The sequence below is a fragment of the Providencia sp. 6390 genome (assembly GCF_058148425.1).
This window is the reverse complement of the sequence record NZ_JBYVYL010000006.1, coordinates 115,343-173,013: the sequence shown is the minus strand read 5'-3', so window position 1 is coordinate 173,013 and position 57,671 is coordinate 115,343. Positions and strand designations below refer to the sequence as shown.

At 39.9% G+C, this 57,671-nt stretch carries 48 protein-coding genes (1 of these 48 cut by a window edge); 28 read left to right on the top strand and 20 right to left on the bottom strand.

What is annotated here, in order from left to right:
- Both AC3Z9T_RS14185 and metC read right to left on the bottom strand, forming a co-directional pair.
- A protein-coding gene (locus AC3Z9T_RS14185) for a DedA family protein (protein ID WP_490126757.1) crosses the window boundary here: on the bottom strand, positions 1-314 show its start. 358 nt of this gene lie to the left of the window's left edge; only the first 314 of its 672 coding nucleotides appear in the window; it begins with the start codon at positions 312-314; its stop codon lies off the left edge, out of view.
- Positions 315-496: 182 nt separating this feature from the next.
- The gene (gene metC / locus AC3Z9T_RS14180; RefSeq protein ID WP_490126756.1) at positions 497-1,681 is read right to left on the bottom strand and encodes a cystathionine beta-lyase; all 1,185 of its coding nucleotides are present in this window, start codon (positions 1,679-1,681) and stop codon (positions 497-499) included.
- A gap of 419 nt (positions 1,682-2,100) precedes the next feature.
- Between metC and exbB the strand changes: the two genes are divergently transcribed.
- The 4 genes from exbB to yedF all read left to right on the top strand — a co-directional run bounded on the left by exbB (position 2,101) and on the right by yedF (position 6,301).
- The gene (gene exbB / locus AC3Z9T_RS14175; protein WP_490126755.1) at positions 2,101-3,024 is read left to right on the top strand and encodes a tonB-system energizer ExbB; all 924 of its coding nucleotides are present in this window, start codon (positions 2,101-2,103) and stop codon (positions 3,022-3,024) included.
- A gap of 7 nt (positions 3,025-3,031) precedes the next feature.
- Positions 3,032-3,460 (top strand): TonB system transport protein ExbD, encoded by a 429-nt coding sequence (gene exbD, locus AC3Z9T_RS14170; RefSeq protein ID WP_490126754.1) that lies wholly within the window; start codon positions 3,032-3,034, stop codon positions 3,458-3,460.
- A 1,390-nt stretch (positions 3,461-4,850) separates the two neighbouring features.
- Positions 4,851-6,065 carry a selenium metabolism membrane protein YedE/FdhT gene (yedE, locus tag AC3Z9T_RS14165; RefSeq protein WP_490126852.1) on the top strand — a complete coding sequence of 405 codons (1,215 nt, stop codon included), beginning with the start codon at positions 4,851-4,853 and terminating at the stop codon, positions 6,063-6,065.
- On the top strand, positions 6,062-6,301 hold the full coding sequence (gene yedF, locus AC3Z9T_RS14160; RefSeq protein ID WP_004926886.1) for a sulfurtransferase-like selenium metabolism protein YedF: 240 nt from the start codon (positions 6,062-6,064) through the stop codon (positions 6,299-6,301). Before yedE ends, yedF begins: the two co-directional genes overlap by 4 nt.
- Before the next feature lie 193 nt (positions 6,302-6,494).
- Here yedF and AC3Z9T_RS14155 read toward each other — a convergent pair whose 3' ends face one another.
- Both AC3Z9T_RS14155 and rdgC read right to left on the bottom strand, forming a co-directional pair.
- Positions 6,495-7,004, bottom strand: coding sequence for a GNAT family N-acetyltransferase (locus tag AC3Z9T_RS14155; RefSeq protein WP_490126753.1), 510 nt, complete (start codon positions 7,002-7,004; stop codon positions 6,495-6,497).
- A gap of 181 nt (positions 7,005-7,185) precedes the next feature.
- Complete coding sequence (gene rdgC / locus AC3Z9T_RS14150; RefSeq protein ID WP_490126752.1) at positions 7,186-8,091, bottom strand: recombination-associated protein RdgC; 906 nt, start codon at positions 8,089-8,091, stop codon at positions 7,186-7,188.
- Between the two features lie 173 nt (positions 8,092-8,264).
- On the opposite strand from rdgC, the gene mak reads away from it, so the two are divergent.
- From mak to AC3Z9T_RS14115, 7 genes are all read left to right on the top strand, one after another.
- Positions 8,265-9,170, top strand: coding sequence for a fructokinase (gene mak, locus AC3Z9T_RS14145; protein ID WP_490126851.1), 906 nt, complete (start codon positions 8,265-8,267; stop codon positions 9,168-9,170).
- A 182-nt stretch (positions 9,171-9,352) separates the two neighbouring features.
- Complete coding sequence (locus AC3Z9T_RS14140) at positions 9,353-11,302, top strand: bifunctional 2',3'-cyclic-nucleotide 2'-phosphodiesterase/3'-nucleotidase (protein ID WP_490126751.1); 1,950 nt, start codon at positions 9,353-9,355, stop codon at positions 11,300-11,302.
- Positions 11,303-12,176: 874 nt separating this feature from the next.
- Positions 12,177-12,452, top strand: a complete 276-nt coding sequence (locus tag AC3Z9T_RS14135; protein WP_070926849.1) for a helix-turn-helix domain-containing protein — start codon at positions 12,177-12,179, stop codon at positions 12,450-12,452.
- A 116-nt stretch (positions 12,453-12,568) separates the two neighbouring features.
- On the top strand, positions 12,569-13,078 hold the full coding sequence (locus tag AC3Z9T_RS14130; RefSeq protein ID WP_490126750.1) for a fimbrial protein: 510 nt from the start codon (positions 12,569-12,571) through the stop codon (positions 13,076-13,078).
- 332 nt (positions 13,079-13,410) lie between these two features.
- Positions 13,411-14,160: a fimbrial biogenesis chaperone gene (locus AC3Z9T_RS14125; RefSeq protein WP_490126749.1), complete on the top strand. Its 750-nt coding sequence runs from the start codon at positions 13,411-13,413 to the stop codon at positions 14,158-14,160.
- A gap of 13 nt (positions 14,161-14,173) precedes the next feature.
- Complete coding sequence (locus AC3Z9T_RS14120) at positions 14,174-16,642, top strand: fimbria/pilus outer membrane usher protein (RefSeq protein WP_490126748.1); 2,469 nt, start codon at positions 14,174-14,176, stop codon at positions 16,640-16,642.
- Between the two features lie 8 nt (positions 16,643-16,650).
- Positions 16,651-17,802 (top strand): fimbrial protein, encoded by a 1,152-nt coding sequence (locus AC3Z9T_RS14115; protein ID WP_490126747.1) that lies wholly within the window; start codon positions 16,651-16,653, stop codon positions 17,800-17,802.
- Positions 17,803-18,006: 204 nt separating this feature from the next.
- Here the strand turns inward: AC3Z9T_RS14115 and AC3Z9T_RS14110 are convergent, their stop codons facing one another.
- The 3 genes from AC3Z9T_RS14110 to AC3Z9T_RS14100 all read right to left on the bottom strand — a co-directional run bounded on the left by AC3Z9T_RS14110 (position 18,007) and on the right by AC3Z9T_RS14100 (position 20,690).
- The gene (locus AC3Z9T_RS14110; protein ID WP_490126746.1) at positions 18,007-18,309 is read right to left on the bottom strand and encodes a hypothetical protein; all 303 of its coding nucleotides are present in this window, start codon (positions 18,307-18,309) and stop codon (positions 18,007-18,009) included.
- Between the two features lie 607 nt (positions 18,310-18,916).
- Complete coding sequence (locus AC3Z9T_RS14105; protein ID WP_490126745.1) at positions 18,917-19,516, bottom strand: nitroreductase family protein; 600 nt, start codon at positions 19,514-19,516, stop codon at positions 18,917-18,919.
- Between the two features lie 316 nt (positions 19,517-19,832).
- Entirely contained in the window at positions 19,833-20,690 is an 858-nt protein-coding gene (locus AC3Z9T_RS14100; protein WP_490126744.1) for a MetQ/NlpA family ABC transporter substrate-binding protein, read from the bottom strand.
- Positions 20,691-20,895: 205 nt separating this feature from the next.
- Between AC3Z9T_RS14100 and AC3Z9T_RS14095 the strand changes: the two genes are divergently transcribed.
- Together AC3Z9T_RS14095 and AC3Z9T_RS14090 are read left to right on the top strand one after the other, a co-directional pair.
- A complete protein-coding gene (locus AC3Z9T_RS14095; protein WP_490126743.1) occupies positions 20,896-21,930 on the top strand; it encodes an isopenicillin N synthase family dioxygenase in 1,035 nt (344 codons plus the stop codon).
- Positions 21,931-21,972: 42 nt separating this feature from the next.
- On the top strand, positions 21,973-23,259 hold the full coding sequence (locus AC3Z9T_RS14090) for a cystathionine gamma-synthase family protein (RefSeq protein ID WP_490126742.1): 1,287 nt from the start codon (positions 21,973-21,975) through the stop codon (positions 23,257-23,259).
- Between the two features lie 39 nt (positions 23,260-23,298).
- Here the strand turns inward: AC3Z9T_RS14090 and AC3Z9T_RS14085 are convergent, their stop codons facing one another.
- Both AC3Z9T_RS14085 and sbcD read right to left on the bottom strand, forming a co-directional pair.
- Complete coding sequence (locus AC3Z9T_RS14085) at positions 23,299-26,976, bottom strand: AAA family ATPase (RefSeq protein WP_490126741.1); 3,678 nt, start codon at positions 26,974-26,976, stop codon at positions 23,299-23,301.
- Entirely contained in the window at positions 26,973-28,193 is a 1,221-nt protein-coding gene (gene sbcD / locus AC3Z9T_RS14080) for an exonuclease subunit SbcD (RefSeq protein ID WP_490126740.1), read from the bottom strand. The genes AC3Z9T_RS14085 and sbcD overlap by 4 nt, the downstream gene beginning before the upstream one ends.
- Before the next feature lie 420 nt (positions 28,194-28,613).
- Between sbcD and phoB the strand changes: the two genes are divergently transcribed.
- From phoB to brnQ, 3 genes are all read left to right on the top strand, one after another.
- Positions 28,614-29,303, top strand: a complete 690-nt coding sequence (gene phoB / locus AC3Z9T_RS14075) for a phosphate regulon transcriptional regulator PhoB (protein ID WP_490126739.1) — start codon at positions 28,614-28,616, stop codon at positions 29,301-29,303.
- Between the two features lie 20 nt (positions 29,304-29,323).
- Positions 29,324-30,637: a phosphate regulon sensor histidine kinase PhoR gene (gene phoR / locus AC3Z9T_RS14070; RefSeq protein WP_490126738.1), complete on the top strand. Its 1,314-nt coding sequence runs from the start codon at positions 29,324-29,326 to the stop codon at positions 30,635-30,637.
- A gap of 580 nt (positions 30,638-31,217) precedes the next feature.
- Positions 31,218-32,543 carry a branched-chain amino acid transport system II carrier protein gene (gene brnQ / locus AC3Z9T_RS14065; RefSeq protein ID WP_490126737.1) on the top strand — a complete coding sequence of 442 codons (1,326 nt, stop codon included), beginning with the start codon at positions 31,218-31,220 and terminating at the stop codon, positions 32,541-32,543.
- An 82-nt stretch (positions 32,544-32,625) separates the two neighbouring features.
- On the opposite strand, the gene AC3Z9T_RS14060 is transcribed toward brnQ, so the two are convergent.
- From AC3Z9T_RS14060 to AC3Z9T_RS14040, 5 genes are all read right to left on the bottom strand, one after another.
- A complete protein-coding gene (locus tag AC3Z9T_RS14060) occupies positions 32,626-33,651 on the bottom strand; it encodes a hypothetical protein (protein ID WP_490126736.1) in 1,026 nt (341 codons plus the stop codon).
- 125 nt (positions 33,652-33,776) lie between these two features.
- Positions 33,777-35,543, bottom strand: coding sequence for a gamma-glutamyltransferase (ggt, locus tag AC3Z9T_RS14055; protein WP_490126735.1), 1,767 nt, complete (start codon positions 35,541-35,543; stop codon positions 33,777-33,779).
- Positions 35,544-35,762: 219 nt separating this feature from the next.
- Positions 35,763-36,383 (bottom strand): hypothetical protein, encoded by a 621-nt coding sequence (locus tag AC3Z9T_RS14050; protein WP_490126734.1) that lies wholly within the window; start codon positions 36,381-36,383, stop codon positions 35,763-35,765.
- 279 nt (positions 36,384-36,662) lie between these two features.
- On the bottom strand, positions 36,663-37,265 hold the full coding sequence (locus AC3Z9T_RS14045) for a peroxiredoxin C (protein WP_490126733.1): 603 nt from the start codon (positions 37,263-37,265) through the stop codon (positions 36,663-36,665).
- A 193-nt stretch (positions 37,266-37,458) separates the two neighbouring features.
- Positions 37,459-38,067, bottom strand: a complete 609-nt coding sequence (locus AC3Z9T_RS14040) for an acyl carrier protein phosphodiesterase (protein ID WP_490126732.1) — start codon at positions 38,065-38,067, stop codon at positions 37,459-37,461.
- A gap of 308 nt (positions 38,068-38,375) precedes the next feature.
- Between AC3Z9T_RS14040 and queA the strand changes: the two genes are divergently transcribed.
- The 10 genes from queA (at position 38,376) to thiL (ending at position 48,131) form a co-directional block, all read left to right on the top strand.
- Positions 38,376-39,446, top strand: coding sequence for a tRNA preQ1(34) S-adenosylmethionine ribosyltransferase-isomerase QueA (gene queA, locus AC3Z9T_RS14035; protein WP_490126731.1), 1,071 nt, complete (start codon positions 38,376-38,378; stop codon positions 39,444-39,446).
- Between the two features lie 65 nt (positions 39,447-39,511).
- Positions 39,512-40,639: a tRNA guanosine(34) transglycosylase Tgt gene (gene tgt / locus AC3Z9T_RS14030; RefSeq protein WP_490126730.1), complete on the top strand. Its 1,128-nt coding sequence runs from the start codon at positions 39,512-39,514 to the stop codon at positions 40,637-40,639.
- A gap of 93 nt (positions 40,640-40,732) precedes the next feature.
- On the top strand, positions 40,733-41,065 hold the full coding sequence (gene yajC, locus AC3Z9T_RS14025; protein ID WP_004905542.1) for a preprotein translocase subunit YajC: 333 nt from the start codon (positions 40,733-40,735) through the stop codon (positions 41,063-41,065).
- 27 nt (positions 41,066-41,092) lie between these two features.
- Positions 41,093-42,940 (top strand): protein translocase subunit SecD, encoded by a 1,848-nt coding sequence (gene secD, locus AC3Z9T_RS14020; protein WP_490126729.1) that lies wholly within the window; start codon positions 41,093-41,095, stop codon positions 42,938-42,940.
- 10 nt (positions 42,941-42,950) lie between these two features.
- On the top strand, positions 42,951-43,919 hold the full coding sequence (gene secF / locus AC3Z9T_RS14015; RefSeq protein ID WP_490126728.1) for a protein translocase subunit SecF: 969 nt from the start codon (positions 42,951-42,953) through the stop codon (positions 43,917-43,919).
- Positions 43,920-44,097: 178 nt separating this feature from the next.
- The gene (gene nrdR, locus AC3Z9T_RS14010) at positions 44,098-44,547 is read left to right on the top strand and encodes a transcriptional regulator NrdR (protein WP_490126727.1); all 450 of its coding nucleotides are present in this window, start codon (positions 44,098-44,100) and stop codon (positions 44,545-44,547) included.
- A 3-nt stretch (positions 44,548-44,550) separates the two neighbouring features.
- The gene (gene ribD, locus AC3Z9T_RS14005; protein WP_490126850.1) at positions 44,551-45,666 is read left to right on the top strand and encodes a bifunctional diaminohydroxyphosphoribosylaminopyrimidine deaminase/5-amino-6-(5-phosphoribosylamino)uracil reductase RibD; all 1,116 of its coding nucleotides are present in this window, start codon (positions 44,551-44,553) and stop codon (positions 45,664-45,666) included.
- A 102-nt stretch (positions 45,667-45,768) separates the two neighbouring features.
- Positions 45,769-46,239: a 6,7-dimethyl-8-ribityllumazine synthase gene (gene ribH / locus AC3Z9T_RS14000; protein ID WP_490126726.1), complete on the top strand. Its 471-nt coding sequence runs from the start codon at positions 45,769-45,771 to the stop codon at positions 46,237-46,239.
- 26 nt (positions 46,240-46,265) lie between these two features.
- The gene (nusB, locus tag AC3Z9T_RS13995; RefSeq protein ID WP_490126725.1) at positions 46,266-46,682 is read left to right on the top strand and encodes a transcription antitermination factor NusB; all 417 of its coding nucleotides are present in this window, start codon (positions 46,266-46,268) and stop codon (positions 46,680-46,682) included.
- Between the two features lie 459 nt (positions 46,683-47,141).
- Entirely contained in the window at positions 47,142-48,131 is a 990-nt protein-coding gene (thiL, locus tag AC3Z9T_RS13990) for a thiamine-phosphate kinase (protein WP_490126724.1), read from the top strand.
- Between the two features lie 513 nt (positions 48,132-48,644).
- Here thiL and dxs read toward each other — a convergent pair.
- The 3 genes from dxs to xseB form a co-directional block, all read right to left on the bottom strand.
- Positions 48,645-50,513 (bottom strand): 1-deoxy-D-xylulose-5-phosphate synthase, encoded by a 1,869-nt coding sequence (gene dxs / locus AC3Z9T_RS13985; RefSeq protein ID WP_490126723.1) that lies wholly within the window; start codon positions 50,511-50,513, stop codon positions 48,645-48,647.
- A 470-nt stretch (positions 50,514-50,983) separates the two neighbouring features.
- Positions 50,984-51,901, bottom strand: coding sequence for a (2E,6E)-farnesyl diphosphate synthase (ispA, locus tag AC3Z9T_RS13980; protein ID WP_490126722.1), 918 nt, complete (start codon positions 51,899-51,901; stop codon positions 50,984-50,986).
- A gap of 3 nt (positions 51,902-51,904) precedes the next feature.
- Positions 51,905-52,156, bottom strand: a complete 252-nt coding sequence (gene xseB, locus AC3Z9T_RS13975) for an exodeoxyribonuclease VII small subunit (protein ID WP_070926795.1) — start codon at positions 52,154-52,156, stop codon at positions 51,905-51,907.
- 217 nt (positions 52,157-52,373) lie between these two features.
- Here xseB and thiI point away from each other — a divergent pair, with 217 nt between their 5' ends.
- A complete protein-coding gene (gene thiI / locus AC3Z9T_RS13970) occupies positions 52,374-53,825 on the top strand; it encodes a tRNA uracil 4-sulfurtransferase ThiI (RefSeq protein ID WP_490126721.1) in 1,452 nt (483 codons plus the stop codon).
- A gap of 54 nt (positions 53,826-53,879) precedes the next feature.
- Here thiI and yajL read toward each other — a convergent pair whose 3' ends face one another.
- Both yajL and panE read right to left on the bottom strand, forming a co-directional pair.
- Complete coding sequence (gene yajL / locus AC3Z9T_RS13965) at positions 53,880-54,476, bottom strand: protein deglycase YajL (RefSeq protein WP_490126720.1); 597 nt, start codon at positions 54,474-54,476, stop codon at positions 53,880-53,882.
- Positions 54,439-55,350 carry a 2-dehydropantoate 2-reductase gene (gene panE / locus AC3Z9T_RS13960; RefSeq protein ID WP_490126719.1) on the bottom strand — a complete coding sequence of 304 codons (912 nt, stop codon included), beginning with the start codon at positions 55,348-55,350 and terminating at the stop codon, positions 54,439-54,441. The genes yajL and panE overlap by 38 nt, the downstream gene beginning before the upstream one ends.
- 105 nt (positions 55,351-55,455) lie before the next feature.
- On the opposite strand from panE, the gene AC3Z9T_RS13955 reads away from it, so the two are divergent.
- On the top strand, positions 55,456-55,947 hold the full coding sequence (locus tag AC3Z9T_RS13955) for a YajQ family cyclic di-GMP-binding protein (protein ID WP_490126849.1): 492 nt from the start codon (positions 55,456-55,458) through the stop codon (positions 55,945-55,947).
- Between the two features lie 42 nt (positions 55,948-55,989).
- Here the strand turns inward: AC3Z9T_RS13955 and AC3Z9T_RS13950 are convergent, their stop codons facing one another.
- Positions 55,990-57,357, bottom strand: coding sequence for an MFS transporter (locus AC3Z9T_RS13950; protein WP_490126718.1), 1,368 nt, complete (start codon positions 57,355-57,357; stop codon positions 55,990-55,992).
- Positions 57,358-57,671: the final 314 nt, after the last annotated feature.

Genomic DNA, 57,671 nt, shown 5'->3' with positions numbered 1-57,671 from the left:
TGCGATAGCCAGCGCTTAACCAGTTTTGTTTCGCTTAACCATCTTCCCTGAAGGAAACCGAGCCAACAACCAATACTTGCCGCAGTGGTCAGTAATAAGATGGTTGGTACAAAGCTCAATACACCTTTCGCGATCAATGCACCTGAAAGGATCAATAAGGTATCACCGGGTAAGAAGGCCGCGGGAAGCACTCCATTTTCTAACACGATGACAACAAAGAGAACTGTGTAAATAACCCAAAGTACTTCTGGATTGGAGAGTTTAAGGAAATCGTGGTGCCAAAGTGCGAGTACGATTTCGCGTAGTACTTCCATAATCGTTCCTGTATTTACGAAAAAAGCTGCGAAAAAAGCGAATTCATTATTATCTTACAGGAAAAAATGACGATAAGTTTGATTTGTTTACTGAATGAGAGGATTAGTTGAAATTTTAATTGATATTATGCCAATACCTTCATGTTAGCGAACATCATGAAAGTATTGGAGAAAAATAAAGTTTAAATACGTTCGAATGCCAATGTTAGGTCATCAATGAGATCTTGTGGATGCTCTAAGCCAACATGGATACGGAAAAATGTGCCATCGTTGGGCTGAAAATTATATTGACGCATACTCAGCAAATCTTCTTTTTGATAGCCCAAAATTAACGATTCATAACCTCCCCATGAATAGCCCATTTTGAAGTGGTTAAAATGGTTGAGGAAGTCCTCAAATTGTTGCTGGGATAGGCGTGATTTTAGTTGAAAAGAGAACAAACCATTGCTGCCACTAAAGTCGCGGACAAAAAATTGATGTCCTGGGCAAGAGGGTAATGCAGGATGGAAAACACGTTCAACTTCAGGGTGTTGTTCTAACCATCGTGCAACGGTAAGACCGCTGGCTTCATGCTGCTTTAAGCGAGTTGCTAATGTATGTAAACCACGCCCAGCCATATACACTGTATCTGGATCGGCAGTTTGACCAAGTAAGTAGGAGTTTTCACGTAACGCCTCAATGCAACGTTGATTGGCAACGGCAACCCCTAACATGGAATCTGAATGACCATTGATATACTTGGTGGCTGATTGGATTGAAATATCAATATCTAATAGTAGAGGTTTCAGTAATACACCTGCTGCCCAAGTATTATCTATCATGATAATGGTTTCAGGAGCCTGTTGACGAATAGCTTGTACAATCGCGGGCAAGTCATGAATTTCCATGGTAATAGAGCTAGGCGCTTCTAAAAAAACAATGCGCGTGTTAGGGCGCATTAGTTTCACAATACCTGCACCAATTAGGGGGTCAAAATAGCTGGTGGTAACGTTTAGTTTAGTCAGGATGTTGTCGCAAAAGTTTTGTGTCGGATCGTAAGCAGATCCGGTGACTAAAATATGATCGCCAGAAGAGACAAATGATAATATTGCATTGGTAATGGCAGCCGCCCCAGAAGGATATAATACTGTACCCGCCCCGCATTCTAGTTCAGTCATGGCTTCTTGGAAGGCAAAGTGTGTTTGCGTTCCACGGCGACCATAGAAAAGTACTGAATTTGCGCGATAACGTGTTGCATGACGTTTCTCTTCTATGGTGTCAAAGATGACTGATGAAGTGCGCTGAATGATTGGATTAACCCCTTTTTGTGTATATTTAGGGTTTCTGCCTAGGTGTACAAGTTGTGTTTCGGGGCGGATCTTTGCCATATTGTGTCCTTGAACTTGCTTAAAGTAGGAAAATTGGAAAAGTGATTCATTGAAGTTAAATGATTTGATTGAGGAAGTACACGCTTTAACTTTCAATCTGATTTTTTTTCATGTCAGCGTAAAATAACCTTATGACTGTAATGGTCTTATTTGCTTCAGAGCAAGAAATAATAAAAAAATGTTGAATAGTAATGATAATTACTATCAATTCGCACCATGTTTGATATTATCAGCACCGCCATTTTAAAAAATGGCTAAATTGGGCGAGGGAATTTCGCTTTTATCGGTTAGTCGGTGATTGTAAGTGATGCATCATCGGCACACATTTTTACTTTAAATAATTCAAGGAGTAGTACTGCAACTTGAATTATGGTGAGTATATTAATAGAACACAGAAAAAGAGAGTATAAGGCCAACTGATGCGTAAACTAACAGCTTCTATTCTATTGGCGATGGGTCTGATGGGAACAGCACATGCAGATACCACACCTGCAACAACCTCTACATCAGCTCAAACAGCACCGGCAGCTTCTACTCCTGAAGCCAGTAATCCATCAGCCGTGACGCCAACAGCACAAAACCAACCTACTGCTGAAAATAGCATATCAGCACCTGTGATCAGTGAAAGTATTTCCATTGAAACTGAAAACCAAGGTGGCTTTGATAAAGACTTATCGGTTTGGGGTATGTATCAAAATGCGGACAATGTCGTTAAAACCGTCATGATAGGGCTGGTTATCGCATCAATTATCACTTGGGCACTGTTCTTCTCCAAAGGTATTGAGCTATTAGTGGCTCGCCGTCGCCTGAAAGCAGAAGCAAAAGCATTAGCGGATGTTAAATCTTTAGATGAAGCCGTGAGTATTGCAAGTAATTTTAAAGCAAACAGTGTGACTAGCCTACTACTTAATGAAGCTGTTGCTGAGAGAACATTATCTGCACAAAGCACAGACTTGGCTGGTATTAAAGAGCGTACAGGGTTCCGTTTAGAGAGAGCGATTGCGGCGATTAGCCGTTATATGGGGCGTGGTAATGGTTATTTAGCGACCATTGGTGCAATTTCTCCATTTGTGGGGCTATTCGGTACTGTTTGGGGGATCATGAATAGCTTTATTGGTATTGCTCACTCACAAACAACTAACTTAGCTGTTGTGGCGCCAGGGATTGCAGAAGCATTACTGGCAACAGCAATTGGTTTGATTGCAGCTATTCCTGCTGTGGTTATTTATAACATTTTTGCGCGTATGATTAATAACTATCGTGGTCAGGTTGGCGATGTTGCAGCACAAGCTGCGCTACTATTAGGTCGCGATCTGGATCTGGCAAATAGTAAAGCAAGGTAAAACGATTATGGCAATGCGTTTAGGCGATGAACAAGACGATAGCGGTGAAATGCATGAAATTAACGTAACACCTTTTATTGATGTTATGTTGGTTCTACTGATCATCTTTATGGTGGCTGCACCATTAGCAACCGTTGATATCAAAGTTGATTTACCTGCTTCGACAGCAAAACCACAACCGCGTCCGGAAAAGCCTGTATTCCTTACGGTAAAATCAGATAGTCAGCTATTTATTGGCGATCAGGCGGTAACGAAAGAACAGTTAGCAACATCACTTGATGTGGCAACAAATGCCAATAAAGAGACAACCATATTTTTCCAAGCCGACAAGAGCGTTGACTATGAAACAATGATGGATGTCATGAATGCATTACGCCAGTCAGGCTATCTTAAAATTGGTTTAGTTGGCATGGAAGCAACCGCACCTAAGCAGTAAATCATAATTTTTTTTACAACGCGTTGTATTTCAGCTGAGATACAACGCGTTTTTATTATTTGTTGTTTATTTAATTTCCTTCCGTTTTATGCCTTTAATCATTAATTTCTTGAATCAATACCGTCATTTTATAATTTTAAAGTGCATAAAAAATGCAACTTATTTGTTCGCTTTTTTTTTCACTTTTAGCTCTATTAGCTCACTAAGTGATTATTAAAAATAAACCATTTTTTCTTTATGGGATTATTTAATTTTGAATGGCGCTAAGTAGTTACGCGTATATTTTAACTCGAATTAGGCGTTCGCTTTCTTTGGGGAAAATATAACTGATTGTTTTTTAATAAATAAAAAGGAATGGGTAATATAATAGAGGATAGGAAAATAGCGTATTCATTTTGTGTGTTGTTGAATGATCAAGATAATAGAATAAGTTAGATTAATACTTATTATGCTTTCACATATATGATTAAATAAACATAACAATTAAACTTTAATCTATTTCCAGATAAGAAGAGTTAATTAAAAATTGATTTTGTAACATTTTCAAGATATCAGTAATTATGTAAATTATTTCTAAAAATATATATTAATGTTTAACTGAAACAAGCTTTATTCACAATGTTGTTGATTTTTAAGTGTATTTTTATTGTTTTTGGAAATTTTAGTTAAATGAAAAAAACACTTGCGCAACAATTGTGTTGCGTTATAATGCAAACAATAACATTTGGAAATACTTTTAAACACTTTTCATGCTTTAAACTATTTATTTTCTTTATACGCCAAACTAGGGAAATATAAATTAACCTTGGTATCTTGAGTTAACAAAAATAAGTTTTACCATATTGTTTTACTTTAATGATGAATCGGTTTATCAGTTGAAGAATGTTATTCTGAAGTCAAATGGGCTGATTTCAGACTACGCATAGCAATGCAACGCCTTAATCGGCAATTTCATATTATACTCCTCTATTATAGATAAATAAGACTACACATTCCTGCGTTATCTCTGATAACGCTTTTTTTTTGTGTGACTGCTTTCGCCTTATCTCTCCGCCCGCATTGGGCGAAGGTTTACGGCGGATTTTGCTAACTGTACAAATTGCGGTTTACTTAAATGCGGCTAGAATTATTTGCATAGATATCTTCACGAAATGAATTATCGGAGTATGATGTTACCCCTACCTGCTGTGGGGAATATACTCGTCATACATCAAGCTGTAGGGTTTTCGTTAAGGTATAAGTGACTAAGCTATGTTCGTCGGGTCATAGTGTTTATCTATGTTCCCCGCCTACTTCACTTGCCGCCAACCTACAACTCGAATTATTTAGAGTATAGATACAACGGCGGGCTTCTCTGCCAGGTACTGGCGTGAATCAATTGGAAGTTAACATGACTTGGTCTGAGTTTAAATCTCACTATCTCATCCGTTTTTGGAAACCTTTACCTGCCGTTATTGCAGCAGGTGTCTTATCGACATACTACTTTGGCCTAACTGGCACATTTTGGGCAGTAACTGGCGAATTCACTCGCTGGGGTGGGCACATTTTACAGCTATTTGGTGCTGAACCTGAAAATTGGGGATACTTTAAGGTTATTGGTTTTTCTGGCAGCCCATTAGATCGAATCGATGGTGTGATGATAATTGGGATGTTTGCTGGATGCTTCGCGGCAGCACTATGGGCAAATAATGTTAAATTACGAATGCCCCAACATCGGATCCGTATTTTTCAAGCTATTATCGGCGGTATTATTGCAGGGTTTGGTGCTCGTTTAGCTATGGGATGTAATCTTGCCGCATTTTTTACGGGGATCCCTCAATTTTCTTTGCACGCATGGTATTTTGCTATCGCAACAGCGGCAGGCTCTTATTTTGGCGCTAAATTCACACTCATGCCAATGTTTAGGATCCCCGTTAAGTTAAAAAAAGTCTCCGCGGCTTCTCCTTTAACACAGCGAACTGATGTGGCTAAAAAGCGCTTTAAGTTAGGTATGACGGTATTCTTAATTGCCATTGCTTGGGGTTTTTATACCTTATGGGATGCACCTGTATTGGGCATCGCTATTTTGTGTGGTATAGGGTTCGGTTTACTGATTGAACGTGCTCAAATTTGTTTTACCTCGGCATTCCGTGATTTATGGATCACAGGAAGAACCCACATGGCAAAAGCGATTATTATTGGTATGGCGGTCAGTGCGATTGGTATTTTTAGCTATGTGCAACTCGGCGCAACCCCAAAAATTCTTTGGGCAGGTCCAAATGCGGTTATCGGCGGATTACTGTTTGGCTTCGGGATTGTGTTAGCTGGTGGCTGTGAAACAGGTTGGATGTATCGTGCTGTTGAAGGGCAAGTCCATTATTGGTGGGTTGGTTTTGGTAACATTATTGGCGCGACCATTCTTGCTTATTATTGGGATGATTTGGCACCTTGGTTAGCAACGGATTTTGATAAGGTTAATCTACTCGAAACATTTGGTCCCCAAGGTGGATTAGCGGTGACTTATCTGCTATTGGCATTAGCCTTTATTTTAATGTTAGTGTGGGAAAAATACTTTTTCCGTAAACGCGCGCAAACTCAAGCAATTGCATCAACGGAGGCATTATGAGCCATAAAGAAATTATCCCTGACTATCGGTTAGATATGGTGGGGGAGCCTTGCCCTTACCCCGCGGTAGCTACATTGGAAGCGATGCCATCGTTAAAAAAAGGGGAAATATTAGAAGTGGTGAGTGATTGCCCACAATCGATTAATAACATTCCATTAGATGCAAAAAACTATGGCTATACGGTGTTAGATATTCAACAAGATGGGCCAACTATACGTTATTTAATTCAGAAATAATTGATTCCCATCAGATACCCGTCATACTTCTGTTGCAGCGTTGTGAGCCTAGCTGCAACACGAATTATTTAGGGTATCCCGTTAAATATAAAACATTAATTAATTGAGTTTCTAGTGTAGTTATTGGTTGTTTATTAAGTGTTTTTTTCATAATCGATAGCGATAATGTTGGCGGGTAATACCCGCCAATCAGTTATTCATCTTGCCAATTCGCTAAATCAAGAACCAATTCGCATTCATCGTCTAGATAAGATCCCGTTGGGATAAAGCCTAGTTTTTGATAAAACTCAAAAGGGCTTTCTTCTCCCTCACCACAGCTATTATACAAGCGTGGGTATCCTTTCTTTTTTAAGTAGTGGATCACTTGGATTAGGGCTTCACGGCCAAACCCAAGTTTTTGATAGGGCTCTGCGATCATAAAACGCCATAGCATAATGCCATCATACTCAAGTTCATCATCATCTAATCCAGAATGCAGCATGATAAACCCAACTGGCACATCATCGGCATAAATACCACGATACCATGCACAATCTGAAAATTGAGCCTCAACAATAGAATATGCATTATCAGCCACCATACTACGTTGTGCTTCACTGAGTGTATGGCTTAATAGGCAAATTTCAGAAAAGTTATCTGCCGTAATTTTTTGCAGCGTGACAAGTGAATGTTCATCCACTTCTGGTTCGATGAGCTCTTTCATAACAATTCCTGCGATTGAAGTTTGACCTTATGGTTACGACTCGGTTATTTTTGTTATTGAAATGTAATTCAGCAGAGATTTGGCGGGTAGTCAATGACTTAATAGTGGCAATGCTAGCAAGGTCTAAAAAGTGATGGCAACACGATGAAATTGTGTTGCCAATGATAAAATAAGTTGTTGATTAATGTTCAGCTTCACCGCCGAGAACATCAATAAGGCGCGTGATGAGAGAGCTAAGTTCACCCGTCATTAGGGCATAATCGGCATCAAAGCGTTGAGCATAATCTTCTTTACCAATATCATCGTTTTGTTCTTTTAATGTATCACTGAATTTTAATCTTTTCAGTGAACCATCATCTGACAGCATAAATTGTATGCGCTCTTCCCAATCTAAAGCCAGCTTAGTGACTAATTTTCCAGCTTCAATATGTGTGGCGATTTCGTCGGAGATCAATTCCTGCTTTTTACAACGGATAATACCGCCTTCTTCAAGAATTGCTTTTAATTCAGCTTCATCCATTACGGCAAAACCTTGAGGTAGTGAACCTGAGCGGATCCACTCTGTTAAGGTGAGTTCGATTGGATCTTTAAATGTTAATGGTATGACAGGGAGTGAACCGAGGCTTTTACGTAATAGCGCTAGGTTGTCTTCAGCGCGTTTGGCGCTCGCTGCATCCACAATAATTAATTGGTTAACGGTATCAATCCATATATAGGTTTTGCTGTATTTACTGAAGGCTCTAGGAAGTAGCGAATGAACCACTTCATCTTTAAGAGAATCTTTCTCAGTTTTTTTCAGTTTTCTACCTTGATCAGCTTCCAGTTTTTCGATTTTATCTTGAAGTTCTTGCTTGATCACTGGAGAAGGTAACATCTTCTCTTCTTTTTTCGCACAAATTAGAATTTGGTTACCGGCAGCATGAGTTAAAGAGTCAGAACCCTTCATGGGGGAAACCCAACCTGTTTGTATCATGTCTTGGCTACCGCAAGGGTGATAGGCGAGAGGGGTAAGTTGTTTTTCCAGATCGTCCGCACTGAGTGCCAGATCACGATTCAGACGATAGACCAATATATTCTTGAACCACATGAAAAACCTACCTTTGTTGATGGATTGCCTATTTTAACCGATGGCTATAATAACGAATTGTCAGTTATTAAGCGAAAAAAAATGCCTTATCACATAATTTATTACATATAGCAGTATTAATGGCATGGTTTCTATACACTACAAGTACAGAACAAACAGTGGGGGGGGCAATGATGAGAATTGGAATTGATCTCGGTGGTACTAAGATCGAAGTTATCGCACTGGATGATGATGGTGAGAGCTTATTTAGAAAACGGATCGCAACGCCTCGTGGCGATTATCAAGCAACACTAAACGCAATCGCGAGTCTAGTGAATGATGCAGAAACAGCAACAGGCAAAAAAGGAACGGTAGGTGTGGGTATTCCTGGCACTTTATCTCCTGTCACAAGACGAGTAAAAAATGCGAATTCAACATGGTTAAATGGGCAATTTTTTGATGCTGATTTAGCTAAGTTACTCGAAAGGCCTGTAAAAGTGGCAAATGATGCCAATTGTCTTGCTGTATCAGAGGCGGTCGATGGAGCAGGCAAAGGTGCAAAAGTCGTATTCGCCGTTATCATTGGTACTGGATGCGGTGCTGGGATCGCGATTAATGGGCAAGTTCATTCAGGGGGAAATGGTGTGGCTGGGGAGTGGGGACATAATCCACTACCTTGGCAAGATGAGCAAGATCGTACATTTCTTCAAGAAGAACAATGTTATTGTGGTTTAGTTGGCTGTACTGAGCTTTTTGTTTCAGGAACCGGTTTTATGAGCGATTACCGTAAGTTAACTGGCGAAACAAAAATAGGAGCAGAGATTATTAATTTGATGAAATCAGGTGATCAACAGGCTATGGCTGTAATGAGTAATTATCAGTCGCGGCTTGCAAGGGCATTGGCGCAAGCGATTAACATGTTAGATCCTGATGTTATTGTACTCGGTGGTGGAATGAGTAACGTCGATAACTTGTATCAAACACTCCCCTCACGGGTGAAAAATTGGGTATTTGGCCGTGAATGTGATACGCCAATTCGCAAAGCCCTTCATGGTGATTCGAGTGGAGTACGAGGAGCGGCATGGTTGTGGTCAAAATAGTTACTGTGATGATGAATTTTTGTGATTTATATTAAATAAAATCAATCTAATTAAGATAGGTAGTGACTTCATTATGTATTAAGGGCACTTTTTATAAAGATCCTAAAAAGGGTTTTAAGCTCTTTTTTGACTGAAAATCATGCAAAGATGATTTTGCATCAATTAGTGTAGAGGAATTACGGATGAATAATATCTTTAAACTGTCGACATTGGCTTTATTTGTAACGTTGAATGCCAATGCTGCGACAGTTGATTTACGTGTTATGGAAACATCTGACATCCATAGCAACTTGGTTGATTTTGATTACTATAAAGATAAATCAACGGATCAGTTTGGTTTAGTCCGTACAGCAAGTTTGATTAAAGCGGCTAAAGCTGAAGCAACTAATGCTGTGTTGGTGGATAACGGTGACTTAATTCAAGGTAGCCCATTAGCGGACTATATGGCTGCAAAAGGCTTAAAAGAGGGGGAATCACATCCCGCTCATAGTTTAATGAATACCATGGGTTATACCGTAGGTAACTTTGGGAACCATGAGTTTAATTTTGGATTGGACTATCTGAAAAAAGCGATTGCAGGTGCTAAATTTCCTTATGTAAACGCCAATATTATTGATGCTAAAACGGGGGAAAACTTTTTTACACCTTATATTATTGTTGATACTCCCGTTAAAGACCGTGATGGTAAAGAACATAACTTAAAGATTGGCTACATTGGTTTTGTTCCACCACAAATTATGATTTGGGATAAACCAAACCTAAGTGGCAAAGTCACCGTTAATGATATAACTGAAACGGCTAAAAAATTTGTTCCTCAAATGAAAAAAGAAGGGGCAGACATCATTGTTGCGATCCCGCACTCGGGCTTTTCTCAAGAGCCATATAAAGCCATGGCTGAAAACTCTGTTTATTATCTGAGTGATGTTCCGGGCATTAATGCAATTATGTTTGGTCATTCACATGGCGTGTTTCCAAGCAAAGAATTTGCAAATATTAAAGGTGTTGATATTGCCAAAGGAACCGTTAATGGTATTCCTGCTGTTATGCCAGGGCAATGGGGAGATCACCTTGGTGTGGTAGATTTAGTATTAAATAATGATAACGGCAACTGGAAAGTTATTGACGCTAATGCAGAGGCGCGCCCTGTTTATGATAAAGCCAATAAAAAGCCATTAGTTGAGCGTGATAATGAGTTAGCTAAGCTCATTGATAAGCCGCACAATGATACACGTCAGTTTGTTAGCAAGTTGATTGGTAAAGCTTCTGACAATATGTACAGCTATTTGGCATTAGTACAAAGTGATCCAACGGTTCAGATCGTTAATGATGCACAAATTGATTACACCAAACACTATATTCAGGGTGATCCTGATCTGGCGGAGCTGCCTGTTCTAGCTGCTGCTGCACCATTTAAGGTTGGCGGGCGGAAAAATGCACCAGATGAATTTGTTGAAGTAGAAAAAGGCGATTTGACTTTCCGCAATGCTGCTGACTTATATTTATACCCTAATACGTTAGTCGTTGTTAAAGCGACAGGTGCTGAAGTCGTTGAGTGGCTTGAATGTTCTGCAGGTATGTTCAATCGTATTGACCCTCAATCAACATCACCTCAAAGCCTAATTAACTGGGATGGTTTTAGGACCTATAATTTTGACACTATTAGTGGCATTAACTATCAAATAGACCTGACTCAACCTGCAAAATATGATGTGGATTGTCAGTCTGTAAATCCACAAGCTAATCGAATTAAAAATGTGACTTACCAAGGTAAACCGATAGATCCTAAAGCAACTTTCTTGGTTGCGACTAATAACTATAGAGCCTATGGCGGTAAATTTGCAGGAACTGGTGATAGCCATATCGCCTTTGCCTCACCAGATGAAAACCGTTCGATACTCGCCTCTTATATTGCGAAGGTTTCTAAACAGCAAGGACAAGTTGCTAGCAAGACTGATAATAATTGGTCCTTCTTACCTATCAAAACAGATAAGCCACTCGATATTCGCTTTGAGACATCACCAACAGAGAAAGCTGCAGCATTTATTAAACAGCATTCACTGTATCCGATAAAACAAGTAGGAACTGATAATATTGGCTTTGCTATTTACCAAATTGATTTAACTGAGAAATAAGCAAACGTTAATGAATTATAAGCATTGATAAAGTAAATAAAAGCCCTCGTTATTATTGATATTATATTAATAGTAATGGGGGTTTTTATTTTATGCATTTTTAAAATTATGGATATAAAAATATAAGAGTTTATATGTCAATGGAATCAAGTTTAACGAAGTGTTAATTTCTGAAAATAAAATAAATCATTAGTTTTTTTATATATTTTATAATTGAATTAATTTCTGGCGTAATCATCTAAAATATTTTTAATGATGATCAATTTTTAATCTTTTGAATTTATAAGATTAATTCAGAGTTTTAGTTTCCTGAGTATTTTCCGGTCCAAATAAGGCTATCAACAAAAGATTTTTTGGTGCTGTACACTCCTAAAGGAATGTGAGAGAAATGTTGGTTATGTAAAAAAATATATATCTTTATTGTGATTTTATAAATGATACATGAATTTTTACGTGAGTGTTTCATTATATGATTGTCATTTTTAGTTATTTTTGTCATCGTAATTAGTCACTCATAATGTGGATAATAACGACGGTAATCTAAAAATGTAGTTAAGATAATATATATTAAAACATAAAATTGATTTTTTTAGTGTTAATGTCGATTTTTCAATTTAAAGCAGGCTTTATATCTTCTTTATCTCAGTCTAGTTTACAAAATCAGTTGTTAATTCTGGTTTATTGTTTCTTAATAACATTATGTTTTTATTGGTTTTGTTTATTATCAAGTCACCAATATGTTGATGTTTAATTAAGTTTCTTTACCTACTCGTGAATGAGTGAGCTTATTTGTTTTTAAATGCTGAATGCGTAATATATTGAGCATCAACTCATCTGAATCAAAACATGAATAATAAATTCAGAGGTACCCTACATGGAAATTGAAAGATATAAATACTCATTATCAATTGGTCAAAGAATTAAATCACTCAGGTTACAGAATGGTTGGAGTGGTGAAACGCTAGGTAAAATAACAGGAATAAGCCAACAGCAAATTTCCCGTTTTGAACGTGGCATAAATAGAATTGATGTTGAATCATTAGCTAAATTTGCTAATGCATTTAATGTGAATATCGTAGTTTTATTATCTGATTATGACAAGACTATTTACGACAAGAATATATTTGTTGCAAATACCTTAGTTATTTAATTTGGGAAAGTGGTATTAAAAGGATTTAGCCAAACTTTAGTTATTAACATGTGTAGTTAATCATCCTTATTTTAATAATAAAGGATAGGACTCGTTTTATCTTACAAAGGTTAAATATGAAAAAATCTCTTTTAGTTTTATTAGTTGCATCTTCAGTTTCGGCATCAGTTATGGCAGCAGATGGCACTATTACATTCAATGGCGAAATTACAGATACCACTTGTAATGTCACAACTGCCAGCAAAAATTTAACTGTTGATCTGCCTACTGTATCAACAACGGCTTTAGCAGCTGCTGGTGATACTGCGGGTAATACTTCTTTTACCCTTGATCTACAAAACTGTAGTGCAAATGGTGTGAATGTTGCTGCTAATTTTGAAAGTTTGACGAATGGCGATGCAACAAATGGCAACATTAACCCAACTCAAGCTCCTGCTGGCGTGCAAATTCGTTTAGCTGATGCTGCTGGTACACAAGCTAAAGTTAATGGTCTGCCAGTTGGCGCGAAACAAATTACTAACGGTTCTGCACAATTAGAATATCAAGCATTCTATTTTGCAAAAACACCAGTAACTAATGCAGGTCAAGTAGTAGCACAAGTTAACTATACTTTGGTTTATCCATAATAGTAATTAATGTCAGGGAGGAAATCTATCCCTGATATAAGTAATCGACAAAGTAGAAAGATTATCTTTCTACTTTGTTCTGTAAATTAAAATTTATAATTCTACATATATTCTAAATTGCAGTTACGAGAAAAGTGAATGAGTCGCTAATAGCTTATATGGATAGCTAGCACGAATAGTCATAATCAAAAATACTGCAACTTGGAGTATAAAGAGTATACAAGTTTATTTTAATTATACCTTATAAATTATGATGAAAATTAGAGACTTTTCATCAATGTAATAAGGAATGATTTATTTAATAAAGCTAATAAAATAAAGGTTAGGTCATTATGATAACTCGACCATCAGTCATAAATAAAGTTATTTTGTTTTTCTCTTTGTTGCTAATGTCAACATCGATTTATGCTAGTGTTATTATTAATGGCACTCGTGTGGTTTATAATGAAAAATCAAAAAGTAAAACCGTTCAGTTAATTAATGATAATAAGTGGCCTGCATTAGTACAGGTTTGGCTAGACAATGGGGATCCTAACGAACTACCTGAAAACATAAGAACTCCATTTTCAATTACTCCTCCAATCTTTAAAATGTCTCCTGATGCAGGTCAAAATCTAAGATTGACTTATTTAGGTGATTCATTACCTAAAGATAGAGAATCAATATATTATTTAAATGTTCTTGAAATACCCCCTCAAGATGAATCCGCAGTAGATGCAAATAAAAATACTATGCAAATAGCGATTAGATCGAGGATTAAGTTATTTTTTAGACCTTCAGCTGTTGATTCTCCTGCTTTGTTAAGTAATAAGTTGAGTTTTTCATTCAAAAAAACAACGAAAGGTAATGAGCTTCTGATTAAGAATAATTCTCCTTGGTTTATTACATTTCAAGATATCTCTATTTTAGATTCATCTAGAAAATTAAAGCTAGAAGGAAAAATGGTTGCACCATTCTCAGAAATAACAGTGAGCAATGAAAATGGTTCACCAATTCCTAATGAGTTTTTGAATGCTAAAAAAATAACCTATTCAGTGATCAATGACTACGGTGGTTTAGATAATTACGAATCTAATCTATAATAATGGTATTTATATGAAAATAAAATTAATATTTATTCTTGTTTCTTTGTCTTTAGGGTATGGTAGCCTTTCTTTTGCGGAAGAAAACAATAATGACAATAAAAAATATTCTTATGATGAGGGTTTTTTGCTAGGTAATGCCAAGAATATATCAATAGATAATCTAACTGAGGGGCAATTAACCCCTGGTGATTGGTATGTGGACATATATCTGAATAATGAATTTATTTATAATAAAGAAGTTAAGTTTTATGATGATAGTAATGGAAGGGTAGTGCCTTGTTTAACTCAAGAAGATATTGATATTTTTCACATAAAGCCTGAATTTTTACCGCTAATTAAATCGAATGGGCAGTGTGAGGAGTTATCAGGTCTCTCTAAGGATGTTCAAGTTAAATTTAAACAGGATGTATTAAGATTAAATATTCTAATACCTCAGGCGATGATAGATCAATCAGCTAGAGGATTGGTTCCTGTTAGTTCGCTTGATGAAGGGATCCCAGCACTTTTTCTTAATTATAATTTTAATGGGTACAGCACTCGTAACCATGGTGTTGATGATCATTCTGCGTATGGGAATATATCCGCAGGGTTTAACTTAGGTCTATTTCGCTTTCGTCATCAATCTAGCCTTCAATATAATAAAAACGATAATTTTCACCATGAAAGCATCAGAACTTATGTACAAAGAGCTATTCCGCAGATTGAGAGTGAGTTAACAGTTGGTCAATCATTTACTAATGGTAATATTTTTGACAGTTTCTCTTATACGGGAGCCGAGCTAGCAACAGATGGCCGTATGCGTCCACAATCAATGCAAGGGTTTGCTCCAACAGTAAGAGGCGTTGCAAATAGTAATGCTAGAGTTAGAGTGATGCAGAATGGTTATGTTATTTATGAAACTAATGTGTCACCGGGCGAGTTTGCCATTAATGATTTATATGCTACAGGATATGGTGGTGATTTAACTGTAGAAGTAACAGAAGCCAACGGGAGTGTTTCAACATTTGTTGTTCCATTTTCAACGGTACCTGGTTTATTACGTCCAGGTCAGATGGACTATAGTATTGTGAGTGGTAAGCTCCGTGGTGATAACACATCTTCAGACATCTTTGTTCAATCAACCGTACAATATGGCTTGAGTAATATTTTAACTCCATTTGCAGGATTACAATACTCAAATAAATATCAATCAGGACTGCTAGGGTTTGCTGTTAATACCCAAATAGGCGCATTTAGTTTTGATATGGCAAGTTCTAAAGCTGAATTAGAAAATCATCGTACATATGATGGTGCTCGAGCAAGGGTGACTTGGAATAAAGATATTCAAGCAACAAGTACAAATATTGCATTAGCTGGCTATCGTTATGAATCACAAGATTATTTAAGCCTGTATGAAGCAAGCAGTTATCGTGATAGCTATTTATTTAACGGTGATTCTATTAACCCGCGACGCTCTCAATATGTACTAACTGTCAACCAAAACCTTTCTGATTACGGCACAGTATATGTTAGCGGGTCTTTACAAACTTGGAGAGATAATTTACCTGATAGTAAGCAGTTGCAAGCAGGATATATGAATAATTATAAAGGTATTGGTTATAGCCTTACTTATATAAAAATGTATCGGAACGATGATCAGGGTAGTGATAATAATTATATGCTCAATGTAACAGTACCTTTTTCACTGTGGTATCCAGATCAAAATATGGTATTAAGCAGCTCAGTTACACATTCTGACGCAGATAATCGTTGGCAAAATAACACAACAGTAAGTAGCACTTTAGGTGACGATAACTCAATTTCTTGGAACGCAACAGCAAGTGATATAGGCGAATCAAGTAGCAGTTTCTCCGGAAATATCCAGAAAGATTTTTCATCCGCTTCAGTTAATGCTGGATATTCACAAGGAAATCATTTTAGAACAATCTCTGCTGGTACGAGTGGTGCTTTAGTTGCATATCAAGGCGGTATTATTCCATCACGTTATTTAGGAGAAACTTTTGCAATTGTTGAAGCCGATGATGCTGAGGGGGCTACGCTTTCGTCATGGGGGGATATTGCTGTAAATGGAAGAGGCCAAGCAGTAGTACCTTCACTAGTGCCTTATCAATATAACTCATTGTATCTTAATACTGAAAATATGAATACTGATGTTGAACTTAATAATAACTTGGTAAAAATAGCACCTTATGCGGGTTCTGCAGTTTTAGTTAAGTTTGACACACAAAAAGGTAACAATATTACTTACCGTATTAAACTACAAGATAATAAATCTGTACCGTTTGGCGCCAATATTTACGATGAAAATAATAGTAAGGTTGGTTTGGTTGGGCAAGGTGGATTAGTTCACTTCAATTCAAAATTAGAAAAAGGGATTGTTTATATTAAATGGGGAGATGGAGCCGAGCAGAAATGTCAATTCTCTTATACATCTTCAAATAATCAATCTATCCCTGATTCCACTTGCTATTATTATTGAGGTTAATTATGTCAATATTAAAATTAAATATCAGGCTGGCACTTTCTGTTATAATGTTAATGCCTATTTTAGCAGAAGCAAACTGTGTTATAGCACCAGGTGGTGGTCTTAATGGTGCAACTGTTAGGGTCGGAACGAAAACGGATATTTCAATTTACAAAATAGAATATCAGCCAGAAGGTACGCGATTAGGCTTTGAATATGTTAGCCCCGCTGATATATCAGCACAATTGAATATTCCTCTAGATAGGGTTTTATTTCAGTGTGACTTAGCTGATAAAGATTCCATTTATGAAATGTATTATATGCCTCCGGGTACATTAGACAACGGAACTCCATTTGCGACACTTGGTAGTGGTATTCGATATTGGAAAACCAATATGACGGGGCTAATGTTTAACTTTTTTATTGGAAATGGTGCAAGTAAAGATACTCAGTTTAATAACTCAGCGCTTAGAAATAAAATAGGCTATGATATAGATCCTAATAATTCACAAAAAATACAAATAAAACTTAAGCATTTTTCGGGTATTTCAAATGAGCAAGTTCGCTCTAATCAAACCGTAACTGCAAATGCTTATTTGAACGCTATTGGTGTCATTAATAGAGGGGTTATTGGCTTTTCAGGACCAGGTATTAATACTGGGTCAGTAATGGGGGGCAGCTACTTAAATATAGCACACCGCGTTGTCAATGGGCGAGTCATTAACTCTTGCGGTATTTCGCAAATTACATCAACAGTTAATTTAGGTAGTCATTCAGTAAATGATCTTCCATCTACACCAACGAATTTTAATGTCACTTTAGAATGTCAAAGAGGGGCGACAAAAGTAAAATATGGTTTTGTGCCAAGTGAAGCCAATCGAGCAACTAATGAGCAAAATCTTTTGTTGTTAGATCCAAGCATGGGATCAACAGCCAAAGGTGTAGCTATTCAGATATCAACTGCATCAGGTACACCAGTAAAATTATTAAACCTCGGTCCAGCTGGTGGTGGGATCCCTGTTTCCAACAACTGGACTAATGTTCCTGTAATGTCAGGTACAGGGACTCAATTTATTAGTTTGGATTTTAATGCTAAGTATGTGAGATATCCTACGGAAGCAATCAACCCAGGGAAAGCAAATAGTAAGGCTATTTTTATGATTGATATGCAGTAAACCAAGGGATTGGGATACCTATATTTATTCATAAATATTAGGTATCCCAATATATATTTGCCACACTTCAAGTTACAGGGCTTTTCGTTAAGGTGCGATGACTACACTCAGCTAGCTGGGGCTCAGAATTTATCTATGTTACTCGCCCATCTTTGCTTGCCACCTCGCCACACCTCTAATGATTTAGAATACAAATAACAAGCCCTAGTCATAAGTAATATTTAAAGTTGATTTGTTATTAAACTGGTTGTATTCCACCTTTACAAAATCAGTACTAAGTTTTTTCGCATTCTTTAATGAACTGGTTTTGGTCAAATTTTTACCATTGCGGTAACATTCAAAGTCAACTTTTTCGCTATTGGCGACTCTGATTTCACATTGAGGTTCATAGACATAGCCAATAAAGGTAATTGTGCCGCCACCAACAGTATTAGATGCGGCATAGGCAAAAGAAAAACTAGAAATGAGTACAGTAGTAACGGTTGCAATTAAGGATAAGCGTTTCATAGTCTACCTCCTAGTTGAACTAGCGCATACTCGACATAATTCAAATTACAGCGTTATTGAGTGACGTTTGCTCGCTTGTCATCTAGCTGCACCTCGGATTATTTGGCATAAATACAATGAATGCGAGTAGTGCGTTACGGATTCTCACTTATAAGTTTAGTTCAGTTACGAGTAATTAATATGACATATGCTAAGAAAATATGTATTTCGTATAATTTATCTCGTATATGGGGTTTTTATGAACAATTATTCCATTATACAATATTCTATCTGAGCAGTGAAAATGGCCTGTTTACCGAATAAAAACCGGAAACAGGCTAGGTATGGGTTTGTTTTAGATGTTTTAGTAACAATTATTGTTTTGATATGTTTGAGAAAAATAAACATTTAAACAAACTAAATCACTGCTTAGTGGGAAGTTTTTAGTTAGCAAAATTCGCTGTAAACCTTCGTCTTATGCGGGTGAAGAGCAGTCACTGAGTTTATTGTTTAATTGGGGAAGGATCCCATGGCGTTGGCGTATCATGAAAGGTGTATATTGAAATATTGGTCATGATTTGCCCCTGCTTTAAGGCTACAGGGGCGAGGTATTATTGAAGGCTAAATCTTATTTGAAGATTTTGAATCTAGCTTCATCATCCATAAAGTCTTTATCGCCAGCTGGCGCATTGATAGAACCAAATACCATCTGAGCACGTAGTACCCAATTATCTGGGGTTCCCCATTCTTTTTGAACGTGGTTATCAATCAGAGGGTTGTAGTGTTGTAATGATGCACCTACATTTTCTTGCGCTAATGCTGTCCATACTGCGAACTGTGCAATACCGCTTGCTTGTTCAGACCAAATGGGAAAATTGTCTGCGTACAGAGGGAATTGCTCTTGTAGCCCTTTAACAACAGCCATATCTTCAAAGAATAAAATAGAACCAGCGCCTGCTGCAAAGCTATCAATTTTTTGTTCAGTTGCTGCGAATGCTTGCGCAGGAACAATGGCACGCAATGTTTCTTTGGTTAAATTCCATAATTTTTTATGCTGCTCACCGAATAAAATCACAACACGTGAAGTTTGTGAGTTAAACGATGATGGAGAATGTTTGACGGCTTCTTTAATTAATTTTGTTACATGGTCATGAGAAACCGGTAATTGATCGCCGAGGCTGTAAATAGTACGACGGTTTTTAATCATTTCGATAAAGGCGTTTGACATGTAAGTCTCCTAGCTATTTATTTGTTAGCGCACGGTATTATATGGTATGAACAGTTCCAAGCGTCGCTATTCATTTGATGAGTAGTACTATATCGTTGTGGTTAAAAAATCATAGAAAAAAAATTTAACCGTAAGGTTCAAATTTTTAGGCTAAGTTAAAGTATCAAATTTAATGTTTTTATTCAAAGTGTTACTGGTTTTTTAGCACGTTTTGCGTAATAAAAAAGATTATTGATGAAATAGTTGGTGAGAGGAACTGAATGAGAAAAGTAGGGCATAGCCACGTATACCCTACAGAAAAATGACGAATATAAAGTTATTGAAGAGAAGCTAAAGGCTGGGATATTTGTATTTTTGTTCCCCCAAAATGATCACGGATGTAATTCTTAACCGCTTCAGTATGATATAGCTCTTCAAGTTTATTAAATGCTGGATTATCTTTATTCTCTTTTTTGACCACTAGTACATTGATCATGTTATTAATGCTGCCATCATTTTGTTCGCGGAATAGAGAATCATTCAAAGCGTTTAACCCTCCTTCTTGTGCGGCAGTATTGCCAATAACAGCAATATCAACATCTGGTAAAGCTCTTGGGCCATGAGCATATTTGATTTGCTTAAATTCTAGTTTTTTGGGGTTTTCAATTATGTCATTCACAGAGCCAGTTGCTTGGTTAAAATCGGGTTTTAACCTAATCAGTTTAGCTTTTTGCAATAATAATAATGCTCTTGCATGGTTGGCGGTATCATTAGGAATTGCGATTAGTGCGCCATCGGGTAATTCATCTAGTTTTTTATATTTAGATGAATAAACCGCCATTGGCTCGAAGTAGGTTGTGGTAATAGCCGATAATTTATTACCATTATTTTTATTAAAATCTTTCAGAAACCCCCAAGATTGAAATGCATTAACATCGACATCACCATCAATGGTCGCAATATTGAGAGTGACACCATCATCAATAATTTTCACATCAATATCTAAACCAGCATCTTTGGCGGCCTGTGATTGTGCGATGAATTGCCAAATATCGGCATCACTGCCATGGCTACCAATAATGATTTTTTGCCCCTGATGATGACTATTGGCGGTTGATTTAGTTTCGTCCTCTTGCGAGCAAGCGCTCAAAGCCGAAATGGAAAGAGTTAATAATATTGCCACTATTTTTTTCATTGAGGTATCCCTGAACTGTTATTTCTTTTTATATAAACAGATCGCTTGGAGGGAGTTGAAATAACATTTTATAAGCACGAAGATGTTTTAGTTATATATCATGTTTAATGATTGAAACTGTTATATCGATATATTTTTAAATTATTTTAGTATTTTATTGCGGTGCTATTTAATTAATAAAACTAACTATTTTTAAGGTTTTATTATGTCAGCATATCAGCTACCTATTATTGATCTTCGCGAATTAGATAATCCAAGCACACGAGATAATTTCTATCAAAAATTACGTTTTACGGCCCGTGAAATCGGTTTCTTCTATCTTGTTGGCCACAATATTTCATCACAGCAACGAGACGATTTATTAGCCACGACTAAACAGTTTTTTGCTTTACCTGAGGTAGAAAAAAATAAAATAAATATGAGTCATTCGAGGCATTTTCGTGGTTACACAGGATCAACACAGGAAAATACACGTAACCAACCCGATTATCGTGAGCAAATTGATATTGGTGAAGAACTGCCTGCACTGCCCTTAACGGATCAGGATCCTATTTGGTTTAACCTGCAAGGGCCAAATCAATGGCCTGATGCATTGCCTGAATTAAAAGCACGGGCACTAGCTTGGCAATTAGCGATGAGAGAGACGGCCGTTAAATTAATTAAGGCATTTTTGGTTGCGTTAGAACTCCCTGAAAACAGCTTTGACCCTATTATTGCTGATCCGGCTCAGCATTTGCTGAAATTAATCCATTATCCCGCTCGTGAAAGTGGTTTGGAGGGAGAGCAAGGCGTTGGTGCACATAAAGATGCAGGAATATTAACTTTATTATGGCAAGACAATATTGGTGGGTTACAAGTCGACACAGATAATGGCTGGATTGATGTTGCTCCTTTAGAAAATGCGTTTGTTGTGAATATTGGTGAAGTTTTTGAACTGGCAACCAATGGTTACTTACGTGCAAATGTTCATCAAGTTGTGAGAAAGCAAAACAGTGTTTCACGCTATTCGATTGCTTACTTTATCACGCCAAGTGTATTCGCTAATGAAGTGCCATTATTACCTCTACCTACTTATTTAGCTCAGCAGGCGCTAGGACCTGATAGCGATCCACTAAATCCTTTATTTACTAATTTAGGAAAAAATGCAATTAAAGGTCGACTGCGTTCACACTTATCAGTAACACGTCAATTTTATCCTGAGGAATACGAGCAAATTATTAAAAATAGCAATATCTTATGATGTACTTAGCATTCAGCTAAGCTTTTATTTTATTGGAGTACCATGATGTCGAATCGTTATTATAAAAAAGAGCTTAACGGGCACACACTAGCAGCAGAAACATTAATGATGAGCTATGGATATGATCCTCAGCTTTCAGAAGGTGCAATTAAGCCCCCAGTATTTTTAACTTCAACTTTTGTATTTAAAACGGCACAGGAAGGGAAAGCGTTTTTCAATATGGTTAGTGGGCGCACACCAACGCCTGACGACCAGAAACAAGGGCTGGTATACTCTCGCTTTAATCACCCAAACAGCGAAATTGTTGAAGACCGACTGGCATTATATGAGGGGGCAGAAAGTGCGGCATTATTTTCATCAGGTATGTCAGCGATTACCACCTGTTTAATGGCATTTTTGAAACCTGGAGATGTATTACTGCATTCTCAGCCATTGTATGGTGGAACAGAAACGCTATTTTTAAATACATTGGCTCGTTTCGGTATTACTTCAATTTCTTTTGCAAATGGTTGTGATGTGAAATCGATAAGAGAGGTGATTAAAGGTATAGACCCAGCTAAGAATATTGCTGCTATCTATATTGAAACACCTTCGAACCCATTAAATACGTTAGTGGACATTCACTTACTGAGTGAACTAACAAAAGAGATTGCACAAACTCGTCAAGAAGAAAAACCATTATTGATCTGTGATAACACTTTACTTGGCCCAGTGTTCCAGAAACCGCTATCATTGGGGGCTGATTTAAGTGTGTACTCACTAACTAAATATGTTGGTGGTCACTCTGATTTAGTTGCTGGTGGTGTCGCCGGTAGTCGTGCATTAATGAAAAAAGTTCGCGCTCAACGTAATGCGATAGGTACTCAGCTTGATCCTCATTCGAGTTGGATGCTTGGACGTTCCTTGGAAACATTGCAATTACGAATGGAAAAAGCCAATGATAACGCACAGCAATTGGCGACATTTTTACATCAACATCCAAAAGTCAAAAAAGTGCATTACCCTGAATTCTTACCAAAGGAAAGTACTGAATATCAGGTATATCAGCGCCAATGCACAGGTGCAGGTTCAACGTTTTCCATCAATGTCGGTGATAACGAAGAGGATGCATTTAATTTCTTAAACCATTTGGCGTTGTTTAAGTTAGCGGTAAGTTTAGGAGGAACAGAATCGTTAGCCTGCCATCCTGCATCAACCACCCATTCAGGGGTCGCTGAATCAGTTCGTCAAGCAACCGGTATCGATAGTAATCTAGTGCGTTTATCAGTAGGAATCGAAAACGTAAATGATTTAAAACAAGCGTTATCACAAGCTTTGGATGCTGTTTAAGTGAAAAACAAGCAGAGGTTCAAACCTCTGCTAATCGCTTTAGTTGATCCGATATTGGCTTGGTAATTCACTAAACCCAAAGCCATTGGTTTTTTTCACCGGGATCTGTACAGGTATCCGTTCTTTCATCGCTTCAACGTGGCTAATAACCCCAATTGTTTTCCCTGAGGCATTTAAACTTTCTAAAGCATCCAGTGCGATATCTAATGTTTCTGGATCCAGCGTGCCAAACCCTTCATCAAGGAATAATGATTCCAATTGTGTTTTATTGCTCACCATATCCGATAACGCCAAAGCGAGAGCAAGGCTGACTAAGAAGCTTTCACCACCTGAAAGGGTTTTGATGTCTCTGATAGTGTCCGCTTGCCAACTATCAATTACCTGTAATTCGAGATCAGAATTGTGGCTGCGCTTTAAGATATAGCGTCCATGTAACTTATTGAGGCGTTGATTGGCGAGCGAAATAAGACAGTCAAAGGTTAAGCCTTGTGCGTAACGGCGGAACTTATCACCTTCAGCAGAGCCAATTAATTCATTGAGTAATCCCCAATCATCACAATTAGCTTGGCTTTGTTCAATTTCTTGTAGTAAGCCACGTTGTTGATGGCGTTGTTGCTTATCACTATTGAGCTGACTGATGATTTGGCCTTGCTGTTGATTGAGCATTTTTACTTTATTATCAAGTTCGCCGATATCGTGTTGTAATTGCTCTGGATGGCTATCTGGTAAGCCCTTTGGTTGTTGTGTCAAATGTTCTTGTAACGCCAACTCACCTTCTTTATAACGCGTCTCAGTCTGTATGCAGGATTGCTTTAATTGCTGGTGCAATTGCTCTAAGCGCTGTTTTTCATCAGCAGATAATAATGCACTTAAAAATGCTTGTTGTGTTGCAAACGGGCTGCTTGCCAGTGCTTCAGCAAAATGTTGTTGTGCTGTACTCAGCTGCTGTTGACTCTTATCGATCGCACTGGTGACTTCACGATGACTGCCTTTCAGTGATGCTATTTCTTTTTCACGATAACTTACTTGCTCACTGAGCTGTTGTAGTTGAGAGATGATTTTATCTTGTTGCTTCTGTAATTGGCTGACAAATTGTGAAATGGATTGACCACCCAACAATAATTGGCGCGAGTTCTGTTTTTGTTGCAGCAACTGTTGCAACTGTTGTAAATGTTGCTGAGCACTTTCTAGCTGTTGTTTTAACGCTGCTTGTTGAGTGGTCTCTGCTTGTAGCATTGCTTCTGTAACGGCTATTTTTTTGGTGAGATCTTGAGTTGCTTGTTTTTTTAATTCATATAATTGACCGCGTTTTTCTAGCCCATCAAACCATTGAGAGAATTGCTCATCGGTTGGTAATTGAAAACCAGACAATGAGGATTGTAATTGTTGGTGCTGCTCACTATATCGTTGTTGGTGTGTGAGCAGTTGTGCTTGGTTTTCATCCATTGAGCGCTGTATCTGCTTTATTCGCTCATCAAGTAAAGTTAGCATTGATTGCTGCTGATTGTTGAGTGATTGTTTTTCCTGTAATTGATACTTAGATTGCTGATACTCACGTTCAAGTAACACAAAGTCCTGCAAGAGCTTTTGTTCGCTTGATAACTGTTGTTGGCATTCATTGAGTAATTGTTCTACGACATTTTGTTCAATCGCCAATTCTGTAATCATGGCTTTTTGACATGTGGTTGCCCACTGTTTTTGCAAGTAGTTTTCTTGGGTTGCTAGCTGTAACAGTGTCTGTTGGTTTTCTTCTTGTCGCTGAATTTCTTTTTGCCGCTGTGCTTGTTGGGTGGTTAAGTTATGTCTTAATTGTTCAAGCTGAGTGGTCAATTCATGCAAACGTTGTTCTGTTTGGTTTGGCTCTATGGTTTGATATTGTGCAATAGCAGGGTGTTCAGTGGCACCACAAAGTGGGCAAGGGCTACCGGCAATAAGCTGTTGGCGTTCCGTTTCTAGACTGACTATTTTTTGTTCTAATCGTAATCGAGCTTGTAAATCGGTCAAATGAGGCTGGATATAGGCAATTTGCGTTTCTGCTAGCTGGATCTGCTGTTCTGCTTGGGTGATTGATAGCGTAATTTCTTTTTGTTGAGCTAACTTAATTTGTTGTTGGCTTTGTAGCTCTTGCCATTGGGTTAGTAGGATGGGTAACAACTGCATATGTTGCACCGTTGAGCGTAATTGTTCTACTGTTTGGTTAGTTTTTTCAATATCATGGGCTTCCAACCAGGCTAAATAGTTCTTTTCAATTCGCTGATAGATGGCGTGATCTTGCTCAAGTTGTTGCTGAAGCTGTATATATTGCTCAGTTTGCTGCTTCTGTTCACTGCACAAAGTGATGTGCTGTTGTGATAAAGTCTGTTGTTTCTGCTCAAACTGGATAAGCTGTTTCTTCGTTTGCTCTAGATATTGTTCTTGTTGTCGCCATGAGCCAATTTGCTGTAAAATGACGGCATCTTGCTGGTTTTTTTGTAAATAATACTGAATATTGCTGAGTTCTGTATTCGACAGGGATATTTGTTGTTGCCCGTCATCAATTAGCGTTTGTTTGGTTTGATATTGTGATTGATATTGATTTTGTTGCGCTAGAGTTTCTTTAATTTGTTGATTTAAATTAATGATCTCATTATCTAATGGACGGACTTGGTTATCGATTACCAGTGTCTGTTGTTGGGTATAGCTTAGGTGTTGCGTATTTTGTGCGTTAATTTGTGTTAGTTGTTCTTGTAACGGCACTAGCTGTTGAGTTTGATTATTCAAAGTTAGCAAAAGATTTTGCTGTTTTTCTAATAATTCATTCAGTGATTGTTGTTGGCGCTCTGTATCTTGCCATAGAGGGCGTAGGCTCTCAGCCGGTATGTTGTCAGTGAGTTTTTTTATTTCCAGTTCAGCCGCTTGATAGGCACTCTGTGCGTGTTGCCGTTCTAATTGCTGTTGTTGTAAACGTACGGTGAGCTGCTGTTGGCGCTGTTGCCAATGCAGTGCTTGTTGGTATTGCGTACGTTGGAGGTTGAGTTGGTTTTCTTGCTCAGCTAACAATTGCTGCTGAATGAGTAATGTTTGATGTTCACCTTCTGTGAGTAAGTGAATACTTTGCGCTCGCGCTTTTAATAGCTCTAAATCATTTTTAACTTGCTTGTGTTGACGATAGATATAGCTAGAAATCTGACTATAGATTTCAGTTCCTGTAATTTCTTCGAGTAAATCAGCGCGCTCTTTTTCTGTGGCATTTAAGAAGGCCGCAAAATCACCTTGAGATAGCAAGATAGATTTTGTAAAGCGGCCAAAATCGAGTCCCGTTATCTGAATAATTTGTTCTCTGACTTCACTGATTTTTTCAGCGATGATTTTGCCGTCGCTAACCGTTGCAAGCTCAGCTTTTGGTGATTGTAATTTACCATCTGGCTTATTATTTGCACGCCTTTGACTCCAAAATGCGCGGTAGGCTATTCCTTTAACTTCAAATTCAACCTCAGCAAGACATTCACCGGTATGGCGGGTCATTAACTCGTTTTGGTTTGCCGATAAAGTCGTTAAACGCGGAGTTTGATGATAAAGAGCAAGGCAAATTGCATCTAATAGTGTCGTTTTGCCTGCTCCAGTAGGACCGGTAATGGCAAAGAGCCCTTGGCTGATAAAAGGCTCTTGGTTAAAATCAATTTTCCATTCTCCTTTGAGGGAGTTAATATTTTTTAAACGTAAACTCAGTATTTTCATGCATCCCCCTCAAACTCAGAGCGTAATGCATCGTGAGATTGCTTAAATAGTAGTAAGAGCCGTTGTTCTTTTTCTTTGTCGTTCAGTTCTTCTTCTGTTAAACGGCGCAAAAATACCTCTTCGGCCGTGAGTTCATTGAGTGTTTCATTAGCAATCGCAGCTTGTTGACTTTGCTGTTGCTTCCGGGCGCGACGTAATAACACCACTTCAACGGGCAAATCTGTTATCAGTGCTTCAATACGTTGCTGAATATCAGAAAGGTAATCTTGCGTGGCAATCTCGATATCAAGCCAAATGGGTTGAATGTTGTCATTGAACTCTATTTCATTGAGCTGTTTTTGAATATCGACAAGTGATCCTTTAAGTGTTTTCAATGGTTGGAATATAGGGATCGGCAATTGGCGGATCTGTGATATGTCACTGCGATCGAATTCCACTAAACAAACGCTTTTTTGTTGATTTGCTTCATCAAAACTTAATGCGATAGGTGATCCACAATAGCGAATGTGTTGTTCTCCACCGATGACTTGCGGGCGATGTATATGCCCTAAGGCAATATAGTCAGCAGGGGGAAACGCTCCTGATGGAAAGGCATCTAGGGTGCCAATGTAGATATCTCTTACAGAATCAGAAACTTCAGCACCAATAACAGTCAGATGCCCTGTGGCAATAATGGGGATCTCAAGCTCAAGCGCTTCACGTTGTTGTTGCGCTAGCTGATAGCTATACTGATAGTATTCGCTGATGGCAGTTTGTAATGATAGTTGCTTTTGTTCGCTACTTTGCCCAGCAACGCTGAGTTGAATATCTCTAGGGCGCAGAAACGGGATTGCACATAGCAGGGCTCCGGCCTCACCTTGGGCATTTTTTAGCGTGATGACCTGTGGTTCGCTACCTGATGTGACAACATGCGTATTTAAATAGGCAAGTAGTGAGCTAGTTTCATTTAAAACAGAAACAGAATCGTGGTTACCACTGAGTATCACCAGTTGACAGCCTGTTTGTTGCAAAGAGACGACAAATTGGTTGTAAAGCTCTCTTGCATAACTCGGTGGTGAACCCGTATCAAAAATGTCGCCTGCGACAATAATGGCATCAACATGGTATTGTTTTACTTGTTCGATTAGCCAAGTTAAAAAATGTTGATGTTCCGCAGCACGGCTTTTAGTAAAGAAATATTGGCCAAGGTGCCAGTCTGAGGTATGAATGATGCGCATCAATACGGGTTCCTAAACATGACGACTTATGATACTTCAAATCGCAGAATTGCTGTCTATTACATGTGAATTTACGCTAGTTGAACGTTAAGTAGTATACCTGATCTGAGGTGGTTGATTCGGAGAATTATCGTTTTATACTCGTCATTCTTCAAGATGTGGGGCTTTTCGTTGAGGTATAAGTGGCTGCGCTACGCTCGCCGAGTCACCGTGTTTATCTATGCTCCTCGTCTATCTTCGCTTGTCGCCTACCTGCAACTCGAATTATTTAGAGTATAGATCGCATGACTGCGAGATTTCACTAAAATGACAATTGCTATTGGACTATCATGATTGAGTGTTAACATTCATAATTCTGTCATAAAAGTGACGCATAATGATTTTACTTTTAACAATCTCTTCTTATTTACAGGATTAATCATGGCAAGACGCATTCTAGTCGTTGAAGATGAGGCGCCCATCCGCGAAATGGTTTGTTTTGTACTAGAGCAGAATGGTTTTCAGTCTATTGAAGCTGATGATTATGATTCCGCAATTGCGCAGTTAGTTGACCCGTTACCTGATTTGGTATTATTGGATTGGATGATCCCTGGGGGCTCGGGTATCCAAGTGATCAAACACATGAAGCGTGACAGCGATACGCGTGATGTGCCAGTTATGATGCTAACTGCACGAGGGGAGGAGGAAGATCGTGTTAAAGGGCTCGAAGTCGGAGCCGATGATTACTTGATCAAACCTTTTTCACCAAAAGAGCTGGTGGCTCGTGTGAAAGCTATTTTACGTCGTATTTCACCAATGGCGACAGAAGATATTATTGAAATGAACGGGTTAACATTGGACCCAACCTCCCATCGCGTCAGTAGTCAAGATATCCCGATCGATATGGGGCCAACGGAATATAAATTACTGCATTTCTTTATGACCCATCCTGAGCGGGTATATAGTCGTGAGCAGTTACTCAATTATGTCTGGGGTGCTAATGTGTATGTTGAAGATCGCACCGTTGATGTGCATATACGCCGCCTTAGAAAAGCATTAGAAATCGAAGGGCATGATAAAATGGTGCAAACGGTTCGTGGTACGGGCTATCGCTTCTCAACTCGTTACTGACTAATAAAGGGGATCCCCGCGTGCTTGAACGCCTATCATGGAAACAGCTGATTTGGGGGCTGTTTTTATTTATCTTACCTGCATTAATTTTATCTCTATTTATTGGTCATCTTGCATGGTTGCTGGTAATTTCACTTGCCGCAGCGCTGGTTTGGCATAGTTATAACTTAATGAAACTGTCATATTGGTTGTGGTTAGACCGTAGTATGCTCCCTCCTGATGGTAAAGGTGGATGGGAACCCATATTTTACGGGATATATCAGATGCAACAACGCAATCGTAAGCGTCGTCGTGAATTAGGGCAGTTAATTAAGCGGTTTCGAAGTGGTGCGGAATCTTTGCCTGATGCCGTGGTGATGATGACGCTTGAAGGTAATATTTTTTGGTGTAACCGCCATGCTCAACATTTATTGGGCTTTCGTTGGCCAGAAGATAGCGGACAGCCTATTTTTAACTTATTACGCTACCCTGATTTTAGCCGCTATTTTACCTTACAGAATTATGATCAACCTTTAACACTTGAACTGAATAGCGGCGCAATTGTTGAATTTCGTATCCTTCCTTATACCGAGGACCAATTATTAATGGTGGCACGAGATGTCACTGAAAAACGTCGATTAGAAAAAGCGCGTAGAGATTTCTTTGCTAATGTAAGTCATGAGTTGCGCACACCACTGACCGTTATTCAGGGCTATCTTGAGGTACTTGACGACCAAGAAAATGCCTCGCCCGCCAATAAAAAAGCCCTACATGTGATGCAAGAGCAAGCACATCGCATGGATAACTTGGTTAAACAATTGTTGCAGTTATCACGTATTGAAGTGGCTCCTCAGATCAATCTAGATGAGCAAATTAATATCCCTGTTATTCTAAAAATGATTGAGCAAGAGGCGATTAGCTTGAGCCAAGGCCGGCAGCAATTTGAGTTTTCTGTTGATGAGCAATTGCGTGTTTACGGTAATGAAGAACAGTTGCGCAGTGCGGTTGCTAACTTGGTTTACAACGCCATTGCACATACCCCTGAAGGAACGACCATTCGGGTCAGTTGGCAGAAAAATCATAATGGTGCACGGTTTAGCGTTGCTGATAATGGCGTCGGGATCCCAGCCGAACATATCCCTCGCTTGACTGAACGTTTTTACCGAGTGGATAAAGCAAGAACTCGCCATGGCGGTGGGGGAACGGGGCTTGGTTTAGCCATCGTCAAGCATGCCTTACAACATCATAATAGCCAGTTAGTTATCACTAGCCAGTTGGGGAAAGGGAGTGAATTTTCATTTACTTTACCGCCGGTATTGATTGTATCTGATAAGAAAACCGCTAAGACAGCATAATAGAATAGTGAACGATGAGAGCGGCCGCGAGTAGCCGCTTTTGTTGATTGATTTAATGTGTGCATATTTGTCTTTCTATATTTTCATTTTGTAGAACCCGATAATGATGCAAAGATAGAGTGAATAATCGCATATTGATTATTTTTTATTCAAATCATATAGTGTATATTCTTATTTTACTGACAGTAATCACTAGTTAGTAAAAATACTTTAGTGTTTCATGCTTGTTTTTTGGTTTGCTATTGCCTTTTTTCCCTATAAAAGTTTTACTTGTAGCCAGTTATTGGCGATTTTTCCTGTTTTTTGAGTTTTCATCTTGCCTGATGTGATAAATAGTACATATTGTATTGTTAATGGCTTGTTAATAAAAATTCTATGCTCTAAATAATTCGATGTACAACTAGGCGGCAAGTGAGAGAGATGCTAGAAGCATATAAAAGTATGTGACTGGCGAGAGCGAATGAAGCCAACAATGTTGTACTTTGAGGTATGACGAGTATATTCCGTCAATTATCATTCAAAGAGATACTGATTAGTTTCTCTATATTTTCACTATTGCTACATAGATTTAACATAAAATATGGCTCATCGTTTAACATCCAGAGATATTATTGCCTTAGGTTTCATGACCTTTGCGCTCTTCGTTGGGGCTGGAAATATCATATTTCCTCCTATGGTCGGCTTACAAGCAGGTGAACAAGTTTGGACTGCTGCCCTTGGCTTCCTTGTCACAGGTGTGGGTCTTCCCGTTTTAACCGTGATTGCATTGGCTAAAGTGGGTGGGGGTATTGAAGCCCTAAGTACACCTATTGGTAAAACGGCTGGTTTACTACTTGCTGTTGTTGCTTACCTCTCAGTAGGGCCTTTATTTGCTACGCCTCGTACGGCAACTGTATCTTACAAAGTCGGTATTGCCCCTTTGCTTGGTGGTGAGTCTGATATTTCATTGCTGATTTACAGTGCGGTCTATTTTGTATTAGTCATTGGTATTTCATTGTATCCAGGTAAGCTACTCGACAGTGTTGGTCACATACTTGCTCCAGTGAAGATGCTAGCTTTAGCGATCCTTGGTGTTGCTGCAGTACTTTGGCCTGCAGGGGAGCCAATGCCATCAACAGATGCATACCGTGATATGGCATTCTCCAATGGGTTTATAAATGGTTATTTAACCATGGACACATTAGGCGCAATGGTATTTGGTATCGTAATTGTTAATGCGGCACGTTCGCGAGGTATTGAAAACTCTTCATTACTAACACGTTATACCATGTGGGCAGGTTTGATTGCTGGGGTGCTATTAACACTGGTTTATCTCTCTTTATTTAAATTAGGTGAAAACAGTGCATCAATAATCCCTAATCCGCAAGATGGTGCCGATATCTTGCATGCCTATGTTCAATATACATTTGGCGACTATGGTAGCTTCTTCCTTGCGGTATTGATCTTTGTTGCTTGTATGGTTACCGCGGTAGGCTTAACCTGCGCCTGTGCTGAGTTCTTCAGCCGTTATGTGCCGATTTCTTATCGCTCGTTAGTGTTGATACTTGGTGTGTTTTCCATGGTGGTCTCTAACCTTGGTTTAAGCAAACTGATCGCGTTTTCTGTACCTGTATTAGTCGCTATTTATCCACCATGTATTGTACTGATCTTACTTAGCTTCACCCTGAAGTGGTGGCGTAACCCAAGTGTGGTGATGGCGCCAACTATGTTGACTAGCTTTGTAGTTGGTTTGATTGGTGCTGCAAAAGCATCGGATAACCTGAAAGATTACATTCCTGAATGGATGACTTCAATTCCATTGTATCAGCAAGATCTTGCATGGCTGTTGCCTTCAATTGTGGTGTTAGTTGTTGCAGCGGTTTGTGATCGTGTGATCACATCTGCTGCGGAACATAAGCAGGCATGATGATACGAATGTAATGTATAAATAAAGGAGCCATTTGGCTCCTTTATTTTTTTAATCAATGCACAGATATTAATGATGCTCATTACACATCGGTTGATTCGCTATGCGAATTAGGGATCGATAATTTTGATGTTACTAGGCGGGATGCATCTTTACGCTTGTTGTTTGTATTGTCTTGGATTGGCTGACTAGTTGGGCTGTTTAAGTAAAGGATTTTATTTGTGACGACTAAGGCATCTTCATATATTTTATCAAGGTCGAATTCCTCTTTACCAAAAAACTGCGTAACGGCATCATTGATGATTTGGTTTCCAAGTGTAGTCACAATCGCGTTACTTTGGGCAGTTATTAAACTAGGGTCATTATTGCTTAGTTTAGCAATTTTACTTTGAGTTAAAACGCTATTATATGCATTGTTAGCAACATGATGAGCAGCACTAAGAGATGCTGCTTTTGGGTTTACTTTTTGTTTTGTATTTTCATCAATACTGAAATGTGTTATGACCTTATAAAATACAAGTTGTTTCTCTTTATCGCTGATAGAGGTAAGTTTTAAGTCACGAATAGTATTGTCAATCGCAAGATTAACTGCTCTGGATATTGCATTTGCTTTCTCAAAAATTATATTTTCGTTATAACCTTGTTTCATGTGTGTTTCGAGTTGGGCTATATAGTCGTTAGTTATTGATTGATTATTTTGTAGAAAAAACTCTTCATACTTTTTCATTGCAGTTGGATTTTGTAATTTATCTCTTAAATCCTTCATTTGTTGAAGCTCTTCTTTAAGCCTATTATTTTTCTTAACCCAAAATTTTTTTTCTGTTTTTTCTATTTTTTCCATTATTTCTATTTTTTGAGTTAAATCATCGATGAATGCCTTTGCTAGGGTTGTATCAACATACGATTTATGTTTTTTCAGCATTTTTTCTTTGTTGAAATCGATCGAATCGTTTTTCAATGAGAAGCTATAAGTTGGGCTATTGGAATTTTTAGATGAAGTTATATACTTAGCAATTGAGTTGTCATTGGCGGTAGTGCTGATCTCACTAGTGTCATTGGTTACCAGAGTGGTTCTTTGAGGAACTTTATTTGAAAGGATGCTGGTCATAATGATTCCTTATTAATTATAAATAAAATAATTATATAAAGAGCATCTTTTTTTTCTTTCAAAAAAAGCGATAGACTTAATGTTATTCAAAAATTCAAGGCAGGATAGCCTGCCTTGAGTGAGCTTTAGTTTACCCCAACGGCACTGCCCGCAGGGCGTCTTACATCATTCGCGCCATAAATATAACCTTGGCGAACTTTACCTGAAACCGCGGAGTCATTACCTGAAGAATCCGTTTTATCACCTTTCGCATCAGGAACGGGTACCATGATCAGCTCTGCAGCACCCCATGGGGTCTGTTCCACCATTTTGTAGCCCATCTTATCAAGTAGGCCTAAGCTATCTTTAGAAACCCCTCTCTCTTCATAATAGACCTCATCAGGTAGCCATTGATGGTGGATCCTTGCTGCATTCACCGCTTCTTGTGGTGGCATGCCATGATCAATAATATTCAATGCAGTTTGTAGGGTGATTGAAATGATACGCGATCCCCCCGGAGAGCCTAGCACGAGGAATACATGACCATCTTTAGTCACAATGGTTGGGCTCATGGATGAAAGTGGGCGTTTACCGGGTGCAATAGAGTTTCTTGCCCCTTGAACCAGACCGTACATATTTTTTTCGCCCACTTTGGTGGTGAAATCATCCATTTCATCATTTAAAAAGAAGCCTGTGCCCGGTGGGATCACCACAGAGCCAAAGCGACCATTGATGGTATAGGTGGTTGAAACCGCATTGCCTTTATCATCGACAACTGAGTAGTGAGTGGTTTCTGGTTTTTCATGTGGGCCAACCCCTGGTTGGACTTGGGTTGATGGCGTGGCTTGATTGGGTTTGATCTCTTTACGTAGTTCTTCCGCGTAGGTTTTGCTTAGCAATTTTTCTGTCGGGTTATCAACAAATGCAGGATCGCCTAAGAAAGTGTTTCTATCCATATAAGCATGGCGCATCGCTTCTGTCAGAGTATGGATATATTCGGCGGAATTGAAACCCATCTCTTTGAGGTCATAGCCTTCTAATATGTTGAGTGTTTGGCAAATTGTCACCCCACCTGAGCTTGGTGGTGGTGCAGAGATAAATTTATAGCCGCGATAGGTACAGCTTACCGGGGTCGTATCAGTAATGGTGTAATTAGCAAAATCGTCGGCGGTTAAGATACCACCATTCTTTTTAGAGGCTTGTTCAACAATTTTAGGTATCTCGCCCTCATAGAAAGCTTTAGGGCCTTCTTTAGCGATTTTTTCCAATGTATTTGCCAGATCGGTTTGCACTAATAGATCGCCCGGCTGGAAAGCACTGCCATCAGGTTTCAAAAAGATCCGTGCAACTTCAGGATCATCTTTAAAGCGATTGGTCGTTGTGTCTAGCACGTCAGTATCGGCCCGAGTCAAAATGAATCCTTCTCTGGCTAGCTTAATAGCGGGTTCCATGACTTGTTGACGGCTCATTGTTCCATATTTTTCAAGGGCATAATCAAGTCCTTTGACGGTTCCGGGAACACCTGAAGCAAGGTAGCCATAAAGGCTAGCATCTTTGATTAGATTACCATCTTTATCGAGATACATATCTGCATTGGCAGCTTTGGGAGCCGTTTCCCTGAAATTGATAAAAAGATCTTTGCCATCGGCAAGGTGGATAGTCATAAAGCCACCGCCGCCAATGTTGCCGCAGCACGGGTTAACAACCGCCTGTGCATAGCCAACGGCAACAGCGGCATCGACCGCATTACCGCCGGCCTTAAGAATATCGGCACCAATCTGTGATGCTAAATGTTGAGAAGATACCACCATACCTTTCTGTGCCTCGACAGCAGGTTCTGTGGCCGCGAATAACTGAGGTGAGATAAGTAGTGAAAGCAGTAGAGCAGAAGGGCGCCATGATGTTTTTATCATTCGTATCTCCTGATGAATGTATTAGATTACGTAACATAAATAACTAATGTGATTAATTTGTTAATCATTTGTACGCTTAATGTATAGCATAAAATAATAGAGATGACTGAAGGATAAAACTGAGAAGTGTTAACAAAGTGCTAAAAAATTTATCTTGAGGCGATATATGAAAGGAGTGATGAGGCACTAATGAGTACCTCAAAATAAAACTTTCTGAAATTATTTTTGATTAAACAATGCGATATGGATCCAGCCATTATTGGTTAGAACTAAAGGGCTTTGTTGTGATTTTTCAGCCCGTTCTTGGCTGATTTTAATTTGTGGGTAAGCGGCGATCACTTTTTCATTCTTAGCCCAAGGTGCAACGTCTTCAATTTTTTGTTTGAAATTAGCGATGGAAATTTTTTGACCGCTACGCTCTGCGGGTTCAGTAAAATTAGTGACTTCAGTAACAACAAATTTACCTGTGCAGAAACTACCGCGACCAGAGAAGTCTGCTTTTGCCGCATCAAAGAATTTTTGCCCTTCATTGGTTAAGGTAAATTCTACACCATCACCTGATTTTTCAGTGCCCCACATGTCTTTAACAACAATTTGTTTGTCTGCTTTATTTAATAGCCCTGCGTCAACCAAAGTATCTAATTGTTCAATCGTACGTGTATTGGATGGCGCTAAAAATCCAGCAGGGAATGGGCCTGTATTAATACAAATAGCGGGTTTTGTATCGAGATAATCTTGAATGGATTTTTTGAAATTACTTTCAGATGCCGTTTGATTGTTATCACAGCCAGCAAGAAAAGCTCCTGCAATGACAATGGATGCTAACATTTTGAAATTCATAACTTTTATCCTATTTTGCGATTGTCTCAGAAATTAAATTGAAAATGTAACTTATTATTGAAAAGTGTAACCATATTATAAATGTAGGGACCTTGAAAGTACGCCTCGCTATATACCCTTAGATATATTGAATTTTAAGTTTAATTAAGAATTTTCTAGCAAGGGCTGTTGTAAAAAGATAACCAGACAGAAGGGAATAAAGTAGTAACTGGGAAGGTTAAAATGAAAAATCGGCACAAGCAACGCCCATGCCGATTTATAAAAACTTAAAAGATCTGATTACAGACCAGTTGCATTTTTGGTCAGGTAGTCAGCAACGCCTTTAGGAGATGCGTTCATACCTTCTTTACCTTTTTCCCACTGAGCTGGGCAAACATCACCGTGCTCTTCGTGGAATTGCAGCGCATCAACCATACGCAGCATTTCATCGATATTACGGCCTAGTGGCAGGTCGTTAACCACTTGATGGCGAACAACACCATTTTTGTCGACTAAGAAAGAGCCACGCAGAGCAACGCCTGCTTCTGGGTGCTCGATGCCGTAAGCTTTCATAATTTCACGTTTGATATCAGCAACCATTGGGTATTTAACTTCACCAATACCGCCGTTATCAACCGGGGTCTTGCGCCATGCGTTGTGAACGAACTCAGAGTCAAAAGAGACACCGACAACTTCAACGCCGCGTTTTTTGAATTCTTCATAACGATGATCAAATGCAATCAGCTCTGAAGGACAGACAAAAGTGAAGTCCATTGGCCAGAAGAAGATCACAGCTGCACGGCCGTTCAGGTGGTTTTTCAGGTTGAAGTTATCAACAATTTCACCGTTACCAAGAACAGCTGCTGCAGTAAAGTCAGGGGCTTGACGTGTTACCAGAACCATAATTTACTCCTATGAGTTTGAATTAAAGGCTTTCTATATATTTATACACTGAGGGAGAATATGGAATTCCCTACAAAGAATAAAGGTATAAATACCAATCGTTGTGATAGCTTTTACCTATCAATTGTATCAATTTAATTAATTAACATCAATACAATAATTTTAATACAACAAAGTGCAAGTGGTATAGCAATCAAGTTGTCGATGTTGTGAGGTTATCGACAAAAATTTGTTGTTCCGCCTTATTCACCATTTGTGGGTAAAACTGGAAAAAAATCTGTTCAAGTTCTGTGTATTGCAGCAGAAAATCATCAAAAGAGCCACTGAGAGCATGCAATTTAGGCCGCCTACGCGCCATTCCATTTAATGACTTGCTAATATACGCTTTCTCAGAATAGCGGATTAACCATTGTTGCGGCCAAAGAAACTCATTTAACTCTTGAAACTTTTCAGGAGTATGACAAAGGTCTGGTTCGATTTGAGAACGTGCAAAATTAACAAAGTCAGCCAACGAAATATCGGGTTCAATGATATTCCAATGCAAAGAAAGAAAGTGATCCCAAACAAGGTCAAGTGTGATTGGTGCAACGCGGCGATAGTCATCACGAAACAGAAGTTTAGCTTGTTTGACTAGAGGATGTGTATCGGTCGCTTTATCAACCGCGCGATGCATAAAAATACCAGTAACAACATCAGGCGTATAGAGGCCTTCGGGGTTACCTCGAACAAAGTCGGCCATTAAATTGCCAAGTAAAGAGCAATCGGCTTTGTGGGCCAGATGTAGGTGAGCTAAAAAGTTCATTTGGTAACTATATACCCGATGCCTTTCAAATTATAGCTGTGTTCGCCGCACAAACCGACCCTAGTCACATACTTGTGTATGCTCCTAGGGCTCAATTTGCTAGCTGCCTTGCCCTAACTCGAAATGCATGGGGTATAAGATCGAGTAGGAAAAGGAAATAGTTTTATTTTTAATTAAAGAAATGGGGGGGTTTTGCAAAACATTTATTAAATGAATACAGTTTTTTTGGCAAAAATACGCTTATTTCTTGCGCCTTCGCGCCCTCAGCACTAGACTAGTCGCCTGTTTTTTAGATCGAAGTTAAGACAATGCGTGTTTCCGATTTTACTTTTGAATTACCTGAAGAATTAATTGCCCACTATCCTCAAGCGCAAAGAAGCGCGTGCAGACTACTGAGCCTCGATGGACCTACGGGGAAATTGACCCATGGTATTTTTACCGATGTGTTGGATAAACTCGCTCCTGGTGATCTGTTAGTTTTCAATAATACCCGAGTGATCCCTGCACGGCTGTTTGGTCGCAAGGCGAGTGGCGGTAAAATCGAATTACTTGTCGAAAGAATGTTAGATGAACACCGCGTACTGGCACATATTAGGGCGTCTAAAGCACCAAAAGAAGGTGCAGAGCTGGTTTTAGGCGAAGACGAAAGCGTGAATGCTACGATGGTTGCGCGGCATGACACTTTATTTGAAGTGCGTTTTGATGACCCACGTGATGTGTTGAGCATTCTTAACCAAATCGGTCATATGCCACTACCACCTTATATTGACCGCCCTGATGAAGAATCCGATAAAGAACTTTATCAAACCGTCTATAGTGAGCGTCCTGGGGCTGTTGCAGCACCGACAGCTGGCTTGCATTTTGATGAACCACTTTTAGAAGCATTGCGTGCAAAAGGCGTAGAAATGGCCTTTGTTACATTGCACGTGGGTGCTGGTACATTCCAACCAGTTCGCGTTGATAGTATTGAAGATCATGTAATGCACTCTGAATATGCAGAAGTGCCACAAGATGTTGTTGATGCGGTATTAGCGTGTAAAGCGAGAGGCAATCGTGTTGTTGCGGTAGGAACAACCTCAGTACGCTCATTAGAAAGTGCCGCTAAAGCGAGCCAAGGTGCGTTAATAGCGCCATTCTTTGATGATACGCAAATCTTTATTTATCCTGGTTATGAGTATCAGGTCATTGACGCGTTGATCACCAATTTCCATTTACCTGAATCAACCTTGATTATGTTAGTTTCTGCGTTTGCAGGGTATAAAAACACCATGCAAGCTTATAAAGAAGCAGTTGCACAGCAATACCGCTTCTTTAGTTATGGTGATGCGATGTATATCACCCGTAATCCAGATGCTCGTAGTGAGCAGGTTGGATCGTAGCTTTATATTGCGAATGAAAGTGAAATCAGCATCGGACTGTTTTTCTGATGCTAGGAGACATAATAGTGAAATATGAATTACAAACCACTGATGGTAAAGCACGTCGTGGTCGTTTGATTTTTGATCGTGGTGTTGTTGAAACACCTGCATTTATGCCTGTTGGGACTTATGGAACCGTTAAAGGGATGACACCTGAAGAAGTTAAAGAAACAGGTGCACAGATCTTACTGGGTAACACTTTCCACTTGTGGCTGCGTCCAGGGCAAGAAATCATGAAATTACATGGTGATTTACATGATTTTATGCAATGGCAAGGGCCGATTTTAACCGATTCAGGTGGTTTCCAAGTCTTTAGTCTTGGCGCTATGCGTAAGATTAAAGAAGAAGGTGTCCATTTCCGTAACCCAATTAACGGTGAAAAAATCTTCTTAAGTCCTGAAAAATCAATGGAGATCCAGTACGATCTCGGTTCTGATATTGTGATGATTTTTGACGAATGTACGCCATATCCTGCTGATTGGGATTACGCAAAAACATCAATGGAAATGTCTTTACGTTGGGCTGCACGTAGTCGTCAACGTTTTGATGAGTTAAACAATAAAAACGCGTTATTTGGTATCATCCAAGGCAGTGTTTACGAAGATTTACGCGATATTTCTGTTAAGGGGCTGGTGGAAATCGGCTTTGATGGGTACGCTGTAGGCGGCTTGGCTGTTGGCGAGCCAAAAGACGATATGCACCGTATTTTAGAACATGTCTGCCCGCAAATACCGGCGGATAAACCTCGTTATTTAATGGGGGTTGGTAAGCCTGAAGATCTCGTTGAAGGTGTGCGTCGCGGTATCGACATGTTCGATTGTGTGATGCCAACTCGAAATGCGCGCAATGGGCATTTATTTGTCACTTCTGGCGTGGTAAAAATTCGCAATGCGAAATATAAATCGGATACCGCACCACTCGATTCAGAGTGTGATTGCTATACTTGCCGTCATTATAGTCGTGCTTATTTGCATCATCTGGATCGTTGTAATGAAATTCTTGGCGCAAGGCTAAATACCATTCATAATTTACGTTATTATCAACGTTTAATGGCGGGTATTCGTCGGGCGATTGAAGAAGGGAACTTCGACGAGTTCGCTCAAGATTTCTATCAGAAGATTGGTAAAACCCAACCTTCGTTAAATATGGAATGAATTTAAGTGCGAAATAGTCTGAACCTGTGTAGCATAGCAGGCTTGGCTGTACTTATGTTTTAAATTGCGTTCAATAACAATGAGGAAAGTTGAATGAGTTTTTTTATTTCTGAAGCAGCGGCATCTGCAGGCGCTCCAGCACAGGGCAGCCCGTACACGATGGTTATCATGCTTGTCGTTTTCGCCCTGATCTTCTATTTCATGATCCTGCGTCCACAGCAAAAACGTGCTAAAGAGCACCGTAAACTGATGGAATCAATCACTAAGGGTGATGAAGTTTTAACGACCGGCGGTTTGATTGGACGTGTAACCAAAGTTTCTGAAACAGGTTATGTTGTTCTTGAGCTGAGTGAGAACACTGAAGTAACCATCAAACGTGATTTCGTTGCTGCTGTTTTACCTAAAGGCACAATGAAAGCTATTTAATTTCTGATTTTCCCGAAGGGAACTGCCGTGCTAAACCGTTATCCTTTGTGGAAGTATCTGATGCTGATCGCTGCGATCCTCATCGGTCTGCTTTATGCGCTTCCAAACCTATATGGTGAGGATCCGGCTGTTCAGATCACTGGCGTGCGGGGAACCGCCGCCAATGAACAAACGCTGATCCAAGTCCAAAAAACGTTAGAAAAAGACAATATCCAAAGCAAATCTGTTGCTCTGGAGAACGGGGCTGTTCTTGCCCGATTCAACAACTCGGATATCCAATTACGCGCCCGTGAAGCACTGGTCAGCGCGTTAGGTGATCAATATGTTGTTGCATTAAACCTTGCACCTGCAACGCCGAAATGGTTAGAAGCCGTCGGTGGTGAGCCAATGAAACTTGGTCTTGACTTGCGTGGTGGGGTGCACTTCCTGATGGAAGTGGACATGGATACTGCATTAGGTAAGTTGCAGGAACAAAACATGGATGGTATACGCAATGACTTGCGCCAAGCAGGTATTCCGTACTCATCTATCCGTAAAGGCGACAATTACAGCGTTGAAGTTCGTTTCCGTAACGCTGATGATCGTAGCCTAGCAGAGAAAACACTGGCGCGTAAATTCCAAGATTTAGTGTTTTCAGATGGTAGCGACAATACCATGACTGCGGTAATGACGGATGAGCGTCTACGTGAGGCTCGTAACTACGCTGTATCTCAAAACATTACGATTATTCGTAACCGTGTAAACCAATTAGGTGTTGCTGAACCACTCGTTCAACGCCAAGGCGCGGAGCGTATTGTTGTTGAGTTACCAGGTATTCAAGATACTGCGCGTGCTAAAGAAATTCTTGGTGCGACAGCAACATTGGAATTCCGTTTAGTCAACCAAAGCGTTGACCCATCGGCGGCTGAAAGTGGCCGTGTACCGGGTGATTCTGAAGTTAAGTATGATCGTAACGGTGTGCCTTACGTACTGTATAAGCGCATTATTTTAACTGGTGATCATATTACAGACTCAACATCTGGCGGTGACGAAAACGGTGCTCCACAAGTTAGCATTGGTCTAGATAGTGCGGGCGGCTCTATCATGTCTGATTTTACTCGTGATAATCAGGGTAAACTGATGGCAACACTGTTTGTTGAATATAAAGACAGTGGTAAGAAAGATGCTGAAGGCCGTGCAATTTTGGTCAAAGATGAGAAAGTCATCAATGCTGCCAATATTTCAGCACGTTTTGGTAGCCAATTCCGTATTACTGGTATTAATGATCCAAACGAAGCTCGTCAGTTATCATTACTGCTGCGTGCAGGTGCGCTGATTGCGCCAATTCAAATCGTCGAAGAGCGTACCATCGGTCCAACTCTTGGTTTGCAAAATATCGAGCAAGGTTTGAAAGCGTGTTTAGCAGGTCTATTAGCTTCAATCCTGTTTATGATTATTTACTATCGTAAATTTGGTTTGATTGCGAGTACGGCCCTGTTTGCAAACTTGATTATGATTGTTGGTGTGATGTCCTTGCTGCCAGGAGCAACGTTAACCATGCCTGGTATTGCGGGTATTGTGTTAACCCTTGCGGTCGCCGTCGATGCTAACGTTTTGATCAACGAACGTATCAAAGAAGAGCTACGCAATGGGCGTTCTGTCCAGCAAGCGATTCATGAAGGTTATAAAGGCGCCTTCTCAAGTATTATCGATGCAAACCTAACAACATTGATCACGGCAATTATTCTGTACGCGGTAGGTACGGGATCAATCAAAGGCTTTGCAATTACGACAGCTATCGGTGTCGCCACCTCTATGTTTACAGCTATTATTGGTACACGTGCGATCGTGAACCTGCTATATGGCGGTAAACGTGTCAACAAGCTGTCAATTTAAGGAGCACGTTGTGGCACAGGATTATACTGTTGAACAATTGAACTATGGCCGTAAAGTTTATGACTTTATGCGCTGGGACAACGTTGCCTTTGGTATTTCTATTGTATTGCTGATCGCATCGATTGCGATTATTGGGGTTAAGGGCTTCAACTGGGGGCTTGATTTCACTGGTGGTACTGTTATAGAAATCAACCTAAGTCAGCCTGCGGATTTAGACAAAATTCGTGAGAGTTTGTCTAATTCACAACACAAAGACCCTTTAATCCAAAACTTTGGCAGCAGCCGTGACATCATGATCCGTTTGCCTCCAATTGAAGGGGCTGCTGGTCAAGAAGTCGGTAAAGAGATCATTACCATCATCAATAAAAACGTTGATGAACAAGCGACAGTGAAGCGTATTGAGTTTGTTGGCCCAAGTGTTGGTGCTGAGCTTGCTCAAACAGGTGCGTTAGCTCTGTTAACTGCACTGATCTGTATCTTGATTTACGTTGGTTTCCGCTTCGAATGGCGTCTTGCTGCGGGGGCAGTATTGGCTCTTGCGCATGACGTTGTGATTACGTTAGGTATTTTATCTCTCTTCCACATTGAGATAGATATGACCATTGTGGCATCGTTGATGTCAGTCATTGGTTACTCACTCAACGACAGTATCGTGGTATCTGACCGTATTCGTGAGAACTTCCGTAAAATTCGTCGTGGCACGCCATACGAAATTATGAACGTCTCTTTGACCCAGACATTAAGCCGTACCATTATGACATCAGCAACAACATTATTGGTAGTTCTGATGCTGTATATCTTTGGTGGCGCGATGTTAGAAGGTTTCTCTCTCGTTATGTTAATTGGTGTGACTATCGGTACCATTTCATCTATCTATGTTGCTTCTGCATTAGCACTGAAGATGGGTATGAAACGTGAGCATTTGCTTCCGCCGAAGGTTGAGAAAGAAGGCGCTGACCAAGAGTCTTTATTACCATAATAGTGTTTTCACCATGGTAGATGGCTTAAGTTAAGCATTAAAGCAATCTTTCTAGTTTACTGAAAAGTAAAATACAAAATCAAAACACCCCGTTAGGCTTCAAATGTACAGCCTTGCGGGGTGTTTTTTATTAAGCTCTGGGTTACACTGTTTACCCGAAATAAAATCAGGAAACACTATGCATTGCCCATTTTGCTCAGCTGTAGATACGAAAGTAATTGACTCGCGTCTAGTTGGAGAAGGCTCTCAAGTACGCAGGCGTCGTCAATGCCTCGTTTGTCATGAACGCTTCACCACCTTTGAAGTGGCGGAACTTGTTATGCCACGGGTAATTAAAAGTGATGAAGTACGTGAACCTTTTGATGAAGAAAAACTCAGCCGCGGTATGCAAAAAGCATTAGAAAAACGACCGGTTAGCGCAGATGCTGTTGAACAAGCGATTATCTCCATCAAATCAAAATTGCGTGCAACAGGTGAAAGGGAAATTCCTTCTAAACAAATTGGTAATTTAGTGATGGATGAGCTGAAAAAACTGGATAAAGTCGCTTATATCCGGTTTGCTTCAGTGTATCGTAGCTTCGAAGACATACGTGAGTTTGGTGAAGAGATCGCTAAATTGCAGGATTAAATGATGATTGAACAAGATCGTATCTATATGGCTCGCGCCTTAGAACTCGCTGAAAAAGGTCGCTTTACCACCTCCCCAAATCCAAACGTTGGTTGTGTTATTGTCAATAACGGCGAAATAGTGGGTGAAGGTTATCACCAAAAAGCAGGTGAAGCGCACGCAGAAGTGCATGCACTGCGAATGGCAGGTGAAAAAGCCAAAGGGGCAACGGCTTATGTGACGTTAGAGCCTTGTAGCCATCACGGGCGCACGCCGCCTTGCGCGGAAGCGTTGATTAACGCAGGGGTTAGTCGTGTTGTTGCGGCAATGCAAGATCCTAATCCTCAAGTGGCGGGTCGAGGTCTATACATGCTGTCTAAGGCCGGAATCGAAACATCCAGTGGCGTATTAATGGAGCAGGCCGAAGCATTGAATCGTGGTTTTTTAAAACGCATGCGTACGGCATTCCCTTACATCCAATTAAAGCTTGCAGCTTCACTTGATGGTAAAACGGCTTTACAGTCAGGGGAAAGCAAATGGATCACCTCGGCAGCAGCTAGGCAAGACGTTCAAGTATTGCGAGCACAAGCAAGTGCTATTTTAAGTACAAGCAGTACTGTGCTAGCCGATGATCCGTCATTGACCGTTCGTTGGAGTGAACTTCCTGCCGATATTCAAGCCACTTACCCTGAAAACACATTGCGTCAACCAATTCGTATCGTTTTAGATAACCATAATAGAGTTACTACCCAGCACAAAGTCACTCAATTAGAGGGGGAGTGTTGGTTGGTTCGCCCAAAAACAGAGGCTGATGTGGTTTGGCAAGGCCATGTTGAACAACTCTCGATCCCTGCTGATGATAACGGTATTGATTTGGTCATTTTAATGATGCAATTGGCTAAACGGAATGTGAACAGCATTTGGGTTGAAGCAGGTCCAATATTAGCTGGTTCATTATTAAAGCTTGGTTTAGTCGATGAGCTGATTGTGTATATTGCACCTAAATTATTAGGTGATACGGCACGTGGCTTGGTGAATTTCCCTGCGCTTGCTCATTTATCCGATGCACCAAAATTTGAATTTACAGATGTACAGAAAGTCGGTGATGACTTGCGTGTTAGGTTACGTCCTGTGTGGTAATTGAAGTTTTTTATTATTTTGCTGAAATTCAACCACGCGGTTAGTGAAAGAATGTGATAAAATCCGCGCCCCGCGGGTTATAATTAATGTGAAAGGAAGGCTATGAACATAATTAAAGGTGTTGTTGCCGCGCCACAAGCGCGTGTCGCCATTGCAATTGCTCGTTTTAACAACTTCATTAATGATAGTCTGCTGGAAGGTGCAGTTGATGCGTTAGAACGTATCGGCCAAGTTTCTCAAGACAACATCACTGTTGTGTGGGTGCCAGGTGCTTATGAACTGCCATTAACAGTCAAAGCATTAGCTGAAACGAAAAAATATGATGCAGTTATCGCTTTAGGTACGGTGATCCGTGGTGGAACGGCTCACTTTGAATTTGTTGCTGGTGAATGTAGCTCAGGGCTTTCTCACGTAGCAATGAACAGTGAAGTGCCTGTAACTTTTGGTGTCCTAACCACTGAAAATATTGAGCAAGCGATTGAGCGTGCTGGTACAAAAGCGGGTAACAAAGGCGCTGAAGCTGCATTGACTGCATTAGAAATGATTAATGTACTTAAAGCTGTAAAAGGCTGATTTAGTTTTTATTTAAGGGGAATCTTGTGAAACCTGCTGCTCGTCGCCGCGCTCGTGAGTGTGCTGTACAGGCCATCTATTCATGGCAATTATCTGGCAATAATGTTTCTGATGTAGAACATGAGTTTATTGCTGAACAGGACATGTCTGACGTTGACGTAATTTATTTTCGTGAACTGTTGTCAGGCGTAGCAAACAACGCTATAAAACTTGACCAACTAATGGCACCTTTCTTATCTCGTCAACTCGAAGAGTTGGGGCAGGTAGAGAAAGCGATTTTACGTGTTGCTATGTATGAACTGAGCTTCCGTGAAGATGTACCTTATAAAGTTGCGATTAACGAAGGTATCGAACTGGCTAAAGTATTTGGCGCAGAGGATAGTCATAAATTCGTTAATGGTGTTCTTGATAAGGCTGCTCCTGCTGTTCGCCGTAAAAAATAAAATTGCTCAGGGTTCCCTCCTGTAATAATACGACAGTAATCATTAGGTAGACTGTATTTCAGTCTACCTTTGTGCCTATTTTATAGCGGGATTCGCCGTAAATTCTCAGCCAGTAGGGCGGAAAGATAAGGCTTTGAAGCTGAAGGCTTCATGTTTTAAAATAAACCAATGCGGCGAGACACGTCGTTATTGCCCATGACGGCCTGTATATACTCTAAATAATTCGAGGTGTAGCTAGGCGATAAGTGAAGGAGCCGCTAGGAGCATACAAAAGTATGTGACTGGTGCGAGTGAGCGTAGTCACTTATACCTTAACGAAAGGTGCTGCCACTTGAAGTATGACGAGTATAAGACTGCGTTATATCAGCAGCAGCCTGAGAAGTGGGAAACCTCGTCCTACTAGGACGGGGAACTGTCACTAGTGAAGTTCTTAAGTATAGCGAAAACGGAAAACCTACCATGTCATATGGCGAATTTGACCTCATCGCGCGTTATTTTAATCGTCAAAAAACTAACCGACGTGATGTAAACATCGGTATTGGTGATGACTGTGCATTGATGACTATCCCGGAAAAACAGCAACTTGCTGTGAGCACAGATACTTTAGTTTCTGGTATTCATTTCCTCCCTGAAATTTCACCGGCAGATCTTGCCTATAAATCATTAGCTTCTAATTTAAGCGATCTCGCTGCGATGGGTGCTGACCCAGCATGGGTTTCCTTAGCGATCACGCTACCTAGCGTTGATCCTGACTGGTTAGAGCAATTCAGTGATAGTTTATTTGAACAAATTAACTATTATGGAATGCAATTAATTGGTGGTGATACTACACGTGGGCCTATGAGTTTAACTTATACGGTGCATGGGTTTGTACCTACAGGGAAAGCCTTATCCAGAGCAGGTGCTCGCAACGGTGATTGGATATATGTGACAGGAACGCTTGGTGACAGCGCTGCGGGTTTAGCATTGTTACAAGGGCGTTTAGACGTAGCCAACCAAGAACAAAAGTCATGGTTAATCGGTCGTCATTTACGGCCTCAACCACGTATTTTACAAGGGCAAGCCCTGCGTAACTTAGCCTCTTCGGCGATTGATATTTCGGATGGATTGATTTCTGATCTTAACCACATACTCAAAGCCAGTGGTTGTGGGGCGCATATCAACTTAGATGCACTACCATTGTCAGAAGCACTGCAACAGAATAGCTCTAAGGATCAAGCTCGTATGTGGTCGCTCAGTGGCGGTGAAGATTATGAACTTTGTTTCACGATCCCTGAAATTAATCGTGGTGCTTTAGAAATGGCATTGGCGCACACTGGCTCTACTTTTACCTGTATTGGGCAGATCAAACCTCAATCGGAAGGGATCCGCTACTATCATGATAATCAAGCAGTGGATGTGAACTTGAAAGGGTTTGATCATTTTGTGTTGGAAAGTGTGAATAGTTAAATATTCAAAATAATATTATTAGAAATGCCTGCATCAGTCACTGATGTGGGCTTTTTTATGGAATATTTGTCATCAGACAGTGATATTTTTCGATTATCTATAATATAAAATTAATATCTATTTATTAAGAATTAAGCTGAGAAAATATAATTAAAGTCATTTTTTCAGGATGAAATCAATGAGTATTGGCTTAAAAAAGATTATCTATAATTGTTTGAATTAAAAAGAATAAAGCTTTCTGTTAGGCAAAAGAAAGCTGCCAAAAGGCAGCTAAAATAAAATGAGGCGTATATCCTGTAAAAATACGGGATGCTTTTGTCAATATTGACAGAAATTCTTATGAGGGCAATTAAGTATTAAAAATATACTGAACTTTATTTGAGGTAAAAGCAAGATCCTTTTAAAAGAAATTTCATTTAAATTGATCCTACCTATGATCTTAAAAATTACACGAAGAAAAAAGAAAGAAGAGCAGCAGGCATTGAATTGTTGCAACACCTGCTATTTTACGGATTAGGCTTTCTGTTGATACTCTTCAATCGCTTTGATTATGCCATCGCTATCAAGGCCTAAATCTGCGAGCAATTCTTGTTGACTACCTTGTGAAATAAAGTAGTCAGGCAGCCCTAGGTTCAATATAGGCAAAATTTTACGTTGATGCATCAGGAGCTCATTAACGCCGCTACCAGCACCGCCCATAATGGCATTCTCTTCTAAAGTCACTAATATATCGTGGCTATTAGCCATTTCTAAAATCAATGCTTCATCAAGTGGTTTAACAAACCGCATATCAACGACAGTTGCATTGAGTTTTTCGGCTGCAACAAGTGCATGGCTGAGTAATGTACCAAAACATAAGATGGCAATTTTTTCACCGTGGCGGCGAACAATACCTTTACCAATAGGCAATGGCGCTAAAGGCTGTAATTCAGCACCTGTACCTGTACCACGAGGGTAACGTACAGCACTTGGTCCATCTTTATAGTGATAACCAGTATGTAGCATTTGGCGACACTCATTTTCATCACTCGGTGTCATGATAACAAGTGTTGGAATACAACGCAGATAAGACAGGTCGAATGATCCTTGGTGGGTTTGACCATCAGCACCGACAATACCAGCACGATCGATCGCAAATAATACAGGCACTTTTTGGATTGCCACGTCATGTATCACTTGATCATAACCACGTTGTAAGAACGTTGAATAGATAGCCACGATTGGGTTGTACCCGCCAATCGCTAATCCTGCGGCAAACGTCACTGCATGTTGCTCAGCGATTGCAACATCAAAATACTGCCCAGGGTACTCTCTTGAAAATCGTACCATTCCTGACCCTTCGCGCATTGCTGGGGTGATTGCCATCAACTTATCATCATTTTGTGCTTCATCGCACAACCAATCACCAAAGATCTTCGAATAAGTGGGGCCAGTCTCTTTGCTTTTTGGCAAGGTAAAGGTGCTTGGATCAAACTTAGGAACAGCGTGCCAGCTAATAGGATCTTTTTCTGCCGGCTCATAACCACGACCTTTTTTGGTCATGATATGTAAAAATTGAGGGCCTTTTAGATCACGCATATTTTTTAGTGTTTGCACAAGCGCGATCACATCATGACCATCAACAGGGCCAATGTAATTAAAGCCCAACTCTTCAAACATAGTGCCAGGGACGACCATACCTTTGATATGTTCTTCGGTTTTTTTGAGCAGCTCTTTAATTGGCGGCATATTAGAGAACACTTTTTTGCCACTTTCACGTAACGTGGTATACAACTTGCCTGAAAGTAGATGTGCCAGATGGTTATTGAGTGCACCAACATTCTCAGAAATTGACATCTCATTGTCATTCAGGACAACTAACATATCAGGAGCAACATCACCAGCATGGTTCATTGCTTCGAATGCCATCCCAGCGGTGATAGCACCATCACCAATAACACACACTGTTTTACGGCTTTTATCTTCTTTTTCAGCGGCGATTGCCATACCTAGGCCAGCACTGATTGAAGTTGATGAGTGACCAACACTCAATACATCATATTCACTTTCTTCACGCCATGGGAAAGGATGTAACCCATTTTTTTGACGAATGGTATCAATACGATCACGACGACCGGTCAAAATTTTATGTGGATAGGCTTGATGGCCGACATCCCAAACTAAGTTATCGAAAGGTGTTTTATAGACATAATGTAATGCAACGGTAAGTTCAACCGCGCCTAAACCAGAGGCAAAATGACCGCTAGATCGACCAACACTACTAAGTAAAAACTGCCTCAGTTCATCACATAGCTTAGGCAAGCTCTCTTTTGGCAGTAAACGTAGCTCTTCTGGTGTTTCTGCCAGCGCTAGTGTTGGATACTTAGCGATATCAATACTCATTAGGGGCTCACTACTATTTATAATTGTTAATAAATTGGTTCTCGTCATACTTCAAATTGCAAAGCTTATATTAAAGCATGGTGGATCTTCATTTGCCGACTCGCTATGCCTCGAACTATTTAGAGTATACACATTAGGTGGAATCGTTATTTGCAAGCAAAATCTATATTATCCACAGTACTATTTGTACAACTAGTGTGTTATTCCGTTATCACAAAATGGTGATGTGAATCACATAAGTGCATGACGCCAGTCAATCTAGCACACTGATATACTCGTCATACTTCAAGTTGCAGGGCTTTTCGTTGAGGTATAAGTGGCTACGTTACGCTCGCCGATGCACATTGTTTATCTATGCTCCCGGTCTATTTTCGCTTGTCGCCTATCTGCACCTTGAATTATTTAGAGTATATATCCATTATGCCACTTTTATCATTCCGCGTCAGAATGTAAAGTGACTTTATATAGCATTAGCTTTTGCGTTCGATAATGAAATTGGCTAGCGCGACTAAGGTTTGCGTATTATAGCCTTGAACTTCAATCGTTTTTAATGCTTCTAGCGCAGTATAATACAGTTCGCGAGCTTTTTCTTGAGCAGCTTCAAGACCTAGTAATGATGGATAAGTGCTTTTCTCATGTTCTGCATCTGAACCTTGGCGTTTACCTGTCACTTCACTGTCGCCAATGACATCTAAAATGTCATCTTGTACCTGAAATGCAAGGCCGATAGCTTCTGCATACTTATCTAGCTCAGGTAAGATTTGATGACCTTTTGCTCCAGCTGAGTAGGCTCCCATACGAATGGCTGCACGTATTAGAGCACCTGTTTTATGTTGATGAATACGTTCCAGTGAAACTAAATCAACATGTTTTCCTTCAGCTTCGAGATCTAACGCTTGCCCACCACACATACCCGCTAGACCACTTGCATAAGCAAGTTCAGCTAACATGGCAATTCTATCTTTATCTGCTACATCAGGCATTTCACCGGATGACAATAATTGGAATGCTAATGTTTGCAGTGCATCACCTGCAAGAATGGCATTTCCTTCTCCGAATTTGATATGGCAAGTTGGCTGCCCGCGACGTAGATCATCATCGTCCATGGCTGGAAGGTCGTCATGGATCAGCGAGTAAGCATGAATGCATTCAACGGCGCTTGCAGGAGCATCAAGATTATGACGGCTTACGCCAAGCATTTCGCCTACAGTATAGGTCAAAAATGGACGCAAGCGCTTGCCACCCAGAAGGGCACCATGTTTCATCGCTGCTGCAAGGGGTAAATCAGAGAATGGAAGTGCATCTAAGGCATGCAATAAATATTGATTAACCCGCTCATACGCTTGCTGTTGTTGTACTGCGAAGCTATTAGAATGTTGTTCAGACATAGTTTATTCGGTATCTGGTGAAAAATCATCAAGTGCTTTGTTTTCATCATCGCTCAGTAGGATCTGAACACGTTGTTCAGCCTGTTGTAGAACTTTCTGTCCTTGTTTAGCGATTTGGATGCCACGTTCAAATTCATTGAGCGCATCTTCAAGTGGTAGCGAGCCAGACTCAAGGCGAGAAACAATTTCCTCAAGCTCTTTAAGTGAATTTTCAAAGCTAACTACTGGTACTTGTTGAGGTTTTTCTTTAGCCATATTTCTTTAACCGCACGTGTTCAATCATTTGTTCAGGGTGTTTTATTAATTCAGCAGACTAACTTAGTCTTGCGGTGGATACAATTTATTATTGGTGTTTTTAGATTCAACCCGCAAGATAGTGCTATAATACGCTTCTTTATTGACAATTGGTAACCTGTGCGTGTGTCACTTTCAATACGTTCATTTGCCCCTACAACATTAACATGCAGCTATTATGAAGTTTATCATTAAGTTATTTCCAGAAATTACCATTAAAAGCCAGACAGTTAGGTTACGTTTTATCAAGATCCTAACTAGCAATATTCGCAATGTGCTTAAACCGCTTGGTGAAGAAATCGCGGTTGTTCGCCATTGGGATAACATTGAAGTGCGTGTTAAAGGGGAAACAAAGCACGACGAAATCTGTGACATGCTGACACGCATTCCTGGTATTCACCATATTTTAGAAGTTGAAGAAAAACCGTTTACAAGCCTACATCATATTTATGAAATGGCTCATGAGGCTTATGGTGCATCGCTAGAAAACAAAACCTTTTGTGTGCGCGTAAAACGCAGAGGGAAACACGAATTTACTTCGATTGAGGCAGAACGTTATATTGGTGGTGGCTTAAACCAACACATCGCTTCAGCAAAAGTGAAGTTAACGGATCCTGACACCACAGTACATTTGGAAATTGAAGATGAAAATCTGATCCTCGTGAAAGCACGTTACGAGGGTATCGGTGGCTTCCCTATTGGTACACAAGAAGATGTATTGTCTCTTATTTCAGGGGGCTTTGACTCCGGCGTTTCTAGCTATATGTTAATGCGTCGTGGTTGCCGAGTGCATTACTGCTTCTTTAACTTAGGTGGCGCAGCCCATGAAATCGGTGTTAAACAAATCGCACATTATTTGTGGAACCGTTTTGGTAGCTCACACAAGGTACGCTTTATTGCGGTTAACTTCGAACCGGTTGTGGCTGAGATCCTAGAAAAAGTAGATGACGGTCAAATGGGTGTTGTTTTGAAACGTATGATGGTACGTGCGGCATCAAAAGTGGCCGAGCGTTATGGTGTTCAAGCGATAGTCACTGGTGAGGCATTAGGGCAGGTATCGAGCCAAACCTTAACTAACCTGCGTTTGATCGACAATGCTTCTGATACATTAGTGCTGCGTCCGCTGATTTCTCATGACAAAGAACATATCATCAAGTTAGCGCGTCAAATTGGTACTGAAGACTTCGCGAAAACCATGCCTGAATATTGTGGTGTGATTTCGAAAAGCCCTACCGTTAAAGCCATTAAAGCGCGTATCGAAGCGGAAGAAGCCAACTTTGATTTCAGTATTTTAGACTCAGTGGTTGAACAATCACAAAATATAGATATCCGCCAGATAGCGCAAGAAAGCCGCGAGCAAGTAGCTGAAGTTGAAATGGTGAGTGAACTTTCAGCGGAAAATGAAGTGATCTTAGATATTCGTTCTCCTGATGAGCACGAAGACAAACCGCTCTCGATTGATGGAATTGAAATTAAACACATTCCATTCTATCGTCTTGGTACGCAGTTTGGCTCACTACCAAAAGAGAAAACCTACTTACTGTATTGTGATCGTGGTGTGATGAGCCGTTTACAGGCGCTTTATTTGCAAGAGCAAGGCTTTAGTAATGTAAAAGTCTATCGTCCGTAAGCGTTTGTTTTCGAAAAGGTAAAAGCCGAACCAGCTATGCTGTTTCGGCTTTTGCTATTGTTGTTCTAAATAATCATTAATCCCATTAGGTAAAATTAATTGGGATGCAACTTCGCCCGCGATATCACGACCAACCAGTAATTCAATTAATTTTAAGGCAAAATCGAAGGTGGTTGCTGGCCCTTGGCTGGTCAGTAGATTGACTCGCTCATCAAAATAGACTCGCTTATCAACCCATTTGTTGGCTGCGATTTGTTCTCGAGTGCTTGGATAGCCCGTCATATTGCCGATGGGAAATAATTGATGGTATTCCAAAACAAGGGCAGGGGCGGCGCAGATGGCTGCAACAATTTTTCCATCTAAATGCATTCTTCTGACTTTTTCAACCACCAGTGGGCTATCTCTAAAGGTTTCGGCACCACCAATCCCTCCCGGCAGGACGATTGCATCAAATGGCTCATCGGCAACTTTAATCAGAGGAGTATCAGCAACCAGCTTGATCCCCCTTGATGCGATGATTGCAAGCGAACCATCATCAGTAACGCTTGCAAGGGTGACAGTGATCCCTGCTCTAACTAAAAGATCGGCAGTGGTCACTGTTTCTATCTCTTCACTACCATTGGCGATGCATATTAGTACGGAAGCCGTCATTTTTCTCTTCTCTTTGTTTAATTAGATGATATAGGCGATCATTTTCTGGTGTATGCAGCCCATGTGCTCGAGCTTGTTTAATCAGATAACCTGTAATGTAGTCGATCTCAGTACGCCGTTTGTTACGAATGTCCTGTAACATAGATGAATAATTATCTGCGGTATTATTGATAATGCCATAAATGTAATCAGTGAGTTGCATTTTGTCTGTATGTAATCCTTCTACATCCATCACTTGGCAAATTTCATCAATTAACAAATTAATTTGGCCTCTATGGTTAACCAATTCACCATTTTTACAATCATGAATAATCGTCAGTGGGTTAATTACGCAGTTTGCAGCAAGTTTTTGCCAACAAGTCGCTAAGATATCGTTGTGCCACGCGACATCAGGTAAGGCCGCATGCAGAATATCAGCGATATGATAACAATTTTCAGCAATTGAATTAACGGCACCGATATGGGTTATACCATTAGCGACATGGAATACTTGATTATTTTTTTGCCAAGCCGCATGGGTTGTGACGCCAGATAAAAATGGCTGACGTAAAGGCCTTAATTCATCTAATGTACCCATCCCATTATGCAGTAATAAAATAGGGCAGGTTTCTGGTATATTATGAAGCAAAGGAAGTAGCGCATCTGACACTTGCCATGCCTTTAAGCAGACAATAATTAGCTCGCTATGATGCAGGTGATTAAGATTGTTGCAAGGGAGCAATTCACGAAAAACCTGGCCATCAGGCTCATTAACATCAACAAATAAGTCTGATTGGGCTATACGCAGCCAGCCTTGAGCCTCATGGCCTTGTTGGGTCAGGGCCGCGAGCCATAGCTTGCCAATGGCACCACAGCCAATAAGCGTTATTTTCATATTCCTCCTAAAGGCAGTGACGAATGTAGATTTCCAGTATAGTACTTTTGCTATCAATAGAAAGCAGCTATCATGCATCACATTGATTATCAGGAGGTCTTAACCATGCCATCATTTGATATTGTATCTGAAGTAGAAATGAATGAAGTCCGTAATGCGGTTGAAAATGCCGAGCGTGAATTAACTAGCCGTTGGGACTTTAAAAATGTGGCCGCTAGCTTTGAGCTAAATGACAAAAATGAATCTATCAAGGTAACCAGTGAGTCTGACTTTCAGGTTCTACAATTACTGGATATTTTAAGAGAAAAAATGTCTAAACGTGGTATTGATGGGGCAGTATTGAATGTTCCTGATGATATTGTTCACAGTGGCAAAACCTATAGTGTTGAAGTCACCTTAAAACAAGGCATCGAAGCTGCGATAGCGAAGAAAATTGTGAAGGCAATCAAAGATAGCAAATTGAAAGTTCAGGCGCAGATCCAAGGTGAACAAGTGCGTGTAACTGGAAAATCGCGCGATGATTTGCAATCTGTGATGGCATTAGTACGCTCAAGTGATTTAGGGCAACCATTCCAATTTAACAACTTCCGCGACTAATGGGTTAGTTACCCGCAGCACTGGCTGTTGCGGGTATTTACATCACTCTTCGTGATGAATAATCGACTCAAGCTGTTCTCGAGAGGTTATCTTTCTATCTACTTTGACATACACTGCCATTTCTTCAGCAATAATTAGAACTTCAAGTACCCCTGGCTGTGATGACAATGCCTGTTGTAGCTTGTGAATATTTTTGAATCGATGAGGTAATACAAGACGTATACTACTGACATAAGGCGGTTGTTGCATGGTTAAGCTAACAATAAACCATATTGCTGTTAATAATAATCCACCAATAAATACAGCTGCGGCACCATCAACATCATACAGCCAGCCACCCAATATTCCTCCGATCGCAACACCAATAAATTGGCTGGTGGAATAAACACCCATTGCCGTTCCTTTATAACCAGCAGGTGCTTCTTTACTGATCAATGAAGGAAGAATGGCCTCCATAATATTAAATGCAACGAAAAAGAGTTGTAGTCCAACAAATATCACCCACAAATGGCTCCCTGATAGCCACAAAGTGATTTCAGCCAATGCGATTAGGGTAATGCAAAAAATAAATACTTGTTTCATTTTACGCTGTTTTTCAGCGTAAATAATAAAAGGTAGTACGGAAACAAATGCGACTAACATAGTGACTAGGTAAGCTTTCCAATGATCTTTTGCTAAGTAGCCTGCTTTTTCCATGATCAAAGGTAAAGCAACAAAGCTAGACATTAATAATGTATGTAAGCTTAATATACCAAAATTGAGTTTTAGTAACTGTGGGTTTGTCAAAACAGCTCGTAGGTTGCCTTTTACAAATGCGGATTCACGATTAGTGACATGGTTATGGCTATTAGGTACGACAAATAGAGTGACGACGATAGCCCCACCAGCCAGTAGAGTGATCCCCCAAAACAGTCCGCTTAAACCAACCCAATGGGTAATAATAGGGCCTAGAACTAAAGCAATAGCAAAGGTTACACCAAAACTAATACCTAAAAATGCCATGGCTTTGGTACGGTTTTGCTCTCTGGTCAAATCGGATAATAGTGCCATTAATGCTGCTGAGATTGCACCAGCACCTTGCAAAGCACGACCAATAATGATCCCCCAGATAGAATCGCTTAGGGCAGCAAGCACGCTACCAATAATGAAAATGATTAGCCCGAATACAATTAGTGGCTTACGGCCAATTTTATCTGACATTAGCCCAAATGGTATTTGGAAAATGGCTTGGCTTAATCCATAAATACCAATAGCTAAACCCACTAAAAACTCAGTAGAACCTTTTAAATGGATGCCATAACTGGTCAAGATGGGTAATACCATAAACATCCCTAGCATTCGTAGGGAAAAAACAGAGCCTAACCCCCAAGTAGCACGGAGTTCACTAGGAGTCATTTTATTGTCATTCATAAATACTCGTCATACTTCAAGCTGTAGCTGTGTTGGCTTCGCTCACTAACCCTAGTCACATAGTTTTCTATGCTCCTAGGGATTAGCTTCACTTGCCGCCTTGCTACAACTCGAATTATTTAGAGTATTCTACTCGTGAAATATCAAGCTGTAGCTGTGTTGGCTTCGCTTACTAACCCTAGTCACATAGTTTTCTATGCTCCTAGGGATTAGTTTCACTTGCCGCCTTGCTACAACTCGAATTATTTAGAGTATTCTACTCGTGAAATATCAAGCTGTAGCTGTGATCTCTTTAATTGCAAACGCTATTCACA

Coding starts and splice junctions, on each gene's coding strand:
- panE (WP_490126719.1), bottom strand. CDS start 55,350: ATGAAAATAACGCTTATTGGCTGTGGTGCCATTGGCAAGCTATGGCTC.
- AC3Z9T_RS13955 (WP_490126849.1), top strand. CDS start 55,456: ATGCCATCATTTGATATTGTATCTGAAGTAGAAATGAATGAAGTCCGT.
- nrdR (WP_490126727.1), top strand. CDS start 44,098: ATGCATTGCCCATTTTGCTCAGCTGTAGATACGAAAGTAATTGACTCG.
- AC3Z9T_RS14085 (WP_490126741.1), bottom strand. CDS start 26,976: ATGAAAATACTGAGTTTACGTTTAAAAAATATTAACTCCCTCAAAGGA.
- yedE (WP_490126852.1), top strand. CDS start 4,851: ATGACTTGGTCTGAGTTTAAATCTCACTATCTCATCCGTTTTTGGAAA.
- ispA (WP_490126722.1), bottom strand. CDS start 51,901: ATGTCTGAACAACATTCTAATAGCTTCGCAGTACAACAACAGCAAGCG.
- xseB (WP_070926795.1), bottom strand. CDS start 52,156: ATGGCTAAAGAAAAACCTCAACAAGTACCAGTAGTTAGCTTTGAAAAT.
- AC3Z9T_RS14045 (WP_490126733.1), bottom strand. CDS start 37,265: ATGGTTCTGGTAACACGTCAAGCCCCTGACTTTACTGCAGCAGCTGTT.
- phoB (WP_490126739.1), top strand. CDS start 28,614: ATGGCAAGACGCATTCTAGTCGTTGAAGATGAGGCGCCCATCCGCGAA.
- AC3Z9T_RS14120 (WP_490126748.1), top strand. CDS start 14,174: ATGAAAATAAAATTAATATTTATTCTTGTTTCTTTGTCTTTAGGGTAT.
- AC3Z9T_RS14050 (WP_490126734.1), bottom strand. CDS start 36,383: ATGAATTTCAAAATGTTAGCATCCATTGTCATTGCAGGAGCTTTTCTT.
- AC3Z9T_RS14090 (WP_490126742.1), top strand. CDS start 21,973: ATGATGTCGAATCGTTATTATAAAAAAGAGCTTAACGGGCACACACTA.
- AC3Z9T_RS13950 (WP_490126718.1), bottom strand. CDS start 57,357: ATGAATGACAATAAAATGACTCCTAGTGAACTCCGTGCTACTTGGGGG.
- AC3Z9T_RS14125 (WP_490126749.1), top strand. CDS start 13,411: ATGATAACTCGACCATCAGTCATAAATAAAGTTATTTTGTTTTTCTCT.
- AC3Z9T_RS14135 (WP_070926849.1), top strand. CDS start 12,177: ATGGAAATTGAAAGATATAAATACTCATTATCAATTGGTCAAAGAATT.
- ribH (WP_490126726.1), top strand. CDS start 45,769: ATGAACATAATTAAAGGTGTTGTTGCCGCGCCACAAGCGCGTGTCGCC.
- AC3Z9T_RS14095 (WP_490126743.1), top strand. CDS start 20,896: ATGTCAGCATATCAGCTACCTATTATTGATCTTCGCGAATTAGATAAT.
- AC3Z9T_RS14105 (WP_490126745.1), bottom strand. CDS start 19,516: ATGTCAAACGCCTTTATCGAAATGATTAAAAACCGTCGTACTATTTAC.
- yajL (WP_490126720.1), bottom strand. CDS start 54,476: ATGACGGCTTCCGTACTAATATGCATCGCCAATGGTAGTGAAGAGATA.
- rdgC (WP_490126752.1), bottom strand. CDS start 8,091: ATGTGGTTCAAGAATATATTGGTCTATCGTCTGAATCGTGATCTGGCA.
- yedF (WP_004926886.1), top strand. CDS start 6,062: ATGAGCCATAAAGAAATTATCCCTGACTATCGGTTAGATATGGTGGGG.
- AC3Z9T_RS14110 (WP_490126746.1), bottom strand. CDS start 18,309: ATGAAACGCTTATCCTTAATTGCAACCGTTACTACTGTACTCATTTCT.
- thiI (WP_490126721.1), top strand. CDS start 52,374: ATGAAGTTTATCATTAAGTTATTTCCAGAAATTACCATTAAAAGCCAG.
- sbcD (WP_490126740.1), bottom strand. CDS start 28,193: ATGCGCATCATTCATACCTCAGACTGGCACCTTGGCCAATATTTCTTT.
- mak (WP_490126851.1), top strand. CDS start 8,265: ATGAGAATTGGAATTGATCTCGGTGGTACTAAGATCGAAGTTATCGCA.
- exbB (WP_490126755.1), top strand. CDS start 2,101: ATGCGTAAACTAACAGCTTCTATTCTATTGGCGATGGGTCTGATGGGA.
- exbD (WP_490126754.1), top strand. CDS start 3,032: ATGGCAATGCGTTTAGGCGATGAACAAGACGATAGCGGTGAAATGCAT.
- yajC (WP_004905542.1), top strand. CDS start 40,733: ATGAGTTTTTTTATTTCTGAAGCAGCGGCATCTGCAGGCGCTCCAGCA.
- AC3Z9T_RS14040 (WP_490126732.1), bottom strand. CDS start 38,067: ATGAACTTTTTAGCTCACCTACATCTGGCCCACAAAGCCGATTGCTCT.
- AC3Z9T_RS14130 (WP_490126750.1), top strand. CDS start 12,569: ATGAAAAAATCTCTTTTAGTTTTATTAGTTGCATCTTCAGTTTCGGCA.
- metC (WP_490126756.1), bottom strand. CDS start 1,681: ATGGCAAAGATCCGCCCCGAAACACAACTTGTACACCTAGGCAGAAAC.
- AC3Z9T_RS14100 (WP_490126744.1), bottom strand. CDS start 20,690: ATGAAAAAAATAGTGGCAATATTATTAACTCTTTCCATTTCGGCTTTG.
- ribD (WP_490126850.1), top strand. CDS start 44,551: ATGATTGAACAAGATCGTATCTATATGGCTCGCGCCTTAGAACTCGCT.
- AC3Z9T_RS14060 (WP_490126736.1), bottom strand. CDS start 33,651: ATGACCAGCATCCTTTCAAATAAAGTTCCTCAAAGAACCACTCTGGTA.
- AC3Z9T_RS14140 (WP_490126751.1), top strand. CDS start 9,353: ATGAATAATATCTTTAAACTGTCGACATTGGCTTTATTTGTAACGTTG.
- queA (WP_490126731.1), top strand. CDS start 38,376: ATGCGTGTTTCCGATTTTACTTTTGAATTACCTGAAGAATTAATTGCC.
- brnQ (WP_490126737.1), top strand. CDS start 31,218: ATGGCTCATCGTTTAACATCCAGAGATATTATTGCCTTAGGTTTCATG.
- AC3Z9T_RS14155 (WP_490126753.1), bottom strand. CDS start 7,004: ATGAAAGAGCTCATCGAACCAGAAGTGGATGAACATTCACTTGTCACG.
- dxs (WP_490126723.1), bottom strand. CDS start 50,513: ATGAGTATTGATATCGCTAAGTATCCAACACTAGCGCTGGCAGAAACA.
- AC3Z9T_RS14115 (WP_490126747.1), top strand. CDS start 16,651: ATGTCAATATTAAAATTAAATATCAGGCTGGCACTTTCTGTTATAATG.
- thiL (WP_490126724.1), top strand. CDS start 47,142: ATGTCATATGGCGAATTTGACCTCATCGCGCGTTATTTTAATCGTCAA.
- ggt (WP_490126735.1), bottom strand. CDS start 35,543: ATGATAAAAACATCATGGCGCCCTTCTGCTCTACTGCTTTCACTACTT.